Below are 46,530 nucleotides of genomic sequence, written 5' to 3'. Positions count from 1 at the left end.
CTTCGGGTTCACGGCCGCAGGGACCGCCTCCGCGCAGGTGCCGGCGGCGGAGAAGACCGTCACGGTGACCGTTCAGGGCGCCGACCTGCGGGGATAGCCCCTGACGCTTCCCCGGGACTTTTCGACGGGGACACGACACGACAACAGGCACGACGGGCGCGCACGGCGGACGCGACGCGACACACGGCTCTGGGAGGGACCGACGTGGACACGGAAGACAGAGGCACGGTGGCGGCGGAGGAGTTCGCCACCGATCGGATCGCGGGGTACGACGTACGCCCCGGCACCCCCTACCCCTTCGGCGCGACCTACGTGCCGGGCGGGGTGAACTTCTCGGTCTACTCCAGCCGGGCGGACGACGTCTCGCTGGTGCTCTTCAAGCCGGGCGACCCCGTACCGGTCGCCGAGATCCCGATCCCGGACGAGTACCGGGTCGGCGGGGTCTGGGCGATCACGGTGCTGGGCATCGGCGAGGGCGACGTGGACTACGGCTACCGGGTCTTCGGCCCGCCGCAGCCGGCCCCCGGCGACCGCTTCGACCCGGCCGCCGTGCTGCTCGACCCCTACGCCAAGGCCGTCACCGGCCGGGACACCTGGGGCGAGGAGCCGGACTGGAACAACCCCAACCAGTACCGGGCCCGGCTGACCGCCGACCACTTCGACTGGCAGGGCGACCACCCGCTCCGGCTGCCCGCCAAGGACCTGGTGGTCTACGAGCTGCACGTGCGCGGCTTCACCAAGCACGAGTCCTCCGGGGTGGCCGAGCCCGGCACCTTCGCCGGCCTGCGCGAGAAGATCCCCTACCTCAAGGAACTCGGCGTCAACTGCGTCGAGTTGATGCCGGTCTTCGAGTTCGACGAGTTCGAGAACAGCCGGACCAGCCCGACCACCGGCGACCTGCTGCTCAACTACTGGGGCTACTCCACGGTGGGCTTCTTCGCCCCCAAGGCCGGCTACGCGGCCGGCGGCGCCGCCGGGCGCCAGCGCGAGGAGTTCAAGGAGCTGGTCCGGGACCTGCACGCCAACGGCATCCAGGTGATCCTGGACGTGGTCTTCAACCACACCGCCGAGGGCAACGAGCACGGCCCGACGATCCACTTCCGGGGGCTGGACAACAGCACCTACTACCAGCTCACCCCCGAGGGCTACTACCAGAACTTCAGCGGCACCGGGAACACCTTCAACTGCAACAACCCGGTGGTCCGCGACTACATCCTGTCCTGCCTGCGGTACTGGGCCAGCGAGTACCACGTCGACGGCTTCCGCTTCGACCTGGCCTCCATCCTGGACCGCGGCGAGGACGGCGCTCCGCTGGAGAACCCGCCGCTGCTGGAGGCGCTCTCCTACGACCCGCTGCTCAAGGACTGCGTGCTGATCGCCGAGGCCTGGGACGCCGGCGGCCTCTACCAGGTCGGCGCCTTCCCCAACTACGGCCGCTGGGCCGAGTGGAACGGCAAGTACCGGGACGTGCTGCGCCGCTTCCTCAAGGGCGAGCCCGGCACCGTCGGCGAGCTGGCCACCCGCCTGGTCGGCTCGCCCGACCTCTACGGCAGCCGCGGCACCACCGCCTCGGTCAACTTCGTCACCTGCCACGACGGCTTCACCCTCAACGACCTGTTCTCGTACAACGAGCGGCACAACGAGGCCAACGGCGAGTACAACCGGGACGGCAACAGCGACAACGACTCCTGGAACTCGGGGGCCGAGGGCCCGACCGACGACCAGGAGGTGCTGGCGCTGCGGCGGCGGCAGGCCAAGAACGCGATGGTGCTGCTGCTCACCAGCCAGGGCATCCCGATGATCCTGGCCGGCGACGAGTTCGGGAACACCCAGGGCGGCAACAACAACGCCTACTGCCAGGACAGCGAGATCTCCTGGCTGACCTGGCCCAAGACCGACGAGGCCGACGAACTCCGGCGCTTCACCACCCAGTTGATCCGCCTCCGGCAGGAGCACGAGGTGCTCCGCCGGGCCACCCACCCGACCGGCGCCGACGCCATCCCGGGCTACCCGGACGTGAGCTGGCACGGCACCCGGGCCTGGCAGCCGGACTGGTCCGAGGGCGACCGGGTGCTGGCCGTGATGCGCTGCGGCGAGCACGAGGACGGCTCGGCCGACTTCGTCTACGTCGCCGCCAACGCCCACTGGGAGGGCCTGGAGCTCGAACTCCCGGACCTGCCGGGCGACATGCGCTGGCACCGGGCGGTCGACACCTCGGCCGAGGAGCCCGAGGACATCAGCGCGCCGGGCGCCGAGCCCGCACTGGAGGACCAGCTGCGCTTCCCGATCGGCCCGCGCTCCGCGGTGGTCCTGGTCGGACGCCGGAACGACGGCTGAGCGCGGCGAGGGGGGAGAAGGGGGATGACCATGACCACGATGAACGGTGATGCGGCCGGTCCGAGACGGCACGGCGGCAGCACGGTGAAGATCCGGGTCGGCGGTGAACTGGACGCGCTCGGCACGCCGGGCTTCCGCCGCCAGCTCGACACCCTGGCCCAACGCCGCGAGATAGGACGGCTGGTGCTCGACCTGAGCACCGTCCGCTACCTCTCCTCGGCGGGGCTGCGCTCGCTGCTCTACCTGCGCCAGCGCTTCCCGGAGCCGGTGTCGATCGCGCTCGCGGGCGTGCAGGAGCCCGTCGGACGCACGCTCCGGCTGGCCGGCTTCCAGCGCGGCCTGGAGCTCACCGACCACGACGGCGAGGCGGCGGCCTGACGAGGCGTCACGAGAAGGGCCCCGGTACCTCGGTACCGGGGCCCTTCTCCGTTACCTCTCAGGGGAGTCGGATGCCGCTGAGCTCGGCGCAGGCGGCGAGCAGGGCCTCCTGGACCTCCGGGTCCTTGGTCTCCGGCTTGGCCTCGTCGAGGAAGCGCATGTGGCGCAGGTAGCTGCCGGAGACCTGGGCCGCCGGGTCGTCCGAGCCGGCCAGCCAGACCTGGGTGGCCGCGCCGGTGGCCAGGTCGGTGGGGGCGGAGCTGCCGCCCATCCGGGAGCGCACCCAGCCCGGGCAGACGGCGTTGCTGTGCACCTCGGGGTGGCGGCGGGCGACCGCGAAGGCCAGCGCCAGGTCGGCCAGCTTGGAGTCGCAGTAGGCGGAGGTGCCGTCCCAGCGGCGGCGGGTGCGCTGGAGGTCGGAGAGGTCGATGGTGCCGCCGTCGGACATCCCGGAGGAGAGGTAGACCAGGCGCTGCGGCAGCGGGATCAGCGCGGTGAGCACGTACGGGGCGAGGACGTTCACCTGGAAGGTGGTCTCCAGGCCGTCCTCGGAGGCCTGGCGGGGGCTGCCGGTGCGGGAGATCCCGGCGTTGTGGATCACGGCGTCGAAGGGGCCCACGGCGGTTGCCTGCTTGGCGAGTTCGACGGTCTGGGAGAGGGACGCGAGGTCGCCGACCACCACGTCCGCGGCACCGGGGACGGCGCGGCGGGCGTCCTCGGCGCGCTGGGCGTTCCGGGCGTGCAGGACCACTTCGTGGCCCTGGGCGACGAGCATGGTGGCGGTCTGACGGCCGATGCCGTCGGCGGAGCCGGTGACGAGGATGCGCTTCATGGGGCAACTCCTAATTGGTGATCCCGGGGGCGCGAGGAACTGCGCGAACCGGAGGCGGACCAGTGTGAGATCGGGGCATGCGAGCCAGTTGCACGTGTTGCCGTTCCCCCGCGCGCAGTTCCCCGCGCCCCCAGGGTGGCCACTTTCGCCAGCTATCCGGTCGTGTTGCCGTTCCCCTGCGCGCCCGCGCGGCGGAGCCGCAGATCAGCAGAGTCTCGCGCCCCCGGAGGCGTGGCCACTAGCCAGCAAGTGGAGAGGGCCGGCAGGTGGAGCTCGGCGGACCAGGGTTGGGCGTGGTGGGGGGTGGGGGTGGTGCGGAGGGTGGTGGGGCGGGCGGCGGTGGGGTCGGTGTCGAGGAGGACGTGCCAGCGGCCGGGGCGGGGGAGGCCGATGCGGAGGGAGTCCCAGGTGGCGCCGGAGAGGTTGGCGACGCAGACCAGCGGGGTGCCGTCGGGGGCGCGGCGGAGGAAGGCGTAGACGTTGTGGCCGGCGTCGTCGGCGTCGAGCCACTGGAAGCCCTCGGGCACCGGGTCCTGGGCCCAGAGGGCGGGGGTGTCGCGGTAGGCGCGGTTGAGCGAGGAGACCAGCTGCCGGACGCCGAGCCGGCCGGCCTCCTCGGGGCCGGGCCACTGGAGTCCGTAGGCCTCGCTCCACTCGCCCTGGTCGCCGTTCTCGCCGCCCATGAAGAGCAGGTTCTTCCCGGGCAGCGCCCACATCAGGCCGAACATGGCCCGCACGTTGGCGAGTTGGGCGGCCTCGTCGCCGGGCATCCGGCTGCGCAGCGAGCCCTTGCCGTGCACCACCTCGTCATGGCTGAGCGGCAGGACGAAGTTCTCCGTCCAGGCGTAGGTGGTGGAGAAGGTGATGCCGTGGTGGTGGTGCTCGCGGTAGACCGGGTCCTGCTGGAAGTAGTCGAGGGTGTCGTGCATCCAGCCGAGGTTCCACTTGAAGTCGAAGCCCAGGCCGCCGTCGCGCAGCGGGGCGGTGACGCCGGGCCAGGTGGTGGACTCCTCGGCGATGGTGAGGACGCCGGGGAAGCGGCCGTGCACGGCCTCGTTGAGGGAGCGCAGGAAGGCGACGGCCTCCAGGTTCTCCCGGCCGCCCTGCTGGTTGGGCTCCCACTGGCCGTGCGGGCGGGAGTAGTCGAGGTAGAGCATGGACGCGACCGCGTCCACCCGCAGGCCGTCGACGTGGAACTCCTCGCACCAGTAGAGGGCGTTGGCGATCAGGAAGTTGGCGACCTCGGGGCGGCCGTAGTCGAAGACCAGGGTGCCCCAGTCGGGGTGTTCGCCGCGGCGCGGGTCGGGGTGCTCGTAGAGCGGGTGGCCGTCGAAGCGGCCGAGCGCGAAGTCGTCGCGGGGGAAGTGGGCGGGGACCCAGTCGAGGATGACGCCGATCCCGGCCCGGTGCAGCGAGTCGATCAGGTGGCGGAAGTCGTCGGGGGAGCCGAAGCGGGAGCTGGGGGCGTAGAAGCCGGTGACCTGGTAGCCCCAGGAGCCGCCGTAGGGGTGCTCCATGACGGGGAGCAGCTCGACGTGGGTGAAGCCCTGCTCGCGGACGTAGGCGGTGAGCTCGACGGCGAGCTGACGGTAGCTCAGGCCGGGCCGCCAGGAGCCGAGGTGGACCTCGTAGACGCTGAGCGGGCGGCGGCGCGGGTCGGCCGCGGCGCGGCGGATCATCCACTCACGGTCGCCCCAGTGGTGGTCGGAGGCGTGCACCACGCTGTCCGGGCCGGGGGGCAGCGGGGCGGAGCGGGCGCACGGGTCGGCCTTGGCGCGGCGGACGCCGTCGGCGCCGAGGAGCTCGAAGCGGTAGCGCTGGCCGGCCTCGGCGCCGGGGACGAAGACCGTCCAGTAGTCGGTGGTGCCGATCCGGCGCAGCGGGACCGGGGCCCGGCCGCCGGTCACCTGGCCGGCCACCGCGACCTCGTGCGCGCGCGGGGCCCAGAGGGTGAAGGAGACCCCGGGCCGGCCGGACGCGTCGGTGCCGGGGTGGGCGCCGAGCACCTCCCAGAGGCGTTGGTGCTTCCCCTCGGCGAGCAGGTGCAGGTCGAGCGGGCCGGGCCCGGAAGCCGGCCGCTCCGCAGGCGCGGCGATTGACTGAAGCACGGCAATTCCTTTGGTCGGCGACACCTCGGAATTGTCGCAGCCCAGGGCATTCCTTGGGGAGTTTTCCGGGTGGAAAAAGTGCACTCCGACAATGCGGCGCACGGGACTTGACGTAATGTGCGGGCCCATTCCGGGGGGAGTGCCGACCGGCCCGCACGGCCGTTGACCCTGCCCCCGGCCTGCCCCAGTCTCTGAGGGCAGGCAGTGACAAGCCTCGAAAACGGAGTAGCCATGACGAAGAAAGTTCTCGTACTCCTCTCGGAGTACGGCTATTGGGGCGAGGAACTCGTCGGCCCGCTGTACGCATTCGACAAGCAGGGTTACGAGGTGACCTTCGCGACCCCCACCGGCAAGCGGGCGCACGCCCTGCCGCCGAGCATGGACCCGGGTTTCGTCGACCCGCCGCTGGGCCGCAGCGTGGTCTCCGCCGAGGTCGCCAAGGTGGTCGTCGACCTGGAGGCCTCGGACCGTCTGGACAGCCCGGAGGACCTCTCCTCCTGGATCCCGACCCGCCCGTACACCAGCGACGAGGACTACCTCCGCAAGCTGGAGGCCTACAACAACGCGGTCGGCGACGAGCTGACGGAGCGTCTGGCCGAGTACGACGCGCTGCTCATCGTCGGCGGCAGCGGCCCGATCGTGGACCTCGCCAACAACGGCCGGGTGCACGACGTCATCCTGAACTTCCTGCGCGCGGACAAGCCGATCGGCGCCGAGTGCTACGGCGTGGCCTGCCTCGCGTTCGCCCGTGACTGGGAGGACCGGAAGAGCATCATCTCCGGCAAGCACGTCACCGGGCACTGCAAGGAGTACGACTACAAGGACGGCACCGGCTTCCTCGGCACCGACTTCGTGATGGGCCCGCCGCCGTACCCGCTGGAGTACATCCTCCGCGACGCCACCGCCCCCGAGGGCCGCTACCACGGCAACTTCGGCAAGGAGATCTCGGTGATCGTCGACTACCCGTTCATCACGGGCCGTTCGACCCCGGACTCCTACCGCACCGGCGAGAAGATGGTCGAGGTCCTGGAAGACGGCCTGACCCGCTACGGCTGGTAAGGGAGTTCCTGTGACCAGGCTCGGCAAGAACGCCATCATCGAGCAGCTGCTCGCCGACGGCATCACCCACATGTTCGGCAACCCGGGCACGGTGGAGCAGGGCTTCCTCGACGCCCTGGAGGAGTACCCCGACTTCCAGTACATCCTGACGCTGCAGGAGACGGTGGCGGCCGGCATCGCCGACGGGTTCGCCCGGGCGACCGGTGGCCCGGCGCTGCTCCAGCTGCACAGCGGGGTCGGCCTCGGCAACGGCATCGGCATGATGTACCAGTCCAAGCGCGGTCACGCGCCGCTGGTGGTCATCGCCGGCGAGTCGGGCATCGAGTACGACTCGATGGACGCCCAGATGGCCGCCGACCTGGTCGCGATGGCCAGGCCGGTGACCAAGTGGGCGACCAGGGTGGTCGATCCGCGGTCCCTGCTGCGGGTGCTCCGTCGCGCGATCAAGACCGCGATGACCGAGCCGCGCGGCCCGGTCTTCGTCTCGCTGCCGATGGACATCCTGGACGCCCCGAACGACGAGCCGGTCGTCCCGACGGTCATCCCCGACCGTCGGACGCTGCCGGCCCCGGCCCTGGTGGCCGAGGCGGCGGCGCTGCTGGCGCCGGCGAAGCGTCCGCTGCTGCTGGTCGGCGACGGCGTCTCCGTCTCCGGGGCCGAGCCCGAACTGCTGCGCGTCGCCGAGAAGTTGGGCGCCGACGTGTGGTTCGTGGACTCCTCGGAGGCGCACCTGCCGGCCGACCACCCGCTGGCCCGCGGTGCCATCGGCCACATGTTCGGCATGGTCAGCCGGGCGGCGGTGCGCGAGGCGGACGCGGTGCTGATCGTGGGGACGTACGTGTTCCCGGAGGTCTTCCCGGACCTGGTCACCCCGTTCGCCGAGGGCGCGGCCATCGTGCACGTCGACCTCGACGACTACGAGATCGCCAAGAACCACCCCGTCACGCTGGGCCTGGTCGCCGACCCGAAGCTCACCCTGGACGCCCTGGCCACCGCGCTGGACGGGCTGCGCACGCCCGAACAGGACGCGGCGGCAAGTGAGTTCATCGAGCGGCGGCGGGCCGAGCAGGCCGAGCGCGCGGCGGCGCCGGACGACACCCTGATCGGTGCCTTCCTGGCGAAGCTGGGCGAGCGGGCCCCGGAGGACCTGATGGTCTTCGACGAGGCGCTGACCGCCTCGCCGTACATCACCCGGTACCTCAACCCGCGCCTGCCCGGGCACTACTTCGCCACCCGTGGCGGTTCGCTGGGCGTCGGCATCCCGGGCGCGGTGGGCATGAAGATCGCCCACCCGGAGAAGACCGTGGTCGGCTTCACCGGCGACGGCGGCTCGATGTACACCTACCAGGCGCTGTGGACCGCCGCCCGGCACGAGGTGCCGGCCGTCTTCGTGGTCTGCAACAACCACCGGTACGAGCTGCTGAACAAGAACATCGACCAGTACTGGGTCGAGCGGGACATCGAGAAGCACGAGTTCCCGCACTCCTTCGACCTCTCCCACCCGGAGATCGACTTCGTCGGCCTGGCCCGCTCGCTGGGCGCCGACGCCGTCCGGCTGGACAAGCCGGACCAGATCGACGACGTGGTGGAGCGGATGCTGACGACCCGTCGGCCGCTGCTGGTCGAGCTGCTCACCGACGACACCCGCTGACCGTCACCCGCTGACCGGCAGTCCTTCGCAGCAGGAGAAGAAATGGCACTGACCGAGACGGCGATCAAGACCATGGTCGCCGACTGGTACCGCGCGCTGGACCAGCACGTTCCGCTGGAGACCGCGCTGACCTACCTGGTCGACGAGGGCCTGGAGATGCGCTTCCCGGAGACCACCTCCCGGGGCCACGCCGGCTTCGCCGACTGGTACAAGGCCGTCACCAACCGCTTCTTCGACGAGGTGCACACCGTCACCTCGACCGAGGTGAGCAACCTGACCGAGACCTCCGCCGACGTCAAGGTGGTCGTCAACTGGCAGGCCAAGATCTGGGACGCCCCGGGCCCCAAGAGCGCCTGGCTGGGCTTCGACGCCTACCAGACCTGGGTGGTCTCGGCCGGCCCGGACGGCGCCCCGCAGATCAAGATCTACATCGTGGACTCCCTCGACCCGATGCCGGGCTCGGCCTCGCTCTGAGAGTCCCTCCTCGCTCCAACTCCCTTATCGCACCACCGAACCGAGAGGCAGTCACATGTCCAACACCGACATCATCCTGAAGATGTACGAGTACTTCGGCACCGGCGACATGGACAAGATCAAGAGCGAGCTCTTCCACGAGGAGATCGTCTGGAACATGCCGGGCCACCACCCGCTGTCCGGTTCGATGAAGGGCGCCGACGAGGTCATCGCCTTCTTCGCGGACCTCTTCCAGGCCGGCATCTCGGTCGACAACGTGCACTTCGGCGAGCTGGACAACGGCACCGTCGTGGAGAAGCACAGCGGCCACGGCGAGTCCGAGGGCGTCCAGTACCTCTTCCCGACCTGCACCACCTACGGCATCGAGGACGGCAAGATCCGCGAGGTCCAGGTGCACACCGCCGACCAGCACGGCGTGGACCGCTACATGTGGAGCCGCTTCCAGCTCAAGGGCATCGCCGCCCGTCTGGCGGGCTGAGCCATGGCCGACGACGTCACCCCCGAGCTGGTCAACGCGGCCTACGAGGCGCTCGCCACGGGCGACCGCGGCCAGATCGAGAAGTACTGGGACGAGTCCATGCGCTGGCTGGTCCCCGGCAACCACCAGCTGGCCGGCTGGTGGGAGGGCCTGGACGGCTTCTTCGACTTCATGACGCGCGTCGGGGAGCTCTCCGGCGGCAGCTTCATCATGACCCGGAGCGCCATCTGCACCGCTCCCGGCTGGTCGGCCGACGTCTCCTACAACCTGGGCACCCGGGTCACCGCGGAGGAGGGGAGCCTCTCCCCGTACGACCGCCTGGAGATCGACGTCATCCACCTGCTCAAGTGGGAGAACGGCAAGGTCGTCGAGGGCCGCGGCGCCATCTTCGGCGACGGCACCACCCAGTTCAACCAGTTCTGGTCGCAGCTCGCGACCAACGCCGTGCGCGTCTGAGCGCCGGGTAGCACAGGCCCGGTTCGGGCTCACACAGATGCGGAAGGGCACCGTGGTGGACACCAGGGAAGTAGTGACCTCGTACTACCAGCTTGCGAACGCCGGGAACTGGGACGCCTGGTGCGACCTGTTCGCGGTGGACCAGGTGATGGACGAGCAGCTCGCAGGGCACGTCGAGGGGCGGGAGACGCTCCGGGAGATGATGAAGGGCTTCCCGGAGATGTACGCCTCGTTCCAGAACGTTCCCGCCCACTTCGTGGTGGACGGCGAGCAGGCGGCCGTGGTCTCGAAGATCACCGCCGAGACGCCGGCCGGCGGCCGGGTCGAGGCGAACGTCGTCAACTACTTCCAGGTGGTGGACGGCCTGATCACCTACATGGCCAACTTCCACGACACGGTGCCCTTCCGCGCCGTTCTCGGCTCCCCGGACGGTGCGTCATGAGCGCTCCGGTGGAGTACGACTACATCGTCGTCGGTGGTGGCACCGCCGGGTCGGTGGTCGCCAACCGGCTGTCCGAGGACCCGGACGTCAAGGTCCTGGTGCTGGAGGCCGGCGGCGCGTTCGTCCCGGCCAACGTGGACGCCGCACCACTGTGGTACACACTGCTCGGGTCCCCGGTGGACTGGGGCTACCAGACCGTGCCACAGGCGGGGTTGAACGGCCGGACGGTCTACGAGCCGCGCGGCAAGCTGCCCGGCGGCTCCAGCAACCTCTACATCATGATGCACATCGAGGGTCACCCCTCGGACTTCGACAACTGGGCCTACCAGGGCGCGGCCGGCTGGTCCTACGCGGACCTCAAGCCGTACTTCGCCAAGCTCAAGGAGCTCCAGACCGTCACCTCCGCGGCCGACGGGAACCCCCACCCGCTGTCCCGGACCTTCATCGACGCCGCCAAGGGGCTCGGCCACCGCGAGGTGGACGACTTCAACGGCCCCGAGATGATCGGCACCGGCTGGCACCACATCGACGTGGAGAACGGCCGCCGCAAGGGCGCCCTCCAGTCCTTCCTGGAGCCGGCCCTGCCCCGCCCCAACCTGACCCTGCGCACCTCGGCCACGGCGATGAACCTGGTCTTCGAGGGCACCCGCTGCGTCGGCGTGACGTACCGCCAGGAGGCCGAGAAGCCCGCCGAGGGCGAGGGCCGCCTGCTCTCCGCCGCCACCCAGGCGGAGCCCGGCGTGCACACCGTGCGGGCCACCCGCGAGGTGATCGTCTGTCAGGGCGCCATCGAGTCGCCCAAGCTGCTCCAGCTCTCCGGGCTCGGCCCGGCCAAGCTGCTGGCCGAGCACGGCATCCCGGTCGTCGCCGACCTGCCGGGCGTGGGCGAGAACTTCCACAACCACGTCCTCACCGGCCTGATCGCGGAGACCGTCGATCCGCCCCGGGAGGGCCACCAGAACCTCTCCGAGTCCGCGCTGTTCGCGGTCTCGCAGCCCGGCATGATCGCGCCGGACCTGCAACTCGCCTTCGTGCACGTGTCGTTCGACATCATCGTGGGCGCCGGCCACCCGAACGCGGTCTCCATCCTGCCCGGCGTGGTCCGCCCGACCTCGCGCGGCTCGATCCGGCTGGCCAGCGACGACCCCTTCGCCAAGCCGCTGGTCGACCCCAACTACCTGGGGGACCAGTCGGACGTGGACCGGATGGTCCAGGGCTTCAAGCTGGCCCGCGACATCTTCGCCGCCCCGGAGTTCAAGGGCCACCTCAAGGGCGAGCTGCTGCCCGGCCCGGACGTGCGCACCGACAAGGAGATCGAGCAGTTCGTCCGCGACCGCGCGGACTGCTACCACCACCAGGCCGGCTCCTGCCGGATGGGCATCGACGACCTGGCCGTGGTCGACCCGCAGCTGCGGGTGCGCGGCGTCGAGGGCGTCCGCGTGGTGGACGCCAGCGTGATGCCGGCCGTCCCGTCCGGCAACTGCCACAGCGCGATCGTCGCCATCGCCGAGCGCGCGTCCGACCTGATCAAGGAGGCGCGCCGTGGGTGACCTGGTGCTCCGCGAGGGCCCGCTGACCGGCACGAAGATCGCCGTGCTGATCGAGAGCGACTACTACGAGCCCGAGATCCACTACTACCAGCGCCGCTTCGCCGAGGAGGGCGCCGAGGTCCACTTCCTCACCCGGCTGTGGGGCCAGGACGCGATCACCTTCACCGGCCACGAGTGGCGGGTGCCGTTCACCGCGACCGAGTCCTTCGAGGGCCTGAGCGACGAGGAGCTGCGCTCCTACGCCGCCGTCATCGTGCCCTCCGGCATGGTCTCGGACCGGCTGCGCTACACCGAGGACGTGGAGGTGCTGGCCCCGGCGGCCGAGTTCGTCAAGCGCGCCTTCGACCAGCCCTCGGTGCTCAAGGGCATCATCTGCCACGGCTTCTGGCTGCTGGCCACCGTCCCGGAGACCATCCGGGGCCGCAAGGTGGTCTGCCACAACAACCTGGTGGGCGACGTCCGGAACATGGGCGCCGAGTACGTGGACTCCGACGTGGTGCTGGACGGCGACGACCTGGTGACCGGCCGGACCGGGCAGCACGCCCACCTGTTCGCCCGTCAGATCATCGACATCCTGGTCGACCGCAAGGCCGCGCAGGGCGGTGCGGCGTGAGCGGGCTGGAGCTGCGCTGGTCGCACGCCGCGCTCAACTGCGCCGACCAGAAGGTGACCGAGGAGTTCTACCACCGCTGGTTCGGCTTCGAGCGGGCCCGCACGGTGGACCTGGGCGACCAGCAGATCGTCTTCGTGAAGCAGGGTCAGGTCTACCTGGAACTGTTCGCGGCGGGGGCCGGCGAGCCGCTCGACGTAACGAAGGACGGCCCTTCCACCCCCGGAACGGTGAGACACCTCGCTTTCCAGACCGAGAACCTGACAGAGTTCCTGTCCGGGCTGGACGAGGACGTGCCGGTCTCCCTGGGCCCGCTCTCCTTCGACGACTTCATCCCCGGGTGGCGCAGCGTCTGGCTGACCGACCCGGACGGCGTGGTGGTCGAGGTCAGCGAGGGGTACCGGGACGATCCGTCGGCCCACGCGCACACCCACGCGCACTGACCCGGCCGCGACGGGCCATCATCAGGGGAGGGATTACCAGATGCGTTACCGACTTCTGGGACGCAGTGGTCTGAGGGTGTCCGAGCTGTTCCTCGGCACCATGACCTTCGGCGAGGACTGGGGCTTCGGTGCCTCGGTCGAGGAGAGCCGCAAGCTCTTCGAGGCCTACGCCGAGGCCGGCGGGAACGTGATCGACACCGCCAACCGCTACACCGAGGGCACCAGCGAGAAGATCCTCGGCGAGCTGCTCGGCGCGGACCGCGACCGCTTCGTGCTGGCCACCAAGTACACCCTCACCGATGACGGCACCGACCCGAACGCCTCGGGCAACCACCGCAAGAACCTGGTCCGTTCGCTGGACCAGAGCCTCAAGCGGCTGAACACCGACCGGATCGACCTGCTCTGGGTGCACATCTGGGACCCGGGCACGCCGATCGAGGAGACCATGCGGGCCCTGGACGACCAGGTCCGGGCCGGCAAGGTGCAGTACATCGGCATCTCGGACTCCCCGGGCTGGGTGGTCGCACGGGCCAACACCCTTGCCGAATGGCGCGGTTGGACCCCCTTCGTGGGCGTCCAGGTGCCGTTCAGCCTGGTCAAGCGGGACGCCGACCGGGAGATCATGCCGATGGTCGACGCGATGGGCCTCTCGGTGGCGGCCTGGTCGCCGCTCTCCGGGGGCCTGCTCTCCGGCAAGTTCAGCCGCGGCCGGGCCACCGGCCACACCCGGGTGAACCAGCGGGACATCTCGGCCCGGGACCTCGCGGTCGCCAAGGAGGTGGACGCCGTCGCGGACGAACTCGGCGTCTCCTCCTCCCAGGTGGCGCTGGCCTGGGTCATGCAGCACGGCCCGCACGTCCACCCGGTGGTCGGCGCCCGCAAGCTGGAGCAACTGGAGGACAACCTGGCCGCCGTCGACGTCCGGCTCCCGGACGAGGCGGTCGCCCGGCTCAACCGCGCCAGCGAGGTGCCGCTCGGCTTCCCGGCCGACTTCATCAAGTCCATGAAGGGCTTCGTCTACGGCGAGGCCGGCCGTCTGACCGACGGCCTCGAGGTGGGCGCCCACCGCCACATCGAGGGCGGGGACGGCGCATGACCGCGGACGCGGAGGCCACGGAGACCCAGGAACAGCGGGTCACCTGGGCCGAGTTGTTCTTCGACCTGGTCTGGGTGTTCGCCATCACCCAGATCTCGGTCCTGCTGGCCCACTCGCACTCGCTGGTGGACGCCGGCGCCGCGATCCTGCTCTTCCTGCCGCTCTGGATGGGCTGGGTGGGCGCCGCGCTGCTGGGCAACACCAGCGGCGAGAACCTCGACGGGGTGCACGGCCGGGTGCTGGTCTTCGGGCTGGCCGCCTGCGGCCTGGGCATGGCGGTGGCCGTGCCGGACGCCTTCGGGACCAGCGGGCCGCTGTACGGCGTCTGCTACGTGCTGCTGCGGTTGATCCTGTGGCAGCGGATGCGGCGCTGGCCCAGCTTCGGCGGGCTGCGGATCGAGCCGTTCTCGGTCAGCCTGCTGGCCAGCGGGCCGCTCTTCCTGGTCGGCAGCTTCCTGGACAGCGAGCCGCGCCACGTCCTGTGGGCGATCGGTGCGGTGATCGAGGTGCTGGGCACCGCGGTGCTGGGCAAGAAGCTCGACCAGGCCCGCTTCGAGACCTCCCACCTCCCGGAGCGCTTCGGCCTGTTCGTCATCATGGCGCTGGGCGAGACGGTCATCGCGGCCGGCAGCCACGTCACCGGCGCCCACGTGATGGACGCACTCACCCTGAGCACGCTGGGCCTGGCCTTCGTGCTGATCGTGCTGCTCTGGTGGGCGTACTTCCACTACGGGGCACCGGCGGCCCGGCACAGCCTGGGCAGCGACCCGGTACAGGCCAGGATCGTCCGCGACGTGTTCAGCTACGCGCACCTGCTGTACGCCGTCGCCATCATCCTGATGGCGGTCGGCCTGGAGGAGCTGATCGCCCATCCGACACAAGTGCCGCACGAACTGCCGCAGTTGATGCTCGCTCCCGGAGCCGGCCTCTACCTGCTCGGGTTCTGCTACGCCCGCTGGCGGATGTTCGGCGCGGCCGCGGTGCCCCGGTTCTCCGGCGCCGTCGCGCTGGCCGTGCTGTCCGCGCTGGCCCCGCTGCTGCCCCAACTGGTCACCGCCGTCGTGGTGCTGCTGGTGCTGGCGGCCGTCAACGGGGCGGAGGCCTTCATCGTGGAGACCCACCGCTCGCTGCCGCTGGTGCGGGTTCCGCAGCGCCTGCGGCGCGCCCAGCCGGCTGAGTAGCCGCCCCGTTTCCGAGCCGATGGCCGGCCCCCTTTCCCGGGGCCGGCCATCGGCATTTCCACGCCCCGCGCACCGACCTGACACAGGGACTTGACGGACTCCGATCCGCGACTCGAACGTGGATTCCCCTGGGCGGACAGTTCATTGACGGTCCCTCACCACCCCCCGGAAAATAGCAGGGGAAAGGGAATCTGGAGCAATTTCGACCGAGGGGCCCGGCAATGGAGGTCGTCACGCGCATGGCCGACGGCGTCACCTGTGTCGAACTGACCGGTGACCTGGACGCCAGATCGGCGCAGGGCGTGTTCAGCGGGATCGTGGACGTCATGCCGCAGGGAACGCCGCTGCTGCTGGACCTCTCAGGGGTCCCGTTCATCTCCAGCGCCGGTCTGCGGGTGCTGCTCATGGTGCACCGGCGGGCTCAGGGCGCCGAGGTCGAGGTGGCTCTCGCCGGTCTTTCGTCGCATCTTCGGAATGCGCTCCGGGTGACCGGCTTCCTCCGCCTCTTCCATATTGTCGAGAGTTGTTCCGAGGGCGTCGCAATGCTCATTCGGCAACGCGTCGCCGAGGCAACTGACCAGGAGTGGACCAAATGAGTTTTGACGTCTCAGTGGATTTCCGCGGCACCACGGCGGTCGTGACCATCGGCGGTGACCTCGACGCGGCCAGCGCGCCGGCCTTCCAGAAGGCCGCCGAGTCGGTCATCGAGGCCCGCCCGAAGGAGCTCGTCCTGGAGATGAGCAAGGTCGACTACATCTCCTCGGCCGGCCTGCGCCAGATCGTCTACACCCGCCAGAAGATGGACGACGATGTCCGCGTCGTCCTGGTGGGCGTCAACAGCGCCGTGGAGCAGACCATCCGGCTCGTCGGCTTCGACCAGAGCGTCACCTTCGCAGACTCGATCCCGGCGTAGGCATGCCATGAAGAAGATCGACGTGTCGGCGGACGTCAGCTCCCTGGAGCTGGTCAACTCCCTGGTGGAGGACCTCGCGGCCGAGGCCGGACTCACCCCGGCCCGGTCCCACCTGCTCCGCTTGGCGACCGAGGAGCTGGTCGTCAACATCGTGGTGCACGGGTACTCCGGCTCCGGACGGGGCCGGATCGGGCTCGAAGGGGTGGTCACCGACACGGAGGTCTCGATCCGGCTGACGGACACCGCACCACCGTTCAACCCGTTCACGGCCCGGCCACCGCGTGGCCTCGACCTCCCCCTGCACGAGCGCGAGCCGGGCTCACTGGGGCTCTATCTGGTCAACCACGCGGTGGACAGGTCGTTTCACGAGTACGTGCACGGTGCGAACCACACCACGATCGCCATGCGGCGGATCGCACCGGAATACGATGGGCGGGTCGAGCGTGTCCGAGAAAGCACTGATCGTCAGTCAACCCAGCCCCAGCGCGGCCGCGCTGGAGCTGTGGCAGACCCTGGCGGAGGTCGGGATCCCGGCGACGGTGTCCTACCCCTCCTCGGTACTGGCGGCGCGCTGGCCGGACGCCCCCGCCTGTGACCTGCTGCTGGTGGACGCCGCGCTCGACGTCGAGACGGTCCGCCGGCTGATCCGCGAACTCAGCCGCAAGACCGGCCGCCCGCCCGCCGTGGTGGCCTTCAGCAGCGGCGACGTGCGCCAGATCGAGCAGCACCTCAAGGAGGGGCTGGACTTCCTGTCCGAGCCCTTCCTGCCCTACCTGGTCCGCAAGCGGCTGGACATGTGCCGGCAGAACCGCGACCTCGCCTACGTGCTGGACGAGATGCACTCGGCCGTGGACGAGAGCCGCTTCGAGCGGGAGCTCCAGATCGGCCGGGAGATCCAGCGCGGCTTCCTGCCGGAGAACCTGCCGGAGCTGGACGAGTGGGACATCGCGGCCTACTTCGAGCCGGCCCGAGAGGTCAGCGGCGACTTCTACGACGCGTACGACGTGATCAACGGCGACTTCCTCGCCTTCGCCATCGCGGACGTCTGCGACAAGGGCATCGGGGCCGCCCTGTTCATGGCCCTGATCCGCAGCCTGCTCCGGCAGGCCGCGGTGGCCGACGAGGGCCTGACCGCCGTCCCCGAGCCGGTCGGCTCGGCCGGGCGGCCGCTCCCCGGCGCGGCACTGGCGCTGCGCGCCGTCCGCACCACCAACGACTACCTGACCACCAATCACCTGCACCAGGCGTACTTCGCCACCCTGTTCTTCGGGGTCGTGGACACCAGGACCGGTGAGCTGATCTACATCAACTGCGGCCACAACGCACCGGTCGTGCAGCGCGCGACGGGCGAGCAGCTCTCGCTGCTGCCCACCGGCCCGGCCCTCGGGCTGATGCGGGACGCCCACTTCGACCTGGGGTTCGCCACCCTGGAGCGGGGCGACCTGCTCTACCTCTACACCGACGGAGTGCCGGAGGCGCGCAATCCGGCAGGGGAGTTCCTCGGAGAGGGCCGGATGCTGGCCATGCTGGCCGACCCCGGCCGGGCGGCCACCGTGATCGAGCGGATGCGCAAGGCGGTGGCCGAACACGCCGGTGTGGGTGAGCAGTTCGACGACATCACGATGCTCGGTCTGCTCCGGCACCCCGCCGGTCCCGGCGAGTACCAACGCACCACTGAACCGAGAGACGACGGGGGAGACGGTCCATGAAGATCCTGATGCTGTCCTGGGAGTATCCGCCGGTGCTGGTCGGCGGCTTGGGGCGGCACGTGCACGCCCTGGCGACCTCACTGGTCAAGGAGGGCCACGAGATCACCGTGGTCACCCGCTACGCGCCCGGCCACCCGCTGGAGGAGTGGCAGGAGGGCGTCCGGGTCGTGCACGCCATGGAGGACCCGCCGCTGTTCGCCGAGTCCCAGGACAGCTTCCTGGCCTGGACGATGGCCTTCAACCACACCCTCACCCGGGCCGCCCTGCGGGCCTCGATCGGCCACGACTTCGACGTGGTGCACGCCCACGACTGGCTGGTGGCGCACGCCGCGGTCACGCTCAAGGAGCAGCTCAACGTCCCGCTGATCGCCACCATCCACGCCACCGAGGCCGGACGCCACCAGGGCTGGCTGCCCGAGAACATGAACAAGTCCATCCACTCGGTGGAGTGGTGGCTAGCCCACGAGGCCTGCCGCCTGGTGGTCTGCTCCCAGTACATGGCCTGGGAGGTCAACCGCCTGATGAGCGTGCCCTACCGGCGCATGGAGGTGGTGGCCAACGGCGTGGAGCCGCACCGCTGGGAGACCGACCCGGAGCAGGTGCAGAACTTCCGCCGCCGGCACCACGCCGAGGGCCCGCTGGTCGGCTTCGCTGGGCGGCTGGTCTACGAGAAGGGCGTCCAGGACCTGATCATGGCCGTGCCGGAGCTCTCCGCACGGCACCCCGGCACCAAGGTGATGATCGCCGGCGACGGGCCCTACCGGCAGGAACTGGAGGCGCTGACCCGGGACCTGGGGGTCGGCGACCGGGTCCAGTTCACCGGCTTCCTGGACCGCGAGCTCTCCACGATGATCGCCGCCTGCGACGTGATGGCGCTGCCCTCGCGGTACGAGCCCTTCGGCATGATCGCCCTCGAGGTGGCGGCGGCGGGCACCCCCGTGGCGGTGGCCTCCACCGGCGGCATGATGGAGATCATCCGCCCGGGCCGCACCGGCGCCACCTTCAACGCCGGCGACCCGCGCTCGCTCGCGCAGGCCGTCTCGGGTCTGCTCAGCGACCGCGACAACGCCCTGGAGATGGCGCAGCGGGCCCGGGAGATGGTCATCCGCGACTACAGCTGGAAGGCCATCGCCCGGCAGACCGCCGAGAACTACCGCATCGCCACCATCGAGGGCCCGGTCTTCGCCGAACGCCAGGCCGCGAAGGTCCTCAGCCAGGGCCGCCCCCGCATCGTCGTCCCCGAGGGCAACCTGCTCTGAGGCGCCGGCCGCGAGGAACGTACGTGGTCACCCCGGGGGCGCGGGGAACGGCGCGCGGGGGAACGGCAGCGCGTGCAACTGGCTCGCCTGCCCCGATCTCGCGCTGGTCCGCCTTCCGTACTCGCGCAGTTCCTCGCGCCCCCGGCATCACGAAAGGTTCGTCGATGGTGATCAGTGCGGCCGTGCCGCGGTCGCGGTGGCGCGGGGTGGTGGGCGCCGTGTCGGTGGTGGCGCTGGGCGGGGCGGCGTGGGCCCGGGACGGGGTGAGCGATCCGCTGGCGCGGTTCCTGGTCGCGGCGGCGGTGGTGGTGCTGACGGCGCATCTGCTGGGCGCGCTGTTCCGGCGCTTCGGGCAGCCCCAGGTGGTCGGCGAGGTGGTCGGTGGGCTGCTGCTCGGTCCGTCCGCCCTCGGCCTGCTCTGGCCGGCCGGGCAGCAGTGGCTGTTCACCGCGTCGGTCCGTCAGGGCCTGGGCTCCGCCGCCGACCTGGGCCTGGCGGTGTTCATGTTCCTGGTCGGCTGCCGGATCCGCCCCGAGGAGCTCGGGGCCCGCGGCGGCGCCCTGCTCGGCCTCGGCGTGGGCAGCCTGCTGGCCCCCTTCCTGGGCGGCCTGGGTCTGGCCCTGCTCCTCGGTGACCGCCTCGCGGGCGGCACCCGCCCGGCCGCCGAGGCCCTCTTCCTCGGTCTGGCCCTCTCCGTCACCGCCCTGCCGGTGCTGGCCCGGATCCTCGCCGAGCTCCGCCTCACCGACCGCCCGCACGGCCAACTCGCCCTCGGCGCCGCCGCGCTGGGCGACGGCGTGGGCTGGGGCGCGCTGACCGTCCTGCTGGCGCTGCTCGGCGGTGGCCGGGCCGGTGGCGCCCCGCTCACGCTGGCCGCCCTGGTCGTGCTGCTGCCCGCGGTCCGGTACGGCCTGCGGCCCGCGCTGGCCGCCCTGGTGGACTGGGCCGAGCGCGAACCGGAGTCCCGGAGCGGCCAGTTGCTCTCCGCGCTGCTGGCCGGACTGCTCGGCCTGGCGGCGCTCACCCAGTGGCTCGGGCTGCACCCGGTGGTCGGCGCGCTGCTGTTCGGCGCGGCCACCCCGGGCGGGCACCCGGCGGTGCGGCGGATCTGCCGGCAGCTGGAGGGCTTCACCTCGGCGGTGCTGCTGCCGCTGTTCTTCGTCGGCGTCGGGCTGCGGACCTCGGCCGGGGCGGTGCTCGGCGATCCGGTGGGCTGGCTGCTGCTCCTCGCGGTGCTGGCCGTGGCGGTCGGCGGGAAGCTGCTGGGTGCGGTGCTGGGCACCGCGGTGGCGGGGACGCCGCGGGCCGAGGGGCTGCGGCTCGGGGTGCTGATGAACTGCCGGGGCGTCACCGAGCTGGTGGTGATCACCATCGGCCACCAGGCCGGGCTGGTGAACGACCTCGGTGCCACCGTGCTGGTGCTGATGGCGGTGCTCACCACGGCCGCCACCGCCCCGGCGTACCGGCTGTTGGAACGCCGCGCGGCGGGGTGGCCGGTGGGGTGACCGGTGGGGTGGCCGGTGGGGTCGGCGGGGCCGATCGGGAGGTTTCGTCGACGGCCCGGGTGGGCTGGGTGAGGGTCGTGAGGGGAAACCTCTGACGTGCGCATGACCGTGTTTGGATGATCCCGATTCACGGGGGGTCACCGCACTGACATGCCGTCGGAGGGCACCTTGCGCGTACTGCTGGTCGCCAGCGCTTTCAACAGTCTGACCCAGCGGGTCCACGTGGAGCTGCGCGAACGCGGCCATCACGTCGGGGTCGAACTCGCGCTGGGGGACGAGGCCCTGCGGGCCGGGGCGGCCCGGTTCCGGCCGGACCTGATCGTGGCGCCGATGCTCACCCGGACGGTCCCGGAGGACGTCTGGCGGACGTACCCGGTCCTCATCGTGCACCCCGGCCCGGCCGGGGACCGCGGCCCGTCCTCGCTGGACTGGGCGATCCACGACGGTGCCGCCGAGTGGGGCGTGACGGTGCTCCAGGCGGTGGCCGAGCTGGACGCCGGCCCGGTCTGGGCCAGCGTGCCGTTCCCGCTCCGGGCCGGCGGCAAGAGTGAGGTCTACCGCAACGAGGTGGCGGACGCCGCCGTCGAGGCGGTGCTCCAGGCGGTCGAGCGGTTCGCCGGCGGCTGGTACGCCCCGGATCTGGCGGCCGGCCGGATCGGACGCGAACGCCCGTACCACGCCCAGGAGTTCCGCCGGATCGACTGGGCGGTCGACACCACCGCGACGGTGCTGCGCAAGCTCCGCGCGGCGGACAGCCAGCCCGGCGTGCTGGACGAGCTGTACGGCCGCGCGTACTACCTGCACGGCGGCTGCGCCGAGGACCGGCTGCGCGGGCGCCCCGGTGAGCTGATCGCGAGCCGGGACGGCGCCGTCTGCCGCGCCACGGTGGACGGGGCGGTCTGGATACCGCAGCTGAGGCCGCGTCGGACGCCGGGCGGCCCCGCCACCTACAAACTGCCCGCGGCCACCGTGCTCGGGCCCCAGCTGACCCTGGCCGGGGTGCCCGAGGTGCCCGTCACCCCGCAGGAGGCGGCCGGGCGGGAGACCTGGTCGGAGATCCGCTACCGGGAGCACGGCGAGGTCGGTCACCTCGAATTCGCCTTCCCCGGCGGGGCGATGAGCACCGCGCAGTGCCGCCGCCTGCTCCGCGCCTACCGGGCGGCGGTGGCCCGGCCGGTCCGGGTGCTGGTGCTCGGGCCGTCCCGGGACTTCTTCTCCAACGGCATCCACCTCAACGTCATCGAGGCCGCCGCCGACCCGGCCGCCGAGTCCTGGGCCAACATCAACGCGATGGACGACCTGGTCGAGGCCGTCCTCACCACCACGGACACCTACGTGGTCTCGGCGCTGGCCGGCAACGCGGCGGCCGGCGGCCTGATGCTGGCCCTCGCGGCGGACGAGGTGTGGTGCCGGGCCTCCGCGGTCCTCAACCCGCACTACCGGCTGATGGGTCTGTACGGCTCGGAGTACTGGACCTACACGCTGCCCCGGCGCGTCGGCACCGACCAGGCCGCGCGGCTCACCACGGCCGCCCTCCCGATCGGCGCCCGCGAGGCGCTGGCCATCGGCCTGGCCGACCGGGTGGCCGGGGGCGACTCCACCGGCTTCCGCCGCTGGGTCTCCCACGAGGCCGAACAGCTGGCCCGCTCCGGGGAGTTGGAGGACTGGCTGGTGGAGAAGAAGCGGCGGCGCGGCGCGGACGAGGCGGCCAAGCCGCTGGCGGCCTACCGCGCGGAGGAGTTGGCCCACATGCGGCACAACTTCCTCGCCCCCGAGGAGCCCTACCACGCCCTGCGCCGCGCCTTCGTCCACAAGACCTGCCCCACCGAGACCCCGGCGCACCTCCGCGGATAGTGGTCACACCGGGGGCGCGGGGAACTGCGCGCGGGGGAACGGCAGCACGTGCAACTGGCTGACGTGCCCCGATCCCACGCTGGTCCGCCTTCCGGATCCGCGCAGTTCCTCGCGCCCCTGGGGCCTTCGGCCCCGAGCGGGCGCAGTCGCGGGGCTACGCCGGGCGGACGGTGACCTTGTCGGGGGCGACGGCGAAGGCGAGGGCGCTGGAGAAGACGTAGCAGCCGAGGCCGACCGCGAGGGGGAAGACGAACTGGAGGGCCACCACCCCCGGCGGGGTGGTGCGGACCCCGGAGAGCTCGACCTGGACGGCGGCCATGCCGGTGTAGTGCATGGCGCAGACCGCGACGCCCATCACCGGCGCCGCCGCCAGGACCGCGCCCGTGGCCCGGACGTTGAGCGCGGCCCAGAGCGCCGCCGTCGCCGCGAACACCGCGATGCCCACCGAGGCGGCCACCGTCGCGCGGTCGTAGACCAGCGTCCCGTTGATCCGCATCGCGGCCATCCCCAGGTAGTGCATGGCCGCCACCCCGAGTCCGGTGGCCACCCCGCCGGCCAGCAGGGAGGCGTTGCGCCGGCGGCTGTACCCGACGGTGAAGATGCCGACGCCCACCACGCCGATGGCGGTGAGGAGGCTGACCACGGTGAGCGGTACGTCGTAGCGGATCTCCGCGCCCTGGACCGCGAAGCCGAGCATGGCGATGAAGTGCATGCTCCAGATGCCGACGCCGAGCGAGACCGAGGCGAAGAACAGCCAGTTGCGCCGGGTGCGGCCCTCGGTGAGCAGGGCCCAGCGGGTGGAGCGCAGGGCGAGCAGGGCGCCCAGGCAGGCGGCCAGGTACGAGATCGCCGGGGTGACCCAGCCGTGGACCGTGTGGTCGATGTGACCCAAGAGAGCTCCTAGGCATGCTGTGTTCCTGACAACACGACCCAACCACCCCTGACGGAACGTGGGCAACCACGGTGGTTTCTGTGAAGTCGCAGGCCAGGGGCGGTCCTTCACGTGCGGGGCAAGACACGCTCACCAATCCCGCCGATACCCGTTTTTGTTAGCGAGAGTAATGAGATAGGCTAAGAACATGCCCGAGATGTCCGAGGCCGACCTCGCTGCCGTCAGTCAGCTCAGGTCGGCCGCGATGCGCCTCGCCCGCCGGTTGCGACACCAGCGGGTCGAGGAATCGCTGAGCCCCACCGAGATCGGGGTGCTCGGCACCCTGGCCCGCTGCGGCAAGGCCACCCCTGGTGAGCTCGCCAGGAAGGAACACGTCCAGCCGCCGTCGATGACCAGGATCATCGCGATGCTGGAGGAGAAGGGGTTGGTGCGGCGCGAGCCGCACCCCGAGGACCGCCGGCAGGTGGTGGTCAGCTCCACCGAGGAGGCCGAGGCCATCCTCGAGGAGAGCCGCCGCCGTCGGAACGTCTGGCTGGCCGAACTGGCCGAAGGACTGACCGAGGAGGAGTGGGCGCAGCTCAAGGAGGCCGCACCGGTCCTCTACAAGCTGGCCCACCTGTAGCCGACGGCCCGTCAGCGCATCGAGGCATCGAGAGAAGGAGCACCGCATCACCGCAGGACCGACACGACACACCAGCAGCGCGACCGGGGGACGCACCACGGTCGCGCCAGGAGGGGAGCCCACCTTGACACCGCCGGCCGCCGTCAGCGCCGCCATCCGTACCGACGACTCCACCACCGACCTCGCGGCGCCCGGCGCCGCCGCCGTCGAGAGCCCCGAGCCCACCCCCGTGGGCCTGCCGGGCACCGGCGACGACGACCCCGACGAACGCACCGCGGCGGAGCTCCCCGCCGCATCCGCCCCGCTCCGCGGGGACGGCCCCACCGGGGCCCGCTTCACCCGGCCCGGCGGGATGTTCTCCTCGCTGCGGATCCGCAACTACCGCTACTACTTCGCCGGACAGGTCGTCAGCAACACCGGCACCTGGATGCAGCGGATCGCCCAGGACTGGCTGGTGCTCAGCCTCACCGGCAGCCCGCTCGCGGTCGGCATCACCACCGCGATGCAGTTCCTCCCGATGCTGCTGCTCGGCCTCTGGGGCGGCGTGCTCGCCGACCGGCTGCCCAAGCGGCGGCTGCTGATCGCCACCCAGGGCGCGATGGGCCTGCTGGCCGCCGGCCTCGCGGTGCTCACCGTCACCGGGGCCGCCACCGCCGGCTTCGTGTACGTCTTCGCCCTGCTGCTCGGCCTGGTGACGGTGGTCGACAACCCGACCCGGCAGGCCTTCGTCAGCGAGATGGTCCCGGCCGGGGACCTGGCCAACGCGGTCAGCCTGAACGCGGCCAACTTCCAGACCGCCCGGCTGGTCGGCCCGGCGGTCGCCGGTCTGCTGATCGCCGCGGTGGGCAGCGGCTGGGCCTTCGCGGTCAACGCGCTCTCCTTCGTGGCGGTGATCGGCGGCCTGCTCGCGATGCGCGAGTCCGAGCTGCGGCCGATCACCCCAGTGGCCCGCGAGAAGGGCCAACTCCGGGAGGGGCTGCGGTACGTGAAGGAGCGTCCGGAGCTGCTGTGGCCGATGGTGCTGGCCGGATTCATCGGCACCTTCGGGTTCAACTTCCCGACCCTGCTGTCGGGTTTCGCCTACGACACCTTCCACGTCGGGGCGGGCCAGTACGGCCTGCTCAACACCGCGATGGCGGTCGGCTCGCTGGCCGGTGCGCTGATCGCCGCCCGGCGCGGGGCACCGCGCCTGCGCCGGCTGGTCGGTGCCGCGCTGGCCTTCGGCGCGCTCCAGATCCTGGCCGCGTTCGCGCCCGGGTACTGGACCTTCGCCGCGCTGCTGACCGTGGTCGGCATGTTCGGCCTGACCTTCAACACCTCGGTCAACTCGGCGATCCAGCTGGCCACCGACCCCGCGCTGCGCGGCCGGGTGATGGGCCTGCTGGTGCTGGTCTTCACCGGCGGCACGCCGATCGGCGCCCCGGTGGTCGGCTGGGTCACGGCCGAGTACGGGCCCCGGTTCGGGCTGCTGGCCTGCGGGGCGGTCTCCGCGGTGGCGGCCGTGGTGGTCGGCCTGGTGCTGGCCCGGGTCGCCGACCTCAAGGTCCGGGTGGACCTGCACCGGGGCAGCCGGGTGGTCGCACTGGTGCCGCGCACCCCGCTGCGCGAGCGGGCGCTGGCGACGGCCTGCTGACGGCCTGCTGACGCCCGGCGGGCGGCCCGGTCAGAGCCTGATCTCCAGGAACTGCCCGGGCCACTCGCTGCCGTCGGGCCGGGGTACGGTGAAGGTCCCGCACGGGGTGAACCCCAGCTTCAGGTACTGGCCCACCAGCCGGCGGTCGTCGCCCCCGTAGCAGTCCACCCGCAGGGTCGGCAGCCCGCGCCGCGCGGTCTCCGCGAGCGCGTCGGCGACCAGGGCGGCGCCGACCCCGGTGCCGCTCGCGGCGCGCTCGGTCGCCAGGAACCGCAGGTACAGCTCCGGCCCGGGCGCCGGCAGCGCGTACTGCGGCCCCTCCTCGTCCACCACGCAGATCCCCAGCGGGGATCCGTCCCCGGCCACCGCCACCCGGGCGTGCATGGTGCCGAGGTAGCGTTCGATCCGCTCGACCAACTCCGGCCGCTCGCTCCAGAGTCGGTCACCCCACTGCCCGGTCCGCCCCTGGTCGATCAGCCAGCCCATGGTCCGGTCCAGCAGGGCGACGACCCCGGGGGCGTCGGCGGTGGTTCCGGTACGTATCTCCATGCCGGCCGTTCTACCAGAGTCCCGCCGACGGCGTGGATCATGGGGATCATGAGGCTCTTCGTGGCGGTGAACCCGCCGGCGGTGGTGGTGCAGGAACTGGTCGACGCGGCGGCGCCGTTGCGGGAGGCCCCCGGGGCGGGGCGGCTGCGGTGGAGCGAGGTGGCGGGGTGGCACCTGACGCTGGCCTTCCTGGGGGAGGTGCCGGTCACCGAGGTGCCCGCCCTGGAGGAGGCGCTCGGGCGGGTGGCGGGCGAGCACGGGGCGCACCGGCTGCGGCTGGCCGGCGGCGGGTGCTTCGGGGACCGGGTGCTGTGGGCGGGGGTGGACGGCGAGGTGTGGGCGCTCCGCCGGCTGGCCGAGGGCGTCCGCGAGGCGGTGGGCCAACTCGGAGGCGAGAGTGACCAGTTCGGGTTCCATCCGCATCTGACCCTGGCCCGGGCCGGCTCCTCGCACGGCCGCCGACGCGCGGACCGCCGCACCGACGCCGCCGACCTCCGGGCCCTGGCCACCGCCCTGGACGGCTTCCGCGGCAGTGACTGGCAGACGGAAGAACTCTGCCTGATGCGCAGCGAGTTGGACCACGGCCCGGCGCGGTACACGGTGCTGCGTCGGTGGAATCTGGCCAACTGGAGCCGGTGACCATCTCTTGTGGAGAATCCGTCGACGCCCTTACGTTCGTCGCCATGGAGTTGGAGCTGCGTCACCTGCGGACCGTCCGGGCCATCGCCGAGGCGGGCAGTCTGACCAAGGCCTCGGTGGCCATGGGATTGGCCCAACCCGCTCTGAGTACTCAACTCAAGCGGATAGAGCGCTTGTTGGGCGGCCAGCTGTTCGAGCGCGGTCGGAGCGGAGTGCGGCCGACCCCGCTCGGTGAGCTGGTGCTGGACCGGGCCAAGGTGCTGCTCCCGGCGGCGCAGGAACTGCAGGAGGAGGCGGTCCGGTTCGCCAACGCGGACGGCGGACGCCGCCGCTTCCGGCTGGGAGCGACCCACGGGCCGCTGCTCGGCGCCCTGGTGGACCGGCTGGTGGCCGAGTACCCGGGAGCGGCCGTGAACACCGCGACCTCCTGGTCGACCCAGGAGCTGACCGGCCAGGTGGCCAGCGGACGGCTGGACTACGCCCTGGTGGGGGTCTGCGGGCAGAGCCGCCCGGCGGGGGCGGCGCAGCTCGCCTGGCGGGAGGTGGGCACCGACCCGGTCTTCGCCATGCTCGGGGAGGGGCATCCGCTGGCCGGGCGCGCGGAGTTGGGGCTGGAGGAGCTGGCGCGGGAGCAGTGGGCGCTGGTGCCGGGGGAGGGCTGCTTCGCCGACTGCTTCTCGGCGGCCTGTAGCCGGGCCGGCTTCGCCCCGGCGGCGATGTACGAGACGGACACCGCCTCCTGCGTCCACCTGGTCCAGGTCGGCCGCGCGGTCGGCCTGGCCCGGGCCACCTTCCCGCCCACCTCCGGCGTGGTGACGGTCCCCCTCGCGGGGGACCCGCTCACCTGGCGCCACCTCCTCGGCTGGCACCCGGAGTCGGCCGAGGCGGGCACGGCCGCCGAGGTCACCCGCTACGCGCGGCGTGCCCACACCGAGGCGGCCGGCCGCAGCCCCTCCTACACCGCCTGGCGCGCCCGCCGGTAGGGCTCGGCGACGGGGCTACGCCGCTGGGGGCGCGAGGAACTGCGCGCAGCGGAAGGCGGCCCAGTGTTGGATCGGGGCAGGTGAGCCAGTTGCAGCTCGTGCCGTTCCCCCGCGCGCAGTTCCCCGCGCCCCCAGCGGCGTAGCCACTCCCGTCAGTGCCGGGCCGCCTCTCGGCTCACGCCCCCTGCGAGGCGCAAGCCCCCCTCAGAGGGCGGGGGCGTCCAGGAGGTCGACCGTGGTCGGGGTGGCGTCGCCGAGTTCGAGGAGGAGGAGGTCGTTGGCGCCGGGGTGGAGGAGGGGCTGGGGGCAGAAGAGGGCGGTCTGCGGGCCCCGGGCGTCGTAGCGGCCGAGGAGGAAGCCGTTGACCCAGAGGTAGCCGTGGCGGCCCTCGGGGACGGCCAGCCAGGTGTCGCCGGTGGCGTCGAGGGTGAGCGTGCCCCGGGCGAAGGGGCCCTCGCCGGTGAACTCCAGGGCGGGCAGCGGGGCGTGGAGGTCGAAGGCGGCCACCTCGCAGCCGTGCAGGTACTGCCGTTCGTGCCGCACCCCGCCGGTGATCCCCTTCGAGTCCCCGGTCAGCGGGCCGTAGTTGACCCGGCCGAGCGAGCTCACCAGCAGCTCCAGCTCCACCCCGCCGGGCACCACGACCGGCTCGTCGGCCGCGCCCCGGCGCAGCTCGGCGACCCGCTTGCCGTCCACCCGCAGTTCCGCGCGGTCGTGCAGGCCCTCGACGGTGAGCGGGAGTTCGGGCCGCTCGGCGGGGACCCGGAAGACGTAGCGGACCACCCCGTGCTCCAGGCCCAGCTCCTCGAAGCTCGGCGGCACCGGGTGCACGGCGGCCGGTCCGAACGGGATCGGCGCCCGCCCGGTGAGCTCGACCGTGCGCGGCGCGAGCACCGGCGGCAGCTCGTACGGCAGCGCCTCGCCCAGGAACCGGGCCTGCTCGGGGTGGGCGGCGGCGAACTCGGCCAGCACCTCGGCGAAGAGGGCGTACTTGGCGGCCGGGGCTCCGCGCTCGTCCAGCGGGGCGTCGTAGTCGTAGGAGGTGGTGACGGGCTGGTACGGCGAGTCGGTCCAGTCGGTGGAGTTGAACGGCGGGTCGGCGTGGTTGGCCCCGGCGCCGGTGCCGAAGTTGGTGCCGCCGTGCGCCATGTAGAGGTTGACGGAGCCTCCGGCGGCCAGGATGCGGCGCAGGGTGTCGGCGGCGTCGGCCGCGTCCCGGCTGTGGTGCGGCTTGCCCCAGTGGTCGAACCAGCCGTTCCAGTACTCCATGCAGAACGGCGGGTCCTCGGGGCGGTGCCGGTGCAGCACCTCGAAGGCGCCCTCGGGGTCGGAGCCGAAGTTCACGGTGGCCAGCACGCCGGGCAGGGTGCCGCCGGTGAGCATGTGGTCCTCGGGGCCGTCCGAGGTGAACAGCGGGACGTCGACGCCCCGGGCCGACAGCCCGTCGGCCAGGTGGCGCAGGTAGGCGGCGTCGCTGCCGTAGGAGCCGTACTCGTTCTCCACCTGGACCATCAGGACGTTCCCGCCCCGGGTGGTCTGACGCTGCACCACCGCCGGCAGCAGCGCGTCGAAGAAGCGGTCGACCGCGGCCAGGTACTCCGGGTCCGAGGTGCGGGCCCGGCGGCCGACCCGGGCGGTCAGCCAGCCCGGCAGCCCGCCGTTGTCCCATTCGGCGCAGATGTACGGGCCGGGGCGGACGATCGCCCACAGGCCCTGGCGGGCCGCCTCGTCCAGGAAGGCGGGCAGCTCGTCCAGCCGTTGGTACTCGCCGGGGCGGGGCTCGTGCAGGTTCCACGGGACGTACGTCTCGACCGTGTTCAGGCCCATCGCGCGCAGGGCGGCCAGCCGGGCCGGCCACTGCTCGGGGCGGGTGCGGAAGTAGTGCACTGCGCCGGACAGGATGCGCAGCGGACCGCCGTCGAGACGGAAGCCGGTGGAGTCGTAGGTGAGCATGCACTCCAGCCTGCCCCAGAGCGGCAGGTCGAAGCCATGGACAAACCCCTGGGTGTGTTGGACTGTCGGAGTCCGGCGGCGGTCCCGTGCCGTGCACGCGCGAGGAGGTGACGGTGGAGCAGTGGTGGTGGTACCTGACGCCCGCTCCGGCCCAGCTGGCGACCGGGCTGGCCTGCCTCGGGGTGGGCCTGCAGAGCGGGGTGCTGCCGACGGTGGGGCCGCGCACCCTGGACCACTGGGTGGCGGTGGTGGTCACCAGCGGCCGCGGGTGGTACGAGAGCCCGGACGGCGCCCGGCATCCGGTGGCCGCCCCGGCCGTGCTCTGGCTGCGCCCCGGTGAGCCGCACCACTACGCGCCGGACGCGGAGGGCTGGTCGGAGTGCTTCGTGGACTTCACCGGCTCCGGGCTGGCCGGCTACGCCGAGCTGGGCCTGCTGCCGCCGCTGCGGGTCACCCCGCTGACCACCGCCGAGCCGGCCCAGCGGGTGGTGTCCCGGATCGCCGCGGCCTGCCGCCGGGGCGGCCCGCTGGTGGACGTGGAGAGCTCGGCCGAGGTGCACCAGCTGCTGGTCGAGCTGCGCCGGCACCGGGCCGACGTGGACGTGGCGGGGGAGCCGGTGCTGGAGGTGCTCCGGCGGGACGCCTGCCTGCCGCTGTCGATCGCCCAGCACGCCCGGCGGGCCGGCCTGTCGGTGGCCGAACTGCGGCGCGCGGTGCGCTCGGTGGGCGCGGTCGGGCCCAAGGAGTACCTGCTGACGGTCCGTCTGAACGAGGCCAAGCAGCTGCTCGCGGCCAGCGGGCTGCCGGTCGCGGCGGTGGCCCGCCGGGTCGGCTACCAGGACCCGGCCTACTTCACCCGGATCTTCACCCGCCGGGTCGGGATGGCGCCCTCGGCCTTCCGGGCCCAGCAGTACCGGGGCGGTGCCCAGCTGGGCGGGGCGGAGCGGCGGGAGCGGGCCACCGGGGGGCCGGGCCGGGCCACCGGGTAACCTCGATGACCGTGGACCCCAAGACCCGAATGCGAATCGTGAGCGGCGCGCTGGCGCTGCTGCTGGCCGTGGTGATCGTCAGCGCCCTGCTGCGGCGCTGACGCGGCGGAACGCGAAGACCCCCGGGGCAGTGCCCCGGGGGTCTTCGCGGTGTCGTGCCTAGAGCTGCTCGACCACGTAGTCGACGCAGGCGGTGAGCGCCTCGACGTCGGCCGGGTCGACGGCCGGGAACATCGCGATCCGCAGCTGGTTGCGGCCCAGCTTGCGGTAGGGCTCGGTGTCCACGATGCCGTTGGCGCGCAGCGCCTTGGCGATCGCGGCGGCGTCGATCGACTCGTCGAAGTCGATGGTGCCGACGACCTGCGAGCGCTCCTCGGGCTTGGCCACGAAGGGGCTGGCGAAGGAGGACTTCTCGGCCCAGCCGTACAGCCGCGCGGCCGAGTCGGCGGTGCGGGCCGTCGCCCAGTCCAGACCGCCCTGACCGTTGATCCACTCCAGCTGGTCGGCCAGCAGGAAGAGGGTGGCGATCGAGGGGGTGTTGTAGGTCTGGTCCTTCGAGGAGTTGTCGATCGCGGTCGGCAGGTCGAAGAACGGCGGGATGTACCGGCCGGACGCCGCGATCTCGGCGGCGCGCTCCAGGGCGGCCGGGGAGAAGGTGGCCAGCCAGAGGCCGCCCTCGGAGGCGAAGGACTTCTGCGGCGCGAAGTAGTAGACGTCGGTCTCGGTGATGTCCACCGGCAGGCCGCCGGCGCCCGAGGTCGCGTCCACCAGCACCAGCGAGCCCGCGTCCGCGCCCGCGGGGCGGGCGATCGGCATCGCCACGCCGGTGGAGGTCTCGTTGTGGGTGAGCGCGTAGACGTCCACGCCGGCCTCGGCGACCGGGAGCGGGTGGGTGCCCGGCTCGGTCTTGATCACCGAGGGGTCCGCCAGCCAGGGCGCGGCCTTGACGGAGGACGCGAACTTGCTGGAGAACTCACCGAAGTTGAGGTGCTGGGACTTCTCGCGCACCAGCCCGAAGGCGGCGATGTCCCAGAAGGCGGTGGAGCCGCCGTTGCCCAGCACGACCTCGTAGCCCTCGGGGAGGGAGAACAGGGAGGACACGCCCTCGCGGACGCGCTTCACCACGTTCTTCACCGGCGCCTGCCGGTGGGAGGTGCCGAGCAGGGAGGTACCGGTGTCGGCGAGGGCCTTCAGGGCCTCGGGCCGCACCTTCGAAGGGCCGCAGCCGAAACGGCCGTCGGCGGGCTTGATGTCAGCGGGGATCTGGATCTGAGCCACGCCCGCAGCCTACTGCCCGGGCTCGTCAACTGGGCACCGCCGTCCGCCCGCTGAGATGTGATCTTCCCCGCTCAGCGGCCTGCGGCCGGCCCGGCCCGGGCAGGCGGAAGCCGCCTCCGGCGGGGGTGGGGCGGAGGGGTGGGGGAGTGACGCAGGTGCGGAGCGGGCCCGGCGACAGTCGCCGGGCCCGCTCGAAAGAGTGACTGCGCGTCAGTGCGCGATCGACTCGTAGCCCTCGACCTCGCGCGGGCTGCGCGGGCCGGGGCCGATGTAGCGGGCGGCCGGGCGGACCAGACGGCCGGTGCGCTTCTGCTCCAGGATGTGCGCGGACCAGCCGGCCGTGCGGGCGCAGGTGAACATCGAGGTGAACATGTGCGCCGGGACCTCGGCGAAGTCCAGCATGATGGCGGCCCAGAACTCCACGTTGGTGGCCAGCACGCGGTCGGGGCGGCGGTTGTGCAGCTCCTCCAGCGCGGCCTTCTCCAGCGCCTCGGCGATCTCGAAGCGCGGTGCGCCGAGTTCCTTGGCGGTGCGGCGCAGCACGCGGGCGCGCGGGTCCTCGGCGCGGTAGACGCGGTGGCCGAAGCCCATCAGGCGCTCGCCCTTGTCCAGCGCGTTCTTGACCCAGGCCTTGGCGTCGCCGGTGCGCTCGATCTCCTCGATCATGCCGAGCACGCGGGACGGGGCGCCGCCGTGCAGCGGGCCGGACATCGCGCCGACCGCGCCGGAGAGCGCGGCCGCCACGTCGGCGCCAGTGGAGGCGATCACCCGGGCAGTGAAGGTGGAGGCGTTCATGCCGTGCTCGGCGGCCGAGGTCCAGTAGGCGTCGATCGCCTTGACGTGCTTCGGGTCCGGCTCGCCGCGCCAGCGGATCATGAAGCGCTCGACCACGGTCTCGGCCTTGTCGATCTCGCTCTGCGGGACCATCGGCAGGCCCTGGCCGCGGGCCGACTGGGCCACGTAGGAGAGCGCCATCACGGCGGCCCGGGCGAGGTCGTCACGGGCCTGCTCGGCGGAGATGTCGAGCAGCGGCTTGAGGCCCCAGACCGGGGCGAGCATGGCGAGCGCGGACTGCACGTCGACCCGGATGTCACCGGAGTGCACCGGGATCGGGAACGGCTCGGCGGCGGGCAGGCCGGGGTTGAACTTGCCGTCCACCAGCAGGCCCCAGACGTGGCCGAACGAGACGCTGCCCACCAGCTCGTCGATGTCCACACCGCGGTAGCGGAGTGCGCCGCCCTCCCGGTCGGGTTCGGCGATCTCGCTCTCGAACGCGACGACTCCCTCGAGCCCGGGTACGAAGTCGGACATGGACGGCTCCTTCAGTGATCCGTTGGACGGGCCGCCGATGGTGGGGCGGCCGCGCCGGTGACCGTTGGTGGATTGGCACTCGGTGTCAGAGTGGCAGGCACGGAGTGCATTGCGCCAGACACCACCACGGTGATGTTCCCTGCGGACGCTCCTGCCGGGTCCGGCGGCGCTGACGGACCATCTGGGCATTTCCGGACGGAACCGGAGGTTACTCCGGCCGACCAGGGGCGGAGCGGTGGCGAGACACCTTATCTCCCACCCGGGTTTGCCGGGACGTAGCGGTATCCGACGCTTGTCGTACGGGATGATGTTGCCGTGCCTACCGCGGATCGTCACCCGACCCCTCCGACCAAGCCGACCGCCGGAACCCCGGCCGAGCCCCGGCCCGCGCCGGACCCGAGCGTGATGCGCCGGCATTACCAGCACGAGGGGCTCGGCGAGAAGCAGCTCGCGGCCGACCCGGTGGCGCAGTTCACCGAGTGGTTCCAGCAGGCCGACGAATCGGGCGTGCCGGAGCCCAACGCGATGGTGCTCTCCACCGCCGACGGGCAGGGGCGGCCGAGCTCGCGCACGGTGCTGCTCAAGGGGTACGACCACCGCGGCTTCGTCTTCTTCACCAACTACGGCTCCCGCAAGGGCACCGAGCTGGCCGCCAACCCGTGGGCCTCGCTGCTCTTCCCGTGGATCGTGATCTCCCGTCAGGTCATCGTCAGCGGACGGGTGGAGAAGGTCGGCCGGGACGAGACGGCGGCCTACTTCCGCACCCGCCCGCACGGTTCGCAGCTGGGTGCCTGGGCCAGCGAGCAGTCCAGTCCGGTGAGCTCCCGCGAGGTGCTGGAGCAGCGCTACGCCGAGCTGGAGCGGCGCTACCCGGAGGGCGAGGGGGTGCCGGTGCCGCCGTTCTGGGGCGGGTACCGGGTGGTGCCGGACACCGTCGAGTTCTGGCAGGGCAGGGAGAACCGGCTGCACGACCGGCTGCGGTACGCGGCCGGGCCGGGCGGCTGGCGGGTGGAGCGGCTCTGCCCCTGATCGTGCGTGCGCTGACCCTACGTCAATCGCAGTAGCGGCAACTAGCCTGAAGTGATGGATTTCTGGCCATTTGCACGGTGCGCGGGGGTGTCCTGCTGCTTCACTTGGCGGTAATCGGGTGGGCCCGCCCCCGCGGGTTTCCCCGCTTCCCCCGCGTTTCATGCGCAGAAACGAGACTGCAATGGTCACCGCACTCGCCATCCGGCCTGCTGACCGCGACTCCGTCGAGGAGCCCGCCCCACGGGCCTCGCTCGCCGCCCTCGCCGCCCTGGGAACCGACCGTCTCACCGCCGATCTGCACCGGGCGCTGCCCGGCGGGGACACCGGCCAGGTCGCCGTGGCGGCCTTCAACTCGTCCATCTGACGGTCGCCGCACAGTCGAAGCCCGGTCATGCCCCCCGCCCCGCCGCAGGTCCCGTTCACGCAGTTCGTCCTCAAGGTGCACAGCCGCTGCGACCTGGCCTGTGACCACTGCTACGTGTACGAGCACGCCGACACCAGTTGGCGTGGCAAGCCGCGCACCGTCTCGGAGCCCGTGCTGGCAGCTGCGGCGGCCAGGATCGGGGAGCACGCCCTGGCCCACCGGCTGACGGCCGTCCACGTCGTGCTGCACGGCGGGGAGCCGCTGCTCGCGGGCCCCGCCGTGCTGCGCCGGGCGGCCGAACTGCTGGCCGCCGCCCTCCCCGAGGGCTGCGCGCTGGACCTGCGCATCCACACCAACGGCGTCCGGCTGACCGAGGAGTTCTGCGAACTCTTCGACGAGCTCGGCATCAAGGTCGGCGTCTCCCTCGACGGGGACCGGGCCGCCAACGACCGGCACCGCCGCTACGCCGACGGCCGCTCCAGCCACGCCAAGGTGCTGGCCGCCGTCGAGCTGCTCCGCCGCCCCGCCTTCCGCCACCTGTACGCCGGGCTGCTCTGCACCATCGACGTGGAGAACGACCCCGTCGCCGTCTACGACGCGCTGGTCGCCCTCGCCCCGCCCCGGATCGACTTCCTGCTCCCGCACGCCACCCACGACGAGCCGCCCAAGCGCCCGGAGGCGCTCGGGCCGACCCCCTACGCGGACTGGCTGCTGGCCGTGCACGAGCGCTGGACGGCGCACGGCCGCCCGGTGCCGGTGCGGGTCTTCGACTCGGTGTACCGCACCCTGCGCGGGCGCTCCAGCCTGACCGAGTCGCTCGGCCTGGACCCGGCCGACCTGGTGGTGGTGGAGACCGACGGCACCCTGGAGCAGGCCGACAGCCTGAAGACCGCCTTCGACGGTGCGCCCGAGACCGGCTTCGACGTCTTCGCGCACACCCTGGACCAGGTGGCCGACCACCCGGGCATGCGGGAGCGCCAGTCGGGCCTGGCCGGGCTGAGCGAGCAGTGCCGGGCCTGCCCCGTGGTCCGCTCCTGCGGCGGGGGCCTGTACGCCCACCGCTACCGGAGCGGCCGCGGATTCGACAACCCCTCCGTCTTCTGCGGGGACTTGATGAAGCTGATCACCACCATCCGGGACCGGATCACCCCCGTGGCCGCCGTCCCGGCCCAGCCCGGCCCGGCCGAACGGCCGCTGACCGAGGCACAGTTGGACGAGCTGGCGCACGGCCTGGGCGGCGCCGGCACCGTCCGCGCGCTGGCCGCCGCCCAACTCGGGCTGACCAGAAGGCTGCTGGCCGCCCTCTCGGCCGGCGCTCCCGAACCCTGGGCGCTGCTGGCCGAGTTGGACACCGAAGCGCCTCGGGCGCTGGACGCGGTGCTGGCCCACCCGTACGCCCGGTCCTGGGCGGTGCGCTGCCTGGAGCGCGAGCCCGGCGGCGACCTCGGCGGCTTCGCCGAGCTGGCGGCCGCGGCCGCGCTGCGCGCCGGGCGGGAGTTCGCACTCCCGGTGCCGGTCCGGGACGGGGCGGTGCACCTGCCCACCCTCGGCCGGGTCCTGGTCGGCGGAGGCGGCGAGGCGGTGCTGCAGGGCACCGCCGACGGCTTCGCGGTGCGCGGGGTGACGGTCGGCTGGGACGCGCCGGGGAGCGCGGCCTGGCAGCCGGTGCGCCGGGTGGAGCTGCCCGGCGGCCCGGCCCTCGCCCTGGAGGACACCGACCCGCAGCGGGACGCCCATCAGTGGCCGGTGGCCGGGCGGCTGCCCGAGGACGAACTGCTGGGCTGGACGGGCGCCCTGCGGGAGGCCTGGGAGCTGCTCCGGCGGGACCTGCCGGAGTACGCCGAGGGCCTGCCGGCCGGGCTGTCCACCGTCACCCCGCTGCGGCCCGGCCCGGACGGACGGGACGTCAGCGCGGCCGCCCGGCAGGCCTTCGGCGCGGTCGGGATCGCCCGCCCGGCCACCGCCCCGACCCTGGCGCTGCTGCTCGCCCACGAGTTCCAGCACGTCAAGCTGGGCGCGGTGCTGGACTTCCACGAGCTGTACGACCCGGCCGACGAGCGCACCTACCACGCCCCCTGGCGGCCCGATCCGCGCCCGCTGGAGGGCCTGCTCCAGGGCACCTACGCCCACCTCGCGGTGACGGCGTACTGGGGCACCCGGGTGCGCGCCTACGACGGCCTGGCCAGCGCGGCGGCCGAGCACGCCCGGGTGCAGCTGGCCACCTGGCGCGCGCACACCGCCCGGGCGGTGGAGACGCTGGCCGGCTCCGGCTCGCTGACCGCCCTCGGGCTGCGGTTCGCGGACGGGATGCGGGCCACCGTGGAGCCCTGGCTGGCGGTCGAGGCCGGCCGGGCGGCCGAGCGGGCCGCCGCCGAGCGGTCGGCGGCCGTCGGGTGATCGGCGCGGCGGAGCTGGAGCGGGGCCTGCGGGAGCTCGGCGTCGAGGAGGGCGAGACCCTGCTGGTGCAGTCCTCGCTCCGCTCGCTGGGCGAGCTGGACGGCGGCCCCGAGGCGCTGCTCAAGGCGCTGCTCGCGGTGCTCGGCGAGAGCGGCACCCTGGTGGTCTACACGGCGACCCCGGAGAACTCCAACACCTCCCGGCTGGCGCTCGCCCCCACCCTGGGCATGACGGACGAGCAGAAGCGGGAGCACTGGCGCACACGCCCCCCGTTCAACCCCGACACCACCCCCACCTCCCGCATCCTGGGCCACTTCTCCGAGGTGGTCCGGCTGGCCCCGGGCGCCGTCCGCAGCCGGCACCCCCAGACCTCCTTCGCCGCCCTCGGCCGCCGGGCCGTCGAACTGACGGAGGGTCACCCGCTCGACAGCCACCTGGGCGAGGGCTCGCCGGTCGGGCGGCTGCGGGCCTGGCGGTCCAGGGCGCTGCTGATCGGCGTCCCGGTCTGGTGCTGCACCGCGCTGCACCTGGCCGAGTACCTCCAGCCCGACCCGCCGATGCAGACCTACGGCTGCGTGCTGCCGGACGGGAACTGGACCTCCTTCGAGGCGGTGCACCTGAGGGACGAACACTTCCCGGGCATGACCGGCGCGTTGGAGGGGATGCCGAGCCTGGTCACGGGCCCGCTGGGCGAGGCGGACTGCTTCCTGATGGACGTCGCGGACGGCGTGGCGGTGGCCGACCGGCACCTGCGCGGCTGACGGCCCTATTCCATTGGAGAACCAGCCCTTCCTACACTGAAGGCCCTCTGTGGGGGAACGGCACACCTGGGAGAGAGAACACACCGGATGTCTCGGGGGAGGCGCGTGTGTACGACGAGGAATCTGGTGGGTGGGACGAGGGAGCGGAGCGGCCGTACTTCTTCCTGAGCTACGCCCACGTACCGCGGGCCAGGACCAAGGGCGCCGGCGACCCGAACCAGTGGGTCAGCCAGCTCTACGAGGACCTCTGCGAGGCGGTCCTGGCCCTGACCGACTACCGCTCCGGCCGCCCGGTCGGCTTCATGGACCAGTCCATGCACCAGGGCCAGCTCTGGGCCAAGCGGCTGTCCCAGGAGCTGGCCACCTGCCGGGTGTTCGTCCCGCTCTACTCGCCCCGCTACTTCTCCAGCCTGGCCTGCGGCCAGGAGTGGCACTCCTTCACCCAGCGTCCGGTCTTCCCGGCCCGGCAGACCTCCGAGCGCACCAGCGGCATCGTGCCGGTGCTCTGGGTGCCGATGAGCGACCGTCAGCTCCCCGAGGTGGCCCGCCAACTCCAGTTCAACCACCGGGGGTTCGGCCGTGAGTACGAGGACGAGGGCCTGTACGCGCTGATGCGCCTGGGCTACTTCCGCAAGGCCTACGAGCTGGCCGTCTTCCGGCTGGCCCGGCGGATCGTCGAGGTGGCCGAGAACACCGTCATCCCGCCCGGCCGCGCGCTGGACTTCAACGCCCAGCCCAGCGCCTTCCCGATGCCGCGCACCAAGCAGCTGCGGATCTCGGTCTACTCGTACGCGCAGTCCGAGCTCCCCGAGGGTCGCAATCCGGACTACTACGGCACCCGGCGGCAGGACTGGCACCCGTACCAGCCGGCCTCCGCCCGGCCGGTGGCCGAGCACGCGGCCAGGGTGGCACGGCAGTTGGGCTTCGAGCCGACCGTGCACGAGTTCGAGGAGGACGAGGCCGAGCTGCTCGCCGGCGCCCCGCCGAACGCTCCCGGCCTGGTGCTGCTGGACCGCTGGGCGCTCAAGGACGACGAGCGCCGGCAGGCGGTGGCCCGCTTCGACCAGCGCAACCCGCCCTGGGTCAGCGTGCTGGAGCCCTGGAACGCCGACGACCCGGACTGCGTGGCCGAGGACCGGCCGCTGACCGAGCTGAGCGCCCGCACCCTGCGGTACAAGCGCCGGGAGTCCAAGCCCAGCTTCCGGGACGGATCGGGCGAGTTGAGCTCGCTGGCCGACTTCGAGGAGGCCCTGCCGCGCGCGGTGATGCGGGCCAAGTACGCCTTCGAGGACCGCACCGCCGCGGAGACCACCCCGCCCGGGCAGCAACGGGATTCGGGCCGCTTCCGCCCCCGCCTGAGGGAGGCCTTCGACCAGGACCCGCCGAGGGACCGCGGAAGACCTTCGTACGACCCGCACGACGAGCCGCCGGACGACGAGGAGGAGGGGCCCCAGCCGGGCCGCTTCGGGGGAGGACACCGATGACCGACAACCCGACCAGGAAGCTGCGACTGCCGGGCCAGGCAGCCGCCCCGGCCGAGGAGGCCCGGCCGGCCGGCGGCGAGGACCGCCAGGGCCGGGTGGTGACGTTCTACTCCTACAAGGGCGGCACCGGCCGCACCATGGCGCTCGCCAACACCGCCTGGATCCTGGCCGCCAACGGCTTCCGGGTGCTCACCGTGGACTGGGACCTGGAGGCCCCGGGCCTGGCCAAGTTCTTCCGCCCCTTCCTGGACCAGGGCGCCCTGGCCGGCACCACCGGGATGATGGACCTGATCACCGACTACCGGGAGGAGGCCCTGCGCGAGGTCGACCACCCGCCGGGCTGGCACCGGGACTTCGCCCGCGTCCACCCGCACGTGCTCTCGCTCTCCTGGCCGGGCTTCCCGGCCGGCGGCAGCCTGGACTTCCTCTCCGCCGGGCAGCTGAACCGGGACTACTCCGAGGTGGTCGGCCGGCTCGACTGGGACCTCTTCTACGACCGCTTCGACGGCGGCCAGTTCTTCGACGCCCTCAAGCGCGACATGAGCCGCCGCTACGACTACGTGCTGATCGACAGCCGCACCGGCCTCTCCGACATCGCCGAGATCTGCACCGTGCAGATGCCGGACGACCTGGTGGTCTGCTTCACCCTCAGCGACCAGAGCATCGAGGGCGCCTCCAAGATCGCCCAGCACATCAACGACCGCTACCGCGAGCGCGGCATCCGCATCCTGCCGGTGCCGATGCGCATCGACGAGGGCGAGAAGGAGAAGGCGGACGCCGGCCGCGCGCTGGCCCGGCTGCGCTTCGCCGGACTGCCCGAGGGCCTGGCCGACGAGGACCTGTCCCACTACTGGGGCTCGGTGGAGATCCCGTACCGGCCCTTCTACGCCTACGAGGAGATCCTGGCCACCTTCGGCGACCAGCCCGGCACCCCCACCTCGATGCTGGCCGCCTGCGAGCGGCTCACCACCGTGCTCACCCGGGGCCGGATCTCCGCGCTGCCGCCGATGGACGAGGAGGTCCGGCTGCACTGGGTGGACGCCTACACCCGGCGCCGCCCGACCGCGCCCGCCGACCTCTACCTCTCCTTCGTCCCCGAGGACCGGATCTGGGCGGACTGGATCGCCGCCGTCCTGGAGAGCGCCGGTTTCCGGGTGGTGCCCCGGGACATCGGCGCCGGGGCCGACTCCCGGCTGGAGACCGAACGCGGCATCGACGCCGCCTCCCGGACCGTCGCGGTGCTCTCGGCCGGCTATCTGAGGGCCCCTCAGGCCCGGGCGCTGTGGGACTCGATGGGCGGCTTCGACCCGTCGGGCACCCGCCGTCAGATCGTCCCGGTCCGGGTCGGCGACGTCCGCCTCACCGCCCCGTTCAGCGGCCGCAACCCGATCGACCTGGTCGGCCGCGACGAGACCCAGGCCGCCGCCATCCTGCTGCGGGCGCTGGGCCGGGCCGAGACCGAGGCCGACCCCGAGGTGGTGATCCCGCGCTTCCCCGGCACCAAGCCGGCCTACTGGTCGGTGCCCCAGCGCAACCCCTCCTTCACCGGCCGGGCGCGGGTGCTGGAGGAGCTGCGGGACAGCCTGGTCGGCGGTCCGATGGTGGTGCTGCCCACCCCGCAGACCCTCTACGGCCTCGGCGGCGTCGGCAAGACCCAGCTGGCCATGGAGTACGCCCACCGCTACATGTCCCACTACGACCTGGTCTGGTGGATCGACGCCGAGCAGACCGACCTGATCTCCACCGCCCTGGCCGAGCTCGCCAACCGGCTCGGCCTGCGGGTCGGCGACTCCGTCAACGAGGCGGCGGAGGCGGCCCGGGAGGCGCTGCGCAAGGGCACCCCGACCCCGCGCTGGCTGCTGATCTTCGACAACGCCGACGAACCGTCGGAGATCCGCCGGTTCTTCCCCGGCGGCTCCGGCCACGTCCTGGTCACCTCGCGCAACCAGGCCTGGTCCGGCCAGGCCGGCGTGCTCGGGGTCGACGTCTTCACCCGCGGCGAGTCCATCGAGCACCTCACCCGCCGCACCCGCGGCCTGTCCCGGGCCGACGCCGACCGGGTCGCCGAGGCCGTCGGCGACCTCCCGCTGGCCGTCGAGGTCGCCGCCGCCTGGCTCGACACCACCCGCACCCCCGTCGACACCTACGTCGCCCAGCTCCACCAGGAGGCCACCCGGGCCCTGGCGGTCGGCCGCCCCGCCGACTACCCCACCCCGGTCGGCGCGACCTGGAACGTCTCCATCGCCCGCCTGCGCGAGCAGTCCCCGGCGGCGGTGCGCCTCCTCCAGCTGTGCGCCTTCATGGCCCCCGAGCCGATCTCCATGGACCTGTTCTACAGCGACCAGATGATCCGCTCGCTGGTCCGCTACGACGAGGACCTCAGCGACACCTTCATGCTCGGCAAGGTGATCCAGGCGGTCGGCCGCTACGCGCTGGCCAAGGTGGACGCCGGCTCCAACTCCTTCCAGGTGCACCGGCTGGTGCAGGCGGTGGTCCGCTCCGAGATGGACGACCCCGCCCGGGAGGCCGCGATGCACGAGGTGCACCGCATCCTGGTCGGCGCCCGCCCCGTGCTCGGTGACACCGACAACCCCGCCAACTGGCCCCGCTTCGAGAAGATCTGGCCGCACCTGGTCCCCTCCCGGGCCCAGGACTGCGACGAGCGCGAGACCCGCGAGCTGATGATCGACCGCGTCCGCTACCTCTGGAAGCGCTCCGACCTGGACCGCGCCCGCGCCCTGGCCGAACAGCTCGACCTCACCTGGACCACCCGGCTGGCCGGCGAGGCCAACGAACTCGAGGCCCGGCACCTGCGCCGCCAGGTGCTCAGCCTCAACTTCCAACTCGCCAACGTGGTCCGCTCCCAGGGCAACTTCGCCGACGCCCGGGCGCTCGACGAGCGCACCCTGGCCGGGCAGAAGGAGCTGCTCGGCGAGCACAACCCCTACACCCTGATGACGGCCGGCTCGCTCGGCGCCGACCTGCGCGCGCTCGGCCGCTTCCAGGAGGCGCTCGACCTCGACCTGGAGACCTACGGCCAGTTCCGCGAACTCTTCGGCGAGGAGAACGCCCGCACCCTCTCGGCCGCCAACAACCTCGCCATCGACTACCGCCTGGTCGGCGACTCCTCCGCCGCCCGCGACCTCGACCAGGACACCTTCGACCGCCGCCAGGCCGTGCTCGGCCCCCGCCACCCCTACACCCTCTCCAGCAAGTCCAACCTGGCCCGCGACCTGCGCGAGATCGGCGACTACAAGGGCTCCATCGAGCTGCTGCGGGAGGTGACCGAGGAACTGGCCGACGTCCTCCAGCCCGACCTCCCGGAGAACCTGCGCAACGCCAAGTCGCTGGCCGTCTCGCTGCGCCGGGAGGGCCACCTCCGGGAGGCCCGGCAGCTCACCATGCAGACCTACGAGCGCTACCTCGACCGCTACGGCTCCGAGGCCGCCGAGACGCTGGCCTGCGCGCTCAACCTGGCCGCCGACCACAGCGCCTCCGGCGACAAGGAGGCCGCCCGCGACCTGGCCACCGCCGTCTACGAGGGCCACCAGCGCCTGTTCGGCGACGAGCACCCCTTCACGCTGGCCTGCGAGAACAACCTCGGCATCTACCTGCGCGGCAGCGGTGACGTCGAGGCCGCGATCCGCCGGGGCAGCCACACCGTGGACGCCCTGCGGTCCGTGCTGGGGCCCGACCACCACTACACCCTCAACGCGATGATCAACCTGGCCAACGCCTACGGCGACGCCGGCCAGGCGGCCAAGGCCGAGGAACTCGAACGGGCCGCCTACGCGGGCCTGGTGAACCGCTACGGCCCCGGCCACCCCGACGCCATCGCCTGCGAGTCCAACCTGGCGGTCACCCTCCGCAAGTCCAACCCCGGCCAGGCGGCGGAACTGCGCGAACACGCCCTCACCGAGCTGCTCAGGCTCTTCGGTGAGGAACACCCCAACACCGTGGCCTGCCGCGGCTGGAAGCGCATCAACCGCGACCTCGAACCCCAGCCCGTCTGACGCCGCTGGGGCCCCGGAGGGGCCTCCAGGGGCGCGGGGAACTGCGCGAAGGGGAACGGCACACCTGCAACTGGCTGACGGTGATTCAGTTGCAGGTGGGCCGCCTTCCGATTCGCGCAGTTCCCCGCGCCCCTGGGGTAGCCTCCACCGCTATGGATCAGGTACTGGTGACGCGGCGGCTCGTCGACGGTGTGGTGGAGCGGCTGGCGCCGTACTGCCGGGTGGAGCAGCACGACAGCGAGACGCCGATGGCCCGGGCGGAGCTGTTGGCGGCGGTCGCGGGCAAGGCGGCCGTGGTCACCACGCTGGACGACGTGGTGGACGGGGAGTTCCTGGACGCCGCCGGGCCGGGGCTGAGGGTGGTGGCCAACCACGCGGTGGGGTTCCACAACGTCGACACGGCCGCCTGTGCCGCCCGTGGGGTGACCGTCACCAACACCCCCGGCGTGCTCACCGAGGCGACCGCGGACTTCACCTGGGCGCTGCTGCTCGCCGCCACCCGCCGCCTCGCCGAGGGCGAGCGCCTGATCCGCTCCGGCGAGCCCTGGGCCTGGGCGCCCACCTTCATGCTCGGCACCGAGCTCAGCGGCGCCCGCCTGGGCATCCTCGGCATGGGCCGGATCGGCCAGGCGGTGGCCCGCCGCGCCGTCGGCTTCGGGATGGAGCTCTCGTACCACAACCGGTCCCAGCTCCCGCCGGAGAAGGAGCACGGCGCCCGCTGGCTCGACCTGCCCCAACTCCTCGCCACCTCCGACGTGTTGGTGGTCACCTGCCCGCTCTCCGAGGCGACCCGGCACCTCCTCGACGCCACCACCATCGCCCAACTCCCGCCCGGCGCGGTGCTGGTGAGCGTGGTGGCCGGGATCGTCGACGAGCTCGCCCTCGCCGCCGCGCTCGCCTCCGGTCACCTGTCCGCCGCCGCCGTGGACAACTTCGAGCGCGAGCCGGCCGTCCCGGCCGAGCTGCTGGCGCAGCCCACCGCCGTGCTGGCCCCGCACCTCGGCAGCGCCACCGTCCGGACCCGCCGCGCCATGGGTGACCTCGCCGTCGACAACGTGCTCGCGGTGCTGCACGGCAAGGCCCCCGTCACTCCGGTGGCCTGACGAGGCCTCAGCCCGCCGCCCACCGCAGCGCCTCGGTCAGCACCGCCAGCGCGCCGAAGTGGGCGGCGCCGGGCTCCAGGTAGAGCTCGGCGCCCGGGATGTGCTCGGCCAGCCAGCGGGAGTGCTCCACCGGGGAGAACTGGTCGTCCGCGCCGTGCCACAGGCGGACCGGCACCGTGATGTCCTCGACCTTGAAGCCCCAGTCGGTGGTGAAGGCCAGGGCGTCGTCGATCCAGCCGTCCGCGCTGTAGTGGAAGGCGGCCGCGTAGGTGGAGAGCAGGCGGCGGCGGATGCCCGAATCGGTCACCACCACCCGGTCGGTGAGCGGGAGTTCGGGGACCAGGCCGTCGATCACGGCGGCCGGGTCGGCCTTCATCCGGCGGGACTTGGCCTGGAAGGAGGCGGCGAAGCGGTGCGGGCCGAGCTCGGCCTCGTGGTAGGCGTGCTCGTTGGAGGCGGTCATCCCGGCGTACCAGTCCAGGCCCTCCGCGGTGCGCGGCGCCAGGCTGACCAGCACCGCCGCCCGCCGCACCCGCCCGGGCAGCAGCGCCGCGCAGGCCAGCGCGTGCGGCCCGCCGCCGGAGCGGCCGAGCACCGCGAAGCCGTCGATCCCCAGCGCGTCGGCGATCGCCTCCACGTCGGCCGCCGCCGAGGCGACCTTGCGGCCGGGCAGCCGGGTGGACTCGCCGTAGCCGGGCCGGTCGAAGGAGATCAGGTGGACGCCGAGCCGGTACAGCACCGAGCTGCGCGGGCTGGGGCCGACCCGGCTGCCGGGGGTGCCGTGCAGCAGGAAGACGGGTCTGCCGTCCGGGTCGCCCCAGGTCTCCACCGCCAGCGTGCGGCCGTCCCCCACCTGCACCAGCTGTGACGACGCCATCGGGCTCCTCGGGGTCGGGGACGCCCTCGGGCGTCCGGTGGTGGGCGCCCGCCGGTGTCACATCCCCAACGGGTCGGTGGTGCGCACCTCGCGGCGGGCCTGCCAGGTGGTGTGCTCCCGGGAGATCGCGTCCTCGGCGTCCCGGGCCAGCCGGGCCCAGGTCTCCTCGGCGTCCGGGGTGTCCAGCGGGAGCTGGCTCAACTGGGCCTCGATCACCGCGAGTTCGGAGGCGGCGATGGAGTAGGCGGCGGCCTGCGGCCGGTACTGGCGCAGCTGGGCCCAGGCGGCCACCGAGGCGGCCACCGCGGAGACCGCGCCGAGCGCGTCGAAGCTGAACTCGCCGAGCGCCCGCAGCACCGCCAGCACCAGGCCGCCCAGCGGCAGGACCACGCCCAGCAGGTCGGCCCAGCGGGTGGCGTTGGTGCAGGAGCGGGCCTTGGCCCGGTACCACTCGCGCTGGGTCTTCACCCGCTCCCTGATGTAGACCTCGCGGCGGACCGAGAGCGGCTGCTCGCGCAGCTGCCGCATGCTGTCGGTGATCTGCGGGTGCCGGGCCGGGCGGCCGGCCAGCGGTCCGCGCCAGCTCTGCAGCTCGGCCTGCACCCGGGCCAGTTGGGGGATCGCCCGGCTGGTGCCGAACTGGCCGAGGATGCCGCCGAGTTGGACGTCGTAGAGCCGCTCGGCGTCCGGCAGGGTCTTCGGCGGCGGCTGGTAGGCGTCGGCCCGCACCGCGTACTTCCAGGAGAGCGTCTTGACCGACTCGGCGGCGGCCCGGCCCTCGTACCAGAGCCCCTGCGGGTTCTGCCGCCCGGCCACGGCGGCCAGCGCCACCGTGAACAGGTAGGCGGCCGCCGCCAGCCAGGCCGGCAGGGTGCCGTCGGCGGAGCCGGCGAAGGCGGCCACCACCAGGAGCACCAGCCCCCAGCGGGAGAGCGAGACGGCCCGCCGCTGCCCCTGGAGCGAGGAGGAGTCCGCCGTCCAGAACAGCTCGGGCAGCAGCTCGTCCTCCCGGACCCAGCCCATCGACCGCCCGCCACCGGCCACCGCCATCCGGACCCCCGTCGCTCGCGTCTTCCCCTCTCTACCTACTGCCCCGGGCGGAGCCCCGCTACGCCCGTCGGGGGGCTCAACTCCCGATGATCACAAGGGAGGTGGCGAATCAAGGGGGTCAGAAGCTGTAGTAGATGCGCTCCGCGTTGTCCGCCATCACCTTGACGTTCCACTCGGTGCCGCCGTCGACGTTCCCGGAGCGGAAGAGCGGGGGAGTGACGCCCCGGTCGGCCAGCTTGCCGACCGCCGAGGCCACCACGGACTGCAT

At 72.5% G+C, this 46,530-nt stretch carries 42 protein-coding genes (1 of these 42 cut by a window edge); 32 read left to right on the top strand and 10 right to left on the bottom strand.

Annotation, left to right across the window (positions count from 1 at the left end; all coding sequences use genetic code 11):
• The first annotated feature begins 204 nt into the window (after nucleotides 1-204).
• The gene (gene glgX / locus ACWEPF_RS20565; protein ID WP_452173670.1) at nucleotides 205-2,337 is read left to right on the top strand and encodes a glycogen debranching protein GlgX; all 2,133 of its coding nucleotides are present in this window, start codon (nucleotides 205-207) and stop codon (nucleotides 2,335-2,337) included.
• Nucleotides 2,338-2,367: 30 nt separating this feature from the next.
• The gene (locus tag ACWEPF_RS20560; RefSeq protein ID WP_380149445.1) at nucleotides 2,368-2,715 is read left to right on the top strand and encodes an STAS domain-containing protein; all 348 of its coding nucleotides are present in this window, start codon (nucleotides 2,368-2,370) and stop codon (nucleotides 2,713-2,715) included.
• 58 nt (nucleotides 2,716-2,773) lie between these two features.
• On the opposite strand, the gene ACWEPF_RS20555 is transcribed toward ACWEPF_RS20560, so the two are convergent.
• Nucleotides 2,774-3,547: an SDR family NAD(P)-dependent oxidoreductase gene (locus ACWEPF_RS20555; RefSeq protein WP_452173669.1), complete on the bottom strand. Its 774-nt coding sequence runs from the start codon at nucleotides 3,545-3,547 to the stop codon at nucleotides 2,774-2,776.
• A gap of 152 nt (nucleotides 3,548-3,699) precedes the next feature.
• The gene (gene glgB, locus ACWEPF_RS20550) at nucleotides 3,700-5,655 is read right to left on the bottom strand and encodes a 1,4-alpha-glucan branching protein GlgB (protein ID WP_452173668.1); all 1,956 of its coding nucleotides are present in this window, start codon (nucleotides 5,653-5,655) and stop codon (nucleotides 3,700-3,702) included.
• A 231-nt stretch (nucleotides 5,656-5,886) separates the two neighbouring features.
• Here glgB and ACWEPF_RS20545 point away from each other — a divergent pair, with 231 nt between their 5' ends.
• The 18 genes from ACWEPF_RS20545 (at nucleotide 5,887) to ACWEPF_RS20460 (ending at nucleotide 22,335) form a co-directional block, all read left to right on the top strand.
• Nucleotides 5,887-6,714 carry a type 1 glutamine amidotransferase domain-containing protein gene (locus ACWEPF_RS20545; protein ID WP_345283780.1) on the top strand — a complete coding sequence of 276 codons (828 nt, stop codon included), beginning with the start codon at nucleotides 5,887-5,889 and terminating at the stop codon, nucleotides 6,712-6,714.
• 10 nt (nucleotides 6,715-6,724) lie between these two features.
• Nucleotides 6,725-8,365 carry a thiamine pyrophosphate-binding protein gene (locus tag ACWEPF_RS20540; RefSeq protein ID WP_452173667.1) on the top strand — a complete coding sequence of 547 codons (1,641 nt, stop codon included), beginning with the start codon at nucleotides 6,725-6,727 and terminating at the stop codon, nucleotides 8,363-8,365.
• 42 nt (nucleotides 8,366-8,407) lie between these two features.
• Nucleotides 8,408-8,839 (top strand): nuclear transport factor 2 family protein, encoded by a 432-nt coding sequence (locus ACWEPF_RS20535; protein ID WP_345283784.1) that lies wholly within the window; start codon nucleotides 8,408-8,410, stop codon nucleotides 8,837-8,839.
• Between the two features lie 55 nt (nucleotides 8,840-8,894).
• Complete coding sequence (locus tag ACWEPF_RS20530) at nucleotides 8,895-9,317, top strand: nuclear transport factor 2 family protein (protein WP_345283786.1); 423 nt, start codon at nucleotides 8,895-8,897, stop codon at nucleotides 9,315-9,317.
• A 3-nt stretch (nucleotides 9,318-9,320) separates the two neighbouring features.
• Nucleotides 9,321-9,773, top strand: coding sequence for a nuclear transport factor 2 family protein (locus tag ACWEPF_RS20525; protein ID WP_345283788.1), 453 nt, complete (start codon nucleotides 9,321-9,323; stop codon nucleotides 9,771-9,773).
• Between the two features lie 37 nt (nucleotides 9,774-9,810).
• Nucleotides 9,811-10,215 (top strand): nuclear transport factor 2 family protein, encoded by a 405-nt coding sequence (locus ACWEPF_RS20520; RefSeq protein ID WP_345283790.1) that lies wholly within the window; start codon nucleotides 9,811-9,813, stop codon nucleotides 10,213-10,215.
• Nucleotides 10,212-11,765 carry a GMC family oxidoreductase gene (locus ACWEPF_RS20515; RefSeq protein WP_452173666.1) on the top strand — a complete coding sequence of 518 codons (1,554 nt, stop codon included), beginning with the start codon at nucleotides 10,212-10,214 and terminating at the stop codon, nucleotides 11,763-11,765. The genes ACWEPF_RS20520 and ACWEPF_RS20515 overlap by 4 nt, the downstream gene beginning before the upstream one ends.
• A complete protein-coding gene (locus ACWEPF_RS20510) occupies nucleotides 11,758-12,378 on the top strand; it encodes a DJ-1/PfpI family protein (protein ID WP_452173665.1) in 621 nt (206 codons plus the stop codon). The genes ACWEPF_RS20515 and ACWEPF_RS20510 overlap by 8 nt, the downstream gene beginning before the upstream one ends.
• A complete protein-coding gene (locus ACWEPF_RS20505; RefSeq protein ID WP_345283796.1) occupies nucleotides 12,375-12,818 on the top strand; it encodes a VOC family protein in 444 nt (147 codons plus the stop codon). The genes ACWEPF_RS20510 and ACWEPF_RS20505 overlap by 4 nt, the downstream gene beginning before the upstream one ends.
• Nucleotides 12,819-12,858: 40 nt before the next feature.
• Nucleotides 12,859-13,914: an aldo/keto reductase gene (locus ACWEPF_RS20500; protein WP_345283798.1), complete on the top strand. Its 1,056-nt coding sequence runs from the start codon at nucleotides 12,859-12,861 to the stop codon at nucleotides 13,912-13,914.
• Nucleotides 13,911-15,095 (top strand): low temperature requirement protein A, encoded by a 1,185-nt coding sequence (locus tag ACWEPF_RS20495; protein ID WP_452173664.1) that lies wholly within the window; start codon nucleotides 13,911-13,913, stop codon nucleotides 15,093-15,095. The genes ACWEPF_RS20500 and ACWEPF_RS20495 overlap by 4 nt, the downstream gene beginning before the upstream one ends.
• Before the next feature lie 221 nt (nucleotides 15,096-15,316).
• A complete protein-coding gene (locus ACWEPF_RS20490; protein ID WP_345283802.1) occupies nucleotides 15,317-15,691 on the top strand; it encodes an STAS domain-containing protein in 375 nt (124 codons plus the stop codon).
• Nucleotides 15,688-16,008, top strand: a complete 321-nt coding sequence (locus ACWEPF_RS20485; RefSeq protein WP_345283804.1) for an STAS domain-containing protein — start codon at nucleotides 15,688-15,690, stop codon at nucleotides 16,006-16,008. The genes ACWEPF_RS20490 and ACWEPF_RS20485 overlap by 4 nt, the downstream gene beginning before the upstream one ends.
• Before the next feature lie 7 nt (nucleotides 16,009-16,015).
• A complete protein-coding gene (locus ACWEPF_RS20480) occupies nucleotides 16,016-16,603 on the top strand; it encodes an ATP-binding protein (RefSeq protein WP_452173663.1) in 588 nt (195 codons plus the stop codon).
• Between the two features lie 199 nt (nucleotides 16,604-16,802).
• Complete coding sequence (locus ACWEPF_RS20475) at nucleotides 16,803-17,717, top strand: PP2C family protein-serine/threonine phosphatase (RefSeq protein ID WP_380149461.1); 915 nt, start codon at nucleotides 16,803-16,805, stop codon at nucleotides 17,715-17,717.
• Nucleotides 17,714-18,976 carry a glycosyltransferase family 4 protein gene (locus ACWEPF_RS20470; protein ID WP_345283808.1) on the top strand — a complete coding sequence of 421 codons (1,263 nt, stop codon included), beginning with the start codon at nucleotides 17,714-17,716 and terminating at the stop codon, nucleotides 18,974-18,976. Before ACWEPF_RS20475 ends, ACWEPF_RS20470 begins: the two co-directional genes overlap by 4 nt.
• A 164-nt stretch (nucleotides 18,977-19,140) precedes the next feature.
• Nucleotides 19,141-20,481 carry a cation:proton antiporter domain-containing protein gene (locus tag ACWEPF_RS20465; protein WP_452173662.1) on the top strand — a complete coding sequence of 447 codons (1,341 nt, stop codon included), beginning with the start codon at nucleotides 19,141-19,143 and terminating at the stop codon, nucleotides 20,479-20,481.
• 168 nt (nucleotides 20,482-20,649) lie between these two features.
• Nucleotides 20,650-22,335, top strand: coding sequence for a hydrogenase maturation protein (locus tag ACWEPF_RS20460; protein ID WP_452173661.1), 1,686 nt, complete (start codon nucleotides 20,650-20,652; stop codon nucleotides 22,333-22,335).
• Nucleotides 22,336-22,489: 154 nt separating this feature from the next.
• On the opposite strand, the gene ACWEPF_RS20455 is transcribed toward ACWEPF_RS20460, so the two are convergent.
• Nucleotides 22,490-23,227 (bottom strand): MHYT domain-containing protein, encoded by a 738-nt coding sequence (locus ACWEPF_RS20455; RefSeq protein WP_345283813.1) that lies wholly within the window; start codon nucleotides 23,225-23,227, stop codon nucleotides 22,490-22,492.
• A 187-nt stretch (nucleotides 23,228-23,414) separates the two neighbouring features.
• Between ACWEPF_RS20455 and ACWEPF_RS20450 the strand changes: the two genes are divergently transcribed.
• Together ACWEPF_RS20450 and ACWEPF_RS20445 are read left to right on the top strand one after the other, a co-directional pair.
• Nucleotides 23,415-23,849 (top strand): MarR family winged helix-turn-helix transcriptional regulator, encoded by a 435-nt coding sequence (locus ACWEPF_RS20450; RefSeq protein ID WP_345283814.1) that lies wholly within the window; start codon nucleotides 23,415-23,417, stop codon nucleotides 23,847-23,849.
• 124 nt (nucleotides 23,850-23,973) lie between these two features.
• A complete protein-coding gene (locus ACWEPF_RS20445) occupies nucleotides 23,974-25,482 on the top strand; it encodes an MFS transporter (protein ID WP_452173660.1) in 1,509 nt (502 codons plus the stop codon).
• Between the two features lie 30 nt (nucleotides 25,483-25,512).
• Here ACWEPF_RS20445 and ACWEPF_RS20440 read toward each other — a convergent pair whose 3' ends face one another.
• Nucleotides 25,513-26,031 (bottom strand): GNAT family N-acetyltransferase, encoded by a 519-nt coding sequence (locus ACWEPF_RS20440; protein WP_452173659.1) that lies wholly within the window; start codon nucleotides 26,029-26,031, stop codon nucleotides 25,513-25,515.
• Nucleotides 26,032-26,079: 48 nt separating this feature from the next.
• Between ACWEPF_RS20440 and thpR the strand changes: the two genes are divergently transcribed.
• The gene (thpR, locus tag ACWEPF_RS20435; RefSeq protein ID WP_452173658.1) at nucleotides 26,080-26,670 is read left to right on the top strand and encodes an RNA 2',3'-cyclic phosphodiesterase; all 591 of its coding nucleotides are present in this window, start codon (nucleotides 26,080-26,082) and stop codon (nucleotides 26,668-26,670) included.
• A gap of 44 nt (nucleotides 26,671-26,714) precedes the next feature.
• Nucleotides 26,715-27,653 carry a LysR family transcriptional regulator gene (locus tag ACWEPF_RS20430; RefSeq protein ID WP_452173657.1) on the top strand — a complete coding sequence of 313 codons (939 nt, stop codon included), beginning with the start codon at nucleotides 26,715-26,717 and terminating at the stop codon, nucleotides 27,651-27,653.
• A gap of 204 nt (nucleotides 27,654-27,857) precedes the next feature.
• Here the strand turns inward: ACWEPF_RS20430 and ACWEPF_RS20425 are convergent, their stop codons facing one another.
• The gene (locus ACWEPF_RS20425) at nucleotides 27,858-29,606 is read right to left on the bottom strand and encodes a glycoside hydrolase family 35 protein (protein ID WP_452173656.1); all 1,749 of its coding nucleotides are present in this window, start codon (nucleotides 29,604-29,606) and stop codon (nucleotides 27,858-27,860) included.
• A gap of 113 nt (nucleotides 29,607-29,719) precedes the next feature.
• On the opposite strand from ACWEPF_RS20425, the gene ACWEPF_RS20420 reads away from it, so the two are divergent.
• A complete protein-coding gene (locus tag ACWEPF_RS20420; RefSeq protein ID WP_449796903.1) occupies nucleotides 29,720-30,595 on the top strand; it encodes an AraC family transcriptional regulator in 876 nt (291 codons plus the stop codon).
• A gap of 159 nt (nucleotides 30,596-30,754) precedes the next feature.
• Here the strand turns inward: ACWEPF_RS20420 and serC are convergent, their stop codons facing one another.
• Together serC and ACWEPF_RS20410 are read right to left on the bottom strand one after the other, a co-directional pair.
• Nucleotides 30,755-31,873 (bottom strand): phosphoserine transaminase, encoded by a 1,119-nt coding sequence (gene serC, locus ACWEPF_RS20415; RefSeq protein ID WP_345283828.1) that lies wholly within the window; start codon nucleotides 31,871-31,873, stop codon nucleotides 30,755-30,757.
• Nucleotides 31,874-32,083: 210 nt separating this feature from the next.
• Nucleotides 32,084-33,184: a citrate synthase 2 gene (locus ACWEPF_RS20410; protein ID WP_345283830.1), complete on the bottom strand. Its 1,101-nt coding sequence runs from the start codon at nucleotides 33,182-33,184 to the stop codon at nucleotides 32,084-32,086.
• A gap of 405 nt (nucleotides 33,185-33,589) precedes the next feature.
• Here ACWEPF_RS20410 and pdxH point away from each other — a divergent pair, with 405 nt between their 5' ends.
• The 7 genes from pdxH to ACWEPF_RS20375 all read left to right on the top strand — a co-directional run bounded on the left by pdxH (nucleotide 33,590) and on the right by ACWEPF_RS20375 (nucleotide 44,335).
• Entirely contained in the window at nucleotides 33,590-34,213 is a 624-nt protein-coding gene (pdxH, locus tag ACWEPF_RS20405; protein WP_345283972.1) for a pyridoxamine 5'-phosphate oxidase, read from the top strand.
• Nucleotides 34,214-34,394: 181 nt separating this feature from the next.
• On the top strand, nucleotides 34,395-34,577 hold the full coding sequence (locus ACWEPF_RS20400; protein WP_345283832.1) for a hypothetical protein: 183 nt from the start codon (nucleotides 34,395-34,397) through the stop codon (nucleotides 34,575-34,577).
• 27 nt (nucleotides 34,578-34,604) lie between these two features.
• A complete protein-coding gene (locus ACWEPF_RS20395; protein ID WP_452173655.1) occupies nucleotides 34,605-36,974 on the top strand; it encodes an FxsB family cyclophane-forming radical SAM/SPASM peptide maturase in 2,370 nt (789 codons plus the stop codon).
• Entirely contained in the window at nucleotides 36,971-37,735 is a 765-nt protein-coding gene (locus ACWEPF_RS20390) for an aminoglycoside N(3)-acetyltransferase (RefSeq protein ID WP_452173654.1), read from the top strand. The genes ACWEPF_RS20395 and ACWEPF_RS20390 overlap by 4 nt, the downstream gene beginning before the upstream one ends.
• 107 nt (nucleotides 37,736-37,842) lie before the next feature.
• Nucleotides 37,843-39,219, top strand: coding sequence for a TIR-like protein FxsC (locus tag ACWEPF_RS20385; protein ID WP_449796901.1), 1,377 nt, complete (start codon nucleotides 37,843-37,845; stop codon nucleotides 39,217-39,219).
• A complete protein-coding gene (fxsT, locus tag ACWEPF_RS20380; RefSeq protein ID WP_345283840.1) occupies nucleotides 39,216-43,232 on the top strand; it encodes an FxSxx-COOH system tetratricopeptide repeat protein in 4,017 nt (1,338 codons plus the stop codon). The genes ACWEPF_RS20385 and fxsT overlap by 4 nt, the downstream gene beginning before the upstream one ends.
• A gap of 152 nt (nucleotides 43,233-43,384) precedes the next feature.
• A complete protein-coding gene (locus ACWEPF_RS20375; RefSeq protein ID WP_452173653.1) occupies nucleotides 43,385-44,335 on the top strand; it encodes a 2-hydroxyacid dehydrogenase in 951 nt (316 codons plus the stop codon).
• A 7-nt stretch (nucleotides 44,336-44,342) separates the two neighbouring features.
• Here ACWEPF_RS20375 and ACWEPF_RS20370 read toward each other — a convergent pair whose 3' ends face one another.
• The 3 genes from ACWEPF_RS20370 to ACWEPF_RS20360 all read right to left on the bottom strand — a co-directional run.
• Nucleotides 44,343-45,212, bottom strand: coding sequence for an alpha/beta fold hydrolase (locus tag ACWEPF_RS20370; protein WP_452173652.1), 870 nt, complete (start codon nucleotides 45,210-45,212; stop codon nucleotides 44,343-44,345).
• A 57-nt stretch (nucleotides 45,213-45,269) separates the two neighbouring features.
• Nucleotides 45,270-46,262, bottom strand: coding sequence for a DUF4231 domain-containing protein (locus ACWEPF_RS20365; protein WP_345283846.1), 993 nt, complete (start codon nucleotides 46,260-46,262; stop codon nucleotides 45,270-45,272).
• A gap of 118 nt (nucleotides 46,263-46,380) precedes the next feature.
• A protein-coding gene (locus ACWEPF_RS20360) for a sugar isomerase domain-containing protein (protein WP_452173651.1) crosses the window boundary here: on the bottom strand, nucleotides 46,381-46,530 show its end. 600 nt of this gene lie beyond the right edge of the window; only the last 150 of its 750 coding nucleotides appear in the window; the start codon falls outside the window, past its right edge; its stop codon occupies nucleotides 46,381-46,383.

The organism is Kitasatospora sp. NPDC004289, from assembly GCF_053602875.1.
The sequence above is the reverse complement of the archived record's forward strand: the minus strand, read 5'-3'. Positions and strand labels throughout refer to the sequence as shown.

Bases quoted from the DNA above. Each gene is read 5' to 3' on its own strand.
- ACWEPF_RS20560 (WP_380149445.1), top strand. From the start codon at position 2,368: ATGACCACGATGAACGGTGATGCGGCCGGTCCGAGACGGCACGGCGGC.
- ACWEPF_RS20555 (WP_452173669.1), bottom strand. From the start codon at position 3,547: ATGAAGCGCATCCTCGTCACCGGCTCCGCCGACGGCATCGGCCGTCAG.
- ACWEPF_RS20545 (WP_345283780.1), top strand. From the start codon at position 5,887: ATGACGAAGAAAGTTCTCGTACTCCTCTCGGAGTACGGCTATTGGGGC.
- ACWEPF_RS20535 (WP_345283784.1), top strand. From the start codon at position 8,408: ATGGCACTGACCGAGACGGCGATCAAGACCATGGTCGCCGACTGGTAC.
- ACWEPF_RS20530 (WP_345283786.1), top strand. From the start codon at position 8,895: ATGTCCAACACCGACATCATCCTGAAGATGTACGAGTACTTCGGCACC.
- ACWEPF_RS20525 (WP_345283788.1), top strand. From the start codon at position 9,321: ATGGCCGACGACGTCACCCCCGAGCTGGTCAACGCGGCCTACGAGGCG.
- ACWEPF_RS20520 (WP_345283790.1), top strand. From the start codon at position 9,811: ATGCGGAAGGGCACCGTGGTGGACACCAGGGAAGTAGTGACCTCGTAC.
- ACWEPF_RS20515 (WP_452173666.1), top strand. From the start codon at position 10,212: ATGAGCGCTCCGGTGGAGTACGACTACATCGTCGTCGGTGGTGGCACC.
- ACWEPF_RS20500 (WP_345283798.1), top strand. From the start codon at position 12,859: ATGCGTTACCGACTTCTGGGACGCAGTGGTCTGAGGGTGTCCGAGCTG.
- ACWEPF_RS20495 (WP_452173664.1), top strand. From the start codon at position 13,911: ATGACCGCGGACGCGGAGGCCACGGAGACCCAGGAACAGCGGGTCACC.
- ACWEPF_RS20490 (WP_345283802.1), top strand. From the start codon at position 15,317: ATGGAGGTCGTCACGCGCATGGCCGACGGCGTCACCTGTGTCGAACTG.
- ACWEPF_RS20485 (WP_345283804.1), top strand. From the start codon at position 15,688: ATGAGTTTTGACGTCTCAGTGGATTTCCGCGGCACCACGGCGGTCGTG.
- ACWEPF_RS20480 (WP_452173663.1), top strand. From the start codon at position 16,016: ATGAAGAAGATCGACGTGTCGGCGGACGTCAGCTCCCTGGAGCTGGTC.
- ACWEPF_RS20475 (WP_380149461.1), top strand. From the start codon at position 16,803: ATGTGCCGGCAGAACCGCGACCTCGCCTACGTGCTGGACGAGATGCAC.
- ACWEPF_RS20470 (WP_345283808.1), top strand. From the start codon at position 17,714: ATGAAGATCCTGATGCTGTCCTGGGAGTATCCGCCGGTGCTGGTCGGC.
- ACWEPF_RS20465 (WP_452173662.1), top strand. From the start codon at position 19,141: ATGGTGATCAGTGCGGCCGTGCCGCGGTCGCGGTGGCGCGGGGTGGTG.
- ACWEPF_RS20450 (WP_345283814.1), top strand. From the start codon at position 23,415: ATGCCCGAGATGTCCGAGGCCGACCTCGCTGCCGTCAGTCAGCTCAGG.
- ACWEPF_RS20440 (WP_452173659.1), bottom strand. From the start codon at position 26,031: ATGGAGATACGTACCGGAACCACCGCCGACGCCCCCGGGGTCGTCGCC.
- thpR (WP_452173658.1), top strand. From the start codon at position 26,080: ATGAGGCTCTTCGTGGCGGTGAACCCGCCGGCGGTGGTGGTGCAGGAA.
- ACWEPF_RS20430 (WP_452173657.1), top strand. From the start codon at position 26,715: ATGGAGTTGGAGCTGCGTCACCTGCGGACCGTCCGGGCCATCGCCGAG.
- ACWEPF_RS20425 (WP_452173656.1), bottom strand. From the start codon at position 29,606: ATGCTCACCTACGACTCCACCGGCTTCCGTCTCGACGGCGGTCCGCTG.
- ACWEPF_RS20410 (WP_345283830.1), bottom strand. From the start codon at position 33,184: ATGTCCGACTTCGTACCCGGGCTCGAGGGAGTCGTCGCGTTCGAGAGC.
- pdxH (WP_345283972.1), top strand. From the start codon at position 33,590: ATGCGCCGGCATTACCAGCACGAGGGGCTCGGCGAGAAGCAGCTCGCG.
- ACWEPF_RS20400 (WP_345283832.1), top strand. From the start codon at position 34,395: ATGGTCACCGCACTCGCCATCCGGCCTGCTGACCGCGACTCCGTCGAG.
- ACWEPF_RS20395 (WP_452173655.1), top strand. From the start codon at position 34,605: ATGCCCCCCGCCCCGCCGCAGGTCCCGTTCACGCAGTTCGTCCTCAAG.
- fxsT (WP_345283840.1), top strand. From the start codon at position 39,216: ATGACCGACAACCCGACCAGGAAGCTGCGACTGCCGGGCCAGGCAGCC.
- ACWEPF_RS20375 (WP_452173653.1), top strand. From the start codon at position 43,385: ATGGATCAGGTACTGGTGACGCGGCGGCTCGTCGACGGTGTGGTGGAG.
- ACWEPF_RS20370 (WP_452173652.1), bottom strand. From the start codon at position 45,212: ATGGCGTCGTCACAGCTGGTGCAGGTGGGGGACGGCCGCACGCTGGCG.
- ACWEPF_RS20365 (WP_345283846.1), bottom strand. From the start codon at position 46,262: ATGGCGGTGGCCGGTGGCGGGCGGTCGATGGGCTGGGTCCGGGAGGAC.